Origin of the sequence: Frigoribacterium sp. ACAM 257 (assembly GCF_007954365.1) — a bacterium.
Taxonomy (GTDB): Bacteria; Actinomycetota; Actinomycetes; order Actinomycetales; family Microbacteriaceae; genus Frigoribacterium.
Genome location: NZ_VOLO01000001.1, coordinates 857,968 through 915,638 on the forward strand (window position 1 = coordinate 857,968; position 57,671 = coordinate 915,638).

Annotated in this window: 46 protein-coding genes and 1 other RNA gene (2 of these 47 only partly in view); 28 read left to right on the top strand and 19 right to left on the bottom strand. The window is 71.6% G+C overall.

Annotation, left to right across the window (positions count from 1 at the left end; all coding sequences use genetic code 11):
- Positions 1-686 carry the beginning of a cardiolipin synthase gene (gene cls / locus ES689_RS03975; RefSeq protein ID WP_146900468.1) on the bottom strand. 787 nt of this gene lie to the left of the window's left edge, so the window shows 686 of its 1,473 coding nt (coding positions 1-686); the start codon lies at positions 684-686; the stop codon falls past the left edge of the window.
- 166 nt (positions 687-852) lie between these two features.
- Here cls and ES689_RS03980 point away from each other — a divergent pair, with 166 nt between their 5' ends.
- The 6 genes from ES689_RS03980 (at position 853) to rnpB (ending at position 6,850) form a co-directional block, all read left to right on the top strand.
- Positions 853-1,512, top strand: a complete 660-nt coding sequence (locus ES689_RS03980; protein WP_191330168.1) for a TetR/AcrR family transcriptional regulator — start codon at positions 853-855, stop codon at positions 1,510-1,512.
- A gap of 7 nt (positions 1,513-1,519) precedes the next feature.
- Entirely contained in the window at positions 1,520-3,286 is a 1,767-nt protein-coding gene (locus ES689_RS03985; protein WP_146900474.1) for an MDR family MFS transporter, read from the top strand.
- Positions 3,287-3,410: 124 nt separating this feature from the next.
- Positions 3,411-4,769, top strand: coding sequence for a hypothetical protein (locus ES689_RS03990; protein WP_146900477.1), 1,359 nt, complete (start codon positions 3,411-3,413; stop codon positions 4,767-4,769).
- 9 nt (positions 4,770-4,778) lie between these two features.
- The gene (locus tag ES689_RS03995) at positions 4,779-5,594 is read left to right on the top strand and encodes a Nif3-like dinuclear metal center hexameric protein (protein ID WP_146900480.1); all 816 of its coding nucleotides are present in this window, start codon (positions 4,779-4,781) and stop codon (positions 5,592-5,594) included.
- A gap of 81 nt (positions 5,595-5,675) precedes the next feature.
- Positions 5,676-6,416, top strand: coding sequence for a zinc ribbon domain-containing protein (locus tag ES689_RS04000; protein ID WP_146900483.1), 741 nt, complete (start codon positions 5,676-5,678; stop codon positions 6,414-6,416).
- Between the two features lie 50 nt (positions 6,417-6,466).
- Positions 6,467-6,850, top strand: an RNA gene (gene rnpB / locus ES689_RS04005) — RNase P RNA component class A.
- Between the two features lie 99 nt (positions 6,851-6,949).
- Here rnpB and ppgK read toward each other — a convergent pair.
- Both ppgK and map read right to left on the bottom strand, forming a co-directional pair.
- Entirely contained in the window at positions 6,950-7,711 is a 762-nt protein-coding gene (gene ppgK / locus ES689_RS04010; RefSeq protein WP_146900486.1) for a polyphosphate--glucose phosphotransferase, read from the bottom strand.
- Positions 7,712-7,739: 28 nt separating this feature from the next.
- Positions 7,740-8,603 (bottom strand): type I methionyl aminopeptidase, encoded by an 864-nt coding sequence (gene map, locus ES689_RS04015; RefSeq protein WP_146900489.1) that lies wholly within the window; start codon positions 8,601-8,603, stop codon positions 7,740-7,742.
- Between the two features lie 95 nt (positions 8,604-8,698).
- On the opposite strand from map, the gene ES689_RS04020 reads away from it, so the two are divergent.
- The 6 genes from ES689_RS04020 to ES689_RS04045 all read left to right on the top strand — a co-directional run bounded on the left by ES689_RS04020 (position 8,699) and on the right by ES689_RS04045 (position 18,603).
- Positions 8,699-8,872 (top strand): SPOR domain-containing protein, encoded by a 174-nt coding sequence (locus ES689_RS04020; protein WP_146900491.1) that lies wholly within the window; start codon positions 8,699-8,701, stop codon positions 8,870-8,872.
- Positions 8,873-8,958: 86 nt separating this feature from the next.
- Positions 8,959-10,296, top strand: coding sequence for a glutamine synthetase family protein (locus ES689_RS04025; RefSeq protein WP_123546050.1), 1,338 nt, complete (start codon positions 8,959-8,961; stop codon positions 10,294-10,296).
- Positions 10,297-10,310: 14 nt separating this feature from the next.
- Positions 10,311-13,256 (top strand): bifunctional [glutamine synthetase] adenylyltransferase/[glutamine synthetase]-adenylyl-L-tyrosine phosphorylase, encoded by a 2,946-nt coding sequence (locus ES689_RS04030; protein ID WP_146900494.1) that lies wholly within the window; start codon positions 10,311-10,313, stop codon positions 13,254-13,256.
- A gap of 533 nt (positions 13,257-13,789) precedes the next feature.
- Positions 13,790-15,442 (top strand): glycosyltransferase, encoded by a 1,653-nt coding sequence (locus ES689_RS04035; protein WP_146900497.1) that lies wholly within the window; start codon positions 13,790-13,792, stop codon positions 15,440-15,442.
- Positions 15,435-17,051 carry a glycosyl hydrolase gene (locus tag ES689_RS04040; protein WP_223269364.1) on the top strand — a complete coding sequence of 539 codons (1,617 nt, stop codon included), beginning with the start codon at positions 15,435-15,437 and terminating at the stop codon, positions 17,049-17,051. Before ES689_RS04035 ends, ES689_RS04040 begins: the two co-directional genes overlap by 8 nt.
- Before the next feature lie 106 nt (positions 17,052-17,157).
- Positions 17,158-18,603 (top strand): UDP-glucose/GDP-mannose dehydrogenase family protein, encoded by a 1,446-nt coding sequence (locus ES689_RS04045; RefSeq protein ID WP_146900500.1) that lies wholly within the window; start codon positions 17,158-17,160, stop codon positions 18,601-18,603.
- A gap of 88 nt (positions 18,604-18,691) precedes the next feature.
- Here ES689_RS04045 and glnA read toward each other — a convergent pair whose 3' ends face one another.
- Positions 18,692-20,116: a type I glutamate--ammonia ligase gene (gene glnA / locus ES689_RS04050; protein ID WP_123546042.1), complete on the bottom strand. Its 1,425-nt coding sequence runs from the start codon at positions 20,114-20,116 to the stop codon at positions 18,692-18,694.
- Positions 20,117-20,254: 138 nt separating this feature from the next.
- Here glnA and ES689_RS04055 point away from each other — a divergent pair, with 138 nt between their 5' ends.
- Positions 20,255-20,695, top strand: coding sequence for an RDD family protein (locus ES689_RS04055; protein ID WP_223269365.1), 441 nt, complete (start codon positions 20,255-20,257; stop codon positions 20,693-20,695).
- Positions 20,696-20,782: 87 nt separating this feature from the next.
- Here the strand turns inward: ES689_RS04055 and ES689_RS04060 are convergent, their stop codons facing one another.
- Positions 20,783-21,505: a DUF4191 family protein gene (locus tag ES689_RS04060; protein WP_146900503.1), complete on the bottom strand. Its 723-nt coding sequence runs from the start codon at positions 21,503-21,505 to the stop codon at positions 20,783-20,785.
- 123 nt (positions 21,506-21,628) lie between these two features.
- Between ES689_RS04060 and ES689_RS04065 the strand changes: the two genes are divergently transcribed.
- Positions 21,629-22,960, top strand: a complete 1,332-nt coding sequence (locus ES689_RS04065) for a hypothetical protein (protein WP_146900506.1) — start codon at positions 21,629-21,631, stop codon at positions 22,958-22,960.
- A 23-nt stretch (positions 22,961-22,983) separates the two neighbouring features.
- Here the strand turns inward: ES689_RS04065 and sucB are convergent, their stop codons facing one another.
- The 3 genes from sucB to ES689_RS04080 all read right to left on the bottom strand — a co-directional run bounded on the left by sucB (position 22,984) and on the right by ES689_RS04080 (position 27,601).
- On the bottom strand, positions 22,984-24,510 hold the full coding sequence (gene sucB / locus ES689_RS04070) for a 2-oxoglutarate dehydrogenase, E2 component, dihydrolipoamide succinyltransferase (RefSeq protein WP_146900509.1): 1,527 nt from the start codon (positions 24,508-24,510) through the stop codon (positions 22,984-22,986).
- A gap of 88 nt (positions 24,511-24,598) precedes the next feature.
- Positions 24,599-25,972, bottom strand: a complete 1,374-nt coding sequence (gene lpdA / locus ES689_RS04075; RefSeq protein ID WP_146900512.1) for a dihydrolipoyl dehydrogenase — start codon at positions 25,970-25,972, stop codon at positions 24,599-24,601.
- Positions 25,973-26,125: 153 nt separating this feature from the next.
- Positions 26,126-27,601: a leucyl aminopeptidase gene (locus ES689_RS04080; RefSeq protein ID WP_146900515.1), complete on the bottom strand. Its 1,476-nt coding sequence runs from the start codon at positions 27,599-27,601 to the stop codon at positions 26,126-26,128.
- An 86-nt stretch (positions 27,602-27,687) separates the two neighbouring features.
- On the opposite strand from ES689_RS04080, the gene ES689_RS04085 reads away from it, so the two are divergent.
- From ES689_RS04085 to ES689_RS04105, 5 genes are all read left to right on the top strand, one after another.
- Positions 27,688-28,602, top strand: a complete 915-nt coding sequence (locus tag ES689_RS04085; RefSeq protein ID WP_146900518.1) for a proteasome assembly chaperone family protein — start codon at positions 27,688-27,690, stop codon at positions 28,600-28,602.
- Positions 28,603-28,697: 95 nt separating this feature from the next.
- Positions 28,698-30,038: a nitrate/nitrite transporter gene (locus ES689_RS04090; RefSeq protein ID WP_146900521.1), complete on the top strand. Its 1,341-nt coding sequence runs from the start codon at positions 28,698-28,700 to the stop codon at positions 30,036-30,038.
- Positions 30,039-30,270: 232 nt separating this feature from the next.
- Positions 30,271-31,578 carry an RNA polymerase sigma factor gene (locus tag ES689_RS04095; RefSeq protein ID WP_146900524.1) on the top strand — a complete coding sequence of 436 codons (1,308 nt, stop codon included), beginning with the start codon at positions 30,271-30,273 and terminating at the stop codon, positions 31,576-31,578.
- Positions 31,579-31,582: 4 nt separating this feature from the next.
- The gene (locus tag ES689_RS04100; RefSeq protein ID WP_146900527.1) at positions 31,583-32,842 is read left to right on the top strand and encodes a DUF1727 domain-containing protein; all 1,260 of its coding nucleotides are present in this window, start codon (positions 31,583-31,585) and stop codon (positions 32,840-32,842) included.
- Positions 32,839-33,594 carry a type 1 glutamine amidotransferase gene (locus tag ES689_RS04105; RefSeq protein ID WP_146900530.1) on the top strand — a complete coding sequence of 252 codons (756 nt, stop codon included), beginning with the start codon at positions 32,839-32,841 and terminating at the stop codon, positions 33,592-33,594. The genes ES689_RS04100 and ES689_RS04105 overlap by 4 nt, the downstream gene beginning before the upstream one ends.
- Before the next feature lie 95 nt (positions 33,595-33,689).
- Here ES689_RS04105 and ES689_RS04110 read toward each other — a convergent pair whose 3' ends face one another.
- Positions 33,690-33,917 (bottom strand): hypothetical protein, encoded by a 228-nt coding sequence (locus ES689_RS04110; protein ID WP_146900533.1) that lies wholly within the window; start codon positions 33,915-33,917, stop codon positions 33,690-33,692.
- Between the two features lie 218 nt (positions 33,918-34,135).
- Between ES689_RS04110 and ES689_RS04115 the strand changes: the two genes are divergently transcribed.
- The gene (locus tag ES689_RS04115) at positions 34,136-36,232 is read left to right on the top strand and encodes a type IIA DNA topoisomerase subunit B (protein WP_146900536.1); all 2,097 of its coding nucleotides are present in this window, start codon (positions 34,136-34,138) and stop codon (positions 36,230-36,232) included.
- A 44-nt stretch (positions 36,233-36,276) separates the two neighbouring features.
- Here the strand turns inward: ES689_RS04115 and ES689_RS04120 are convergent, their stop codons facing one another.
- Positions 36,277-38,787 (bottom strand): DNA topoisomerase (ATP-hydrolyzing) subunit A, encoded by a 2,511-nt coding sequence (locus ES689_RS04120; protein WP_146900540.1) that lies wholly within the window; start codon positions 38,785-38,787, stop codon positions 36,277-36,279.
- A gap of 117 nt (positions 38,788-38,904) precedes the next feature.
- On the opposite strand from ES689_RS04120, the gene ES689_RS04125 reads away from it, so the two are divergent.
- Positions 38,905-40,041, top strand: a complete 1,137-nt coding sequence (locus ES689_RS04125) for an alkaline phosphatase family protein (protein WP_146900543.1) — start codon at positions 38,905-38,907, stop codon at positions 40,039-40,041.
- Positions 40,042-40,071: 30 nt separating this feature from the next.
- Here the strand turns inward: ES689_RS04125 and sepH are convergent, their stop codons facing one another.
- Entirely contained in the window at positions 40,072-41,262 is a 1,191-nt protein-coding gene (sepH, locus tag ES689_RS04130; RefSeq protein ID WP_146900546.1) for a septation protein SepH, read from the bottom strand.
- Between the two features lie 212 nt (positions 41,263-41,474).
- Here sepH and ES689_RS04135 point away from each other — a divergent pair, with 212 nt between their 5' ends.
- A complete protein-coding gene (locus ES689_RS04135) occupies positions 41,475-41,768 on the top strand; it encodes a DUF4193 domain-containing protein (RefSeq protein WP_123547235.1) in 294 nt (97 codons plus the stop codon).
- Here the strand turns inward: ES689_RS04135 and ES689_RS04140 are convergent.
- Positions 41,743-42,198, bottom strand: a complete 456-nt coding sequence (locus ES689_RS04140) for a DUF3093 domain-containing protein (protein WP_146900549.1) — start codon at positions 42,196-42,198, stop codon at positions 41,743-41,745. The genes ES689_RS04135 and ES689_RS04140 overlap by 26 nt on opposite strands.
- Before the next feature lie 38 nt (positions 42,199-42,236).
- Between ES689_RS04140 and dut the strand changes: the two genes are divergently transcribed.
- From dut to dxs, 5 genes are all read left to right on the top strand, one after another.
- On the top strand, positions 42,237-42,725 hold the full coding sequence (dut, locus tag ES689_RS04145; RefSeq protein WP_146900552.1) for a dUTP diphosphatase: 489 nt from the start codon (positions 42,237-42,239) through the stop codon (positions 42,723-42,725).
- Complete coding sequence (locus ES689_RS04150; RefSeq protein WP_146900555.1) at positions 42,722-43,435, top strand: DUF3710 domain-containing protein; 714 nt, start codon at positions 42,722-42,724, stop codon at positions 43,433-43,435. The genes dut and ES689_RS04150 overlap by 4 nt, the downstream gene beginning before the upstream one ends.
- 106 nt (positions 43,436-43,541) lie before the next feature.
- Positions 43,542-44,249 carry a DUF3159 domain-containing protein gene (locus ES689_RS04155; protein ID WP_223269366.1) on the top strand — a complete coding sequence of 236 codons (708 nt, stop codon included), beginning with the start codon at positions 43,542-43,544 and terminating at the stop codon, positions 44,247-44,249.
- Positions 44,250-44,400: 151 nt separating this feature from the next.
- Positions 44,401-47,217 (top strand): aconitate hydratase AcnA, encoded by a 2,817-nt coding sequence (gene acnA, locus ES689_RS04160; protein ID WP_146900561.1) that lies wholly within the window; start codon positions 44,401-44,403, stop codon positions 47,215-47,217.
- Positions 47,218-47,335: 118 nt separating this feature from the next.
- Positions 47,336-49,276 carry a 1-deoxy-D-xylulose-5-phosphate synthase gene (gene dxs / locus ES689_RS04165; RefSeq protein ID WP_146900564.1) on the top strand — a complete coding sequence of 647 codons (1,941 nt, stop codon included), beginning with the start codon at positions 47,336-47,338 and terminating at the stop codon, positions 49,274-49,276.
- Between the two features lie 105 nt (positions 49,277-49,381).
- Here dxs and ES689_RS04170 read toward each other — a convergent pair whose 3' ends face one another.
- The 4 genes from ES689_RS04170 to ES689_RS04185 form a co-directional block, all read right to left on the bottom strand.
- Positions 49,382-51,526 carry a 3-hydroxyacyl-CoA dehydrogenase NAD-binding domain-containing protein gene (locus tag ES689_RS04170; RefSeq protein ID WP_191330170.1) on the bottom strand — a complete coding sequence of 715 codons (2,145 nt, stop codon included), beginning with the start codon at positions 51,524-51,526 and terminating at the stop codon, positions 49,382-49,384.
- Positions 51,523-52,728, bottom strand: coding sequence for a thiolase family protein (locus ES689_RS04175; protein ID WP_146900567.1), 1,206 nt, complete (start codon positions 52,726-52,728; stop codon positions 51,523-51,525). Before ES689_RS04175 ends, ES689_RS04170 begins: the two co-directional genes overlap by 4 nt.
- A gap of 72 nt (positions 52,729-52,800) precedes the next feature.
- Positions 52,801-54,114, bottom strand: a complete 1,314-nt coding sequence (locus ES689_RS04180) for an HRDC domain-containing protein (RefSeq protein ID WP_146900569.1) — start codon at positions 54,112-54,114, stop codon at positions 52,801-52,803.
- 18 nt (positions 54,115-54,132) lie between these two features.
- The gene (locus tag ES689_RS04185; RefSeq protein ID WP_146900572.1) at positions 54,133-54,726 is read right to left on the bottom strand and encodes a DUF3000 domain-containing protein; all 594 of its coding nucleotides are present in this window, start codon (positions 54,724-54,726) and stop codon (positions 54,133-54,135) included.
- Positions 54,727-54,838: 112 nt separating this feature from the next.
- Between ES689_RS04185 and ES689_RS04190 the strand changes: the two genes are divergently transcribed.
- Positions 54,839-56,074 carry a S9 family peptidase gene (locus ES689_RS04190; protein WP_223269367.1) on the top strand — a complete coding sequence of 412 codons (1,236 nt, stop codon included), beginning with the start codon at positions 54,839-54,841 and terminating at the stop codon, positions 56,072-56,074.
- Here ES689_RS04190 and ES689_RS04195 read toward each other — a convergent pair.
- The 3 genes in view from ES689_RS04195 to ES689_RS04205 are tightly spaced (at most 5 nt apart) and all read right to left on the bottom strand, a layout consistent with a single transcriptional unit that may run on beyond the window.
- Positions 55,995-56,786: a dihydrofolate reductase family protein gene (locus ES689_RS04195; protein ID WP_146900575.1), complete on the bottom strand. Its 792-nt coding sequence runs from the start codon at positions 56,784-56,786 to the stop codon at positions 55,995-55,997. The two genes, ES689_RS04190 and ES689_RS04195, sit on opposite strands and share 80 nt — an antisense overlap.
- The gene (locus ES689_RS04200) at positions 56,783-57,232 is read right to left on the bottom strand and encodes a SufE family protein (RefSeq protein ID WP_146900578.1); all 450 of its coding nucleotides are present in this window, start codon (positions 57,230-57,232) and stop codon (positions 56,783-56,785) included. Before ES689_RS04200 ends, ES689_RS04195 begins: the two co-directional genes overlap by 4 nt.
- 5 nt (positions 57,233-57,237) lie before the next feature.
- Positions 57,238-57,671, bottom strand: partial view of a sulfurtransferase gene (locus tag ES689_RS04205; RefSeq protein ID WP_146900580.1) — the 3' portion only. It continues 466 nt past the right edge of the window; 434 of the gene's 900 nt are visible here — the last part of the coding sequence; the start codon falls outside the window, past its right edge — the gene reads right to left on this strand; its stop codon occupies positions 57,238-57,240.

The window sequence follows — 57,671 nt, forward strand, 5'->3', positions numbered from 1 at the left end:
ACGATCTTGCGGTGGTTCCGCAGGTCGGGTCGGCGCCAGGCGCCCTGGAACGGCCGGAAGGGCAGCATCTCCTCGAACCGGATGCCCGAGTCGCGGAGCCACTGGCGGGTGACGCGGCCCTGAGGGTTCCGCATCGTGGCCCAGTGGTCGTAGAGCACCCGGACGGCGACGCCTCGCGCGTGCGCGCGCTCGAGCGCCTCGAAGAAGAGGAAGGTCGACTCGTCACGCGTGAGGATGTAGAACTCGACGTGCACGTACCGCTCGGCCTCGTCGACGGCGGCGGCCATGGCGGCGATCGACTCGGCGTAGTCGGGCAGCAGTCTCGCCGTGTTGCCGGGCAGCAGCGGCATGGCGCCGAGCGTGCGGTTCAGGGTCACGACCGTGCCGAACCACGGCGGGCGGGGGTCCGTCACCGCGTGCACGTCGTCGATGCCCTTGGTCGCGTCGAGGATGCGGTCGTTGATCTCGCGCTGCTTGTCGCGGCGGTCCTGGGGGAGCTTCGAGCTGCCGAGCAGGCCGAAGAGCACGCTGCCGGGGATCGGCGACACGAAGATCGCCAGCAGCCAGGCCATCGCCGAGCTGGGTCGCCGGTTGCGGGGCACGGCCACGACGGCCACGACCCTGATGAGGATGTCCACGACCAGGATCACCGTCGGGAAGTGCTTGAAGATCCTGCGCCACGTCATGCCCTGATCTTGTCAGCCCCGCGGCGGTGCCGTCACCGTTCTTCGCCCCGGGGACATGTGTGTTGCACTATACGCCCTAGAGTGCAATAGTGCTCTCCGGGCACCCGCCCTCCGGCGACGTCGCCGCACCGCGCACTGCGCACCGACGATCGAGAGGAGGCGCCCCGTGAGCACCGAGACCGTCCCGCCCGTCAGCAAGGCCGCGATCCGCCGTCTGCGGACCCGCTCCGAGCTCGTGGGCGCGGCCCGCCGGCTCACCGCAGAGCACGGGCTCGCCGGCTTCACGATCGAGCAGCTCTGCGACGAGGTCGGGATCTCGCGGCGCACGTTCTTCAACCACTTCGCGTCCAAGGACGACGTGGTCGTCGGCGTCGGGCTGGACGACGACGAGGACGAGGCGCTGGAGGGCTACGCGTCCTCGAGGCGCGACCCGCGCCTCCTCGTCTTCTCGACGACTCTCGACGACCTCGCCGCCCTCGTGGTGCAGCGGGTCGAGCACGTGGGGCTGACCCGCGAGCGGGCCGCCGAGTTCAAGGCGGCGCTCGACCGCGAGCCACGGCTGCTGCAGGCGATGCTGGCCCAGGGCGACGAGCAGCAGCGCCGCGTCGCGGCCGCCGTGGCGTCGCACGAGGGCGTCCCGGTCGACGATCCGCGCATCGGCGTGGTCGTGGCCGTCGCCGGTGCGCTGGTGCAGCGCGCCATGACCCGTTTCTTCTTCGACGAGGGCCCGCCGGGCCTCCGTTTCGACCACGTTCTCCGTGACCAGCTCGCCCTCGCCCGCGAGCTCTTCTCCTCCGCACCGCCCCTCGACCAGGAAGCACGCTGACACGACCATGACCACCACCACCGCGAAGACGGCCGACGCGCCGTTCCTCCTCACCCAGAGGCGGATCTGGATCATCTTCGGCGCCCTCATCTCGGGCATGCTCCTCTCGAGCCTCGACCAGACCATCGTGTCCACGGCCATGCCGACGATCGTCGGCGAGCTGGGCGGCGTCGAGCACCAGGCCTGGATCACCACGGCCTACCTGCTCGCGACCACCATCGTCATGCCGATCTACGGCAAGTTCGGCGACGTGCTCGGTCGACGGAACCTCTTCCTCGCGGCGATCGCGATCTTCACGCTCGCGAGCATCGGCTGTGCGTTCGCCACGGACTTCTGGGCCTTCGTCGTGTTCCGTGCGGTCCAGGGCCTCGGCGGCGGCGGCCTGATGATCCTGTCGCAGGCGATCATCGCCGACATCGTGCCTGCCTCCGAGCGAGGCAAGTACCTCGGCCCGCTCGGCGCCGTGTTCGGCCTCTCCGCGATCGGCGGCCCGCTGCTCGGCGGCTTCTTCGTCGACCACCTCACCTGGCAGTGGGCCTTCTACATCAACGTGCCCGTCGGCATCGCCGCGTTCGTCATCGCCTGGATGGCCCTGACCCTGCCGAGCAAGAGGGCCACGAAGCGCGTCGACTGGCTGGGCGTCGTGCTGCTCTCGGCCGCCACGACCTGCCTCATCTTCTTCACGGAGTTCGGCGGCCAGGCCGACCACGGCTGGGGCGCGCCCGAGACGTGGCTCTGGGGCGCGGGCGTGCTCGTCGCGGTCAGCGCGTTCGTGCTCGTCGAGTCCAGGGCCGAGGACCCGATCATCCCCTTGTCGTTCTTCCGCAACCGCGTCTTCGTCCTGGCGACGGCCGTCGGCTTCGTGCTCGGCATCGGCATGTTCTCGGCCATCGCCTTCGTCCCGACGTTCCTGCAGATGTCGTCCGGCGCCTCCGCGGCGGTGTCCGGCCTCCTGCTGCTCCCGATGATGGCGGGCCTGATCGGGACGTCGATCCTGTCGGGCAACCTGATCACCAAGACGGGGCGGTACCGCGTCTTCCCCATCGTCGGCACGCTGCTCACGGGCGTGGCGATGGCCCTCTTCACGACCCTCACGGCCGACACGCCCCTGTGGCTGATCTGCGTGTTCCTGCTGGTCTTCGGCGCCGGGCTCGGCCTCATCATGCAGGTCGTGGTGCTGGTCGTGCAGAACTCCGTCGACGCCGCGAACGTCGGCACCGCCACGAGCACGAACAACTACTTCCGCGAGGTAGGCGCGGCCCTGGGCGTGGCCATCTTCGGCGCGCTCTTCACGAGCCGCCTCACGGAGAACCTCACGAGCGTCTTCACCGGTGCGGGCGCCTCGGGCGGCGATGCCGCCCAGGCGACCGCGACGCTCGACCCGGCCGCGCTGAACGAGCTCCCCGAGGCGATCCGTCGCCAGGTCGTCGAGGGGTACGCCGACGCCCTCGCGCCGGTGTTCGCCTACCTCATCCCCTTCATCGCGATCGCCTTCGTGCTGGCGCTGTTCCTGCCCCAGATCGCGCTCAGCGACGTCGCCGGCATGGTCGCGCGCGGCGAGGCGGTCTCGGGCGACGAGGCGGAGCAGCTCGAGAATGAGGCGCGCGGCCGGTCGACGGGCGCGGTCGCCGAGGCGGCCACCGCGTCCGCGGTCGCGGCGGGAGCACCCTCGACGGCGGTCGGCGACGACCCGCGGGGGAGCGCCGCCGGCTCGACCGGCGACGACGGCGCGGGCGGCGGACGAGCACGCCGCGACGGCGACCGGCGCCCCTGACGTCTCGCGGCCGCGGGGTGCCCTTCCGGGAGAGGTGCGCCCCACGGCCGCGGCGGCACGAGATGTCCCGGTCGCACCGGCGAGTCCGCCGGGCGTCGGACGTGGCTCGACGTACGATCCGACCATGAGCGAGAGCACCGGCACGACGGAGTGGGACGTCGACGTGCTCCCCGTCGAGGCGCCGCCCTCGCCGCGAGGAGCGCGCACCTCCGTCCCGGCCGCCCCCGCCGACGACCCCACCACCTCGTCGCAGGCCCCTGCGGCGCACGAGCAGGAGCACCGCCCCGTGACACCCGTCCTCGCACCCGAGGCCCCCGCACCCGAGGCCCCCGCACCCGCTGCACCGTCCGACGTCCTGGTCTCCCGCCGCGATCCGCGACCGGTCTCGGTGCCCTCGCACCGTGCGGACACGACGGACGACGTCGTGCCGACCGACCCGACCGAGCCGCGGCCCGCCAGCGTCGCCCGGCACTCCGTCGAGACCTCGGCGATCACGCTCCCCGTCTTCGCGCCGGACGTCGACCCGTCCCTGCCTCAGCCGCCTGACCGCCTGACCCTCGACGACGACGTGCTCGTGAGGATGGTCGAACGCCGTCTGGACGACACGGCGACGGTCGACCTCATGGCCGTCGTGCAGGCCCAGCTCCAGGCTCGCCGCGTCGAGGCCGCCCGCTTCGCCTCGTGGGCGCGCGAGATGGACCGTGTCGGCACCGACGAGGCGGCCGACGCCCTCGAGCGCACCAGGCTCCGCTTCACGGGCGTCATCGACGTCGTCCTGCCGATCGATCTCGCAGACGCCGTCGAGGCGGAGCCCGAGGCGTCGCAGGGTCGAGCCTCCGGCGAGGCGTCGTCGAGCTCGGTCGTTCCTCTTCCCCTCGCCTCGACCGACGTCGCTCCGGACGCTGCACCTGCACCTGCATCCGCCGTGTCCGGGTCCACGGCCGCGCTGGCCCCCACGGACCCGCCGGCAGCGGGGTCAGCCGCTCCTGCCGCCGCGGTCGCCGAGACGGCCCGGCCGTCCCGCGAGGCCGACCGGTCCGCCCGCCCGGCACCGCGCCTCCTCGTCGCCGCCGGTCTCGGCGTCGCGGCCCTCGTCGTCCTCGCCGCCGTCGTGCTGACCCTCGCCGCACCCGCGCTGCTCGCGTCCGCCGTGCTGGCGACGGTGGCGGTGCCGGTCGCGGGCGGCCTCGGAGGTGCAGCGGCACTCGCCGCCGTCGTCCACGGGCCGGCCGACGCCGCACGCGTCGCCGTCCGCGGCCCCGTCGCCGTCGTCTCGGGGATCGTCGTGTCCGCCGGCCTCGGCTACGGCGTCCTGGTGACCGCCCCGGCGTCGCTCGCCTGGCAGGGCTGGCTCGTGAGGCTCGTCGGCTTCACGGGCATGACTCCCGGCATCGCCGTCGTCGCCGCGCTCCTGGTCGCCGCCGCCTCCGCGTTCGTGGTGGCCGTGCTCGTGACGGGTCTGCGGCCGAGCTCCCGCCGCTAGGCTGAGGCGATGTCCACCCTCGCCTCCGTCAACGCCGTCGTCGAACGACTCTGGCCGCTCTCCGGCGCCGAGTCGTGGGACTCGCCCGGGATCGTCGTGGGCGATCCCGACCAGCCGGTCACGCACGTCCGCCTCGCCGTGGACGCGGTCCTCGAGGTCGTCGACGAGGCCGTCGACATCGGTGCGGACCTGCTGCTCGTGCACCACCCCCTCCTGTTCCGCGGGGCGACCACGATGGCCGAGAGCACGACCAAGGGCGCGGTCGTCTCCCGCCTCGTCCGCGCCGGCTGCGCGCTGATCGCCGCTCACACCAACGCCGACGTCGTCGAGACCGGCACCTCTCGCGTCGTCGCCCACCAGCTCGGCCTCGTCGACCAACGGCCCGTCACCGCGGGCAGCACGAGCTCGACGGGTCTCGGCGTCACCGGCCGACTGCCGCGGCCGATGAGCCTCGTGTCGTTCGCTCGCCAGCTGGGCGAGCTGCTGCCGCCGACCGCCGCGGGCATCCGCGTGGCCGGCGACGCCGAGCGCGTCGTCGAGACCGTGGCCCTCTGCGCCGGCGCCGGCGACTCGCTGCTCGACCACCCCGACGTCCGTGCCGCCGACGTCTACCTGACGAGCGATCTGCGCCACCACCCCGCGAGCGACGCCCGCGACCTGATGCTGCTCGGCCGGGGCCCGGCGCTCGTCGACGTCTCGCACTGGGCGAGCGAGTGGCTCTGGCTCGACACGGCCGCGGCCCAGCTGCGCGAGGCCCTCGACGACGTCGAGGTCACGCTCAGCGACCTCCGCACCGACCCCTGGGACTTCACGGTCGTGCAGTAGCCGACCCCCGCCTCCTCGTCTCCGGGCCGACCGGCGACGCCCTCGACACGACCGCTGCACCACGACCACGAAGCAGGCACCATGGCCTTCCAGGCAAGCCCCTCCGACCAGGCTCTCCTCCTCGACCTCCAGGCTCTCGACACGTCGCTGCAGCAGCTCGCCCACCGCGCGGCGAACCTGCCCGAGATCGCCGTCCTGGCCACGATCGACGGGGACGCCTCCCGTCTCCGCAGCCGCCTCTCGTCCGAGCAGGGCGCCTGGGAGGACGCGCAGACCGAGCTGACCCGCATCGAGTCCGACGTGGCGGTCGTGGTGGCCCGTGCCGAGCGCGACCGCACGCGGCTGGCGTCGTCGTCGTCGGTGAAGGACGTCGCGGCGCTCGAGGGCGAGCTCGTCGCCCTCGCCCGGCGGCAGAGCGACCTGGAGGACGCACAGCTCGAGGTGATGGACCGGGTCGAGTCGCTCGGCGCGGTCGCCGCCCTGACGAAGTCCGAGCTCGACCAGATCGAGACCCGCCGGTCCGAGGCGGCCGAGGGGCGCGACGCCGGGCTCGGCAGGCTCGAGGTCGAGCGCCGCGAGGTGGACGCCGACCGTGCCGCCATCGCCGAGAAGGTGCCGGCCGAGCTGCTGGCCCTGTACGAGCGCCAGCGTGCCCGCTACGGCGTGGGCGCGTCGCTGCTCCGCGGCGGGGTCTCCAGCGCGAGCGGGGTGACGCTCACCGGCAGCGACCTCGCGGCCGTTCGGTCCGCCTCCGCGTACGACGTCGTGCTCTGCCCCGACAGCGACGCGATCCTCGTCCGCACGGCAGAGTCGGGCATCTGACCGCACCGTCGCGGTCGACGCGCTCCGCCCGCTAGCATGGTCGACGCGGACGGGTCGGCAAGACGGTCGCGTCACCACGGGGTCCGCCCCGCGGTGCCGAGGAACGTCCGGGCTCCACAGAGCAGGGCGGTGGGCAACACCCACCCGGGGCGACCCGCGAGACAGTGCAACAGAGAGAAGACCGCCACGGTCGTCGCCGAGAGGCGGCGCCGGGGTAAGGGTGAAACGGCGGTGTAAGAGACCACCAGCGGTTCGGGTGACCGACCGGCTATGTAAACCTCGCCCGGAGCAAGGTCAGACAGAGGACGCCGAGGCTGCTCGCCGAGTCCTCGGGTAGACCGCTAGAGGGCTGCGGCAACGCAGTCCCGAGAGAGATGGCCGTCCATGGTGCTCACGCACCGGGACAGAACCCGGCGTATCAGCCGGCCCGTCCGCCTCAGCCGTGCACGCGGCTGACCACATGACGTGAGGGGCCCTGGCCCAGGAGGCGCGCCTCCCGGGCCAGGGCCCCTCTCGTCGTGCCCCCGCTCGCCTCAGGCGGCCGGACGAGAGCCCTCGGCGAGAGCCGCGGCGCCCATGATGCCGGCGTTGTTGCGCAGCACGGCGGGCACGATCTCGGCGCGCAGGTCGAGGAGGGGCAGGAACTCCTCGTGGTGCTTCGAGACCCCGCCGCCGACGATGATGCGCCGCGGGTAGAGCAGGGCCTCGAGGTGCGAGTAGTACTTCTGCAGGCGCTTTGCCCAGTGCTTCCAGCTGAGGTCGTCGCGCTCCTTGGCAGCGTACGAGGCCTTCGTCTCGTAGTCCTTCCCGCCGATCTCGAGGTGCCCGAGCTCGGCGTTCACGATGAGGACGCCGTCGTTGATGAGGGCGGTGCCGATGCCCGTGCCCAGCGTCGTCATGACGACGAGGCCCGGGACGTCCTTGGCGGCGCCGAACCGCGTCTCGGCGTAGCCGGCGGCGTCGGCGTCGTTGACGAAGTGGATCGACCTGCCCAGCGTCTTCTCGAACAGCGCCTCGGCCTCGAAGCCGATCCACTTCTTCGAGACGTTCGCCGCCGACAGGGTCTTGCCGTCCATGATGGCGGCCGGGAAGCAGACGCCCACCGGGATCGTGTCGTCGTCGAGACCGAGCTCGTCGACGATCTGCTTCACCACCGCGACGATGGCGTCGGGCTCGCCGCCCTCGGGAGTCGCCTTCTTGATGCGGTCGGTGAGGAGCTCGCCCGACTCGACGTCGACGATCGCCCCCTTGATGCCGGTGCCGCCGATGTCGATGCCGACTGCTCTCTGTGCCACGGGTCGTCCTTCTTCCTGGTGCTCGTCGTCAACTGAGGGTGAGGACGTCGGCACCGCGTTCGGTGACGACGAGGGTGTGCTCGAACTGGGCCGTGAGCGACTTGTCACGGGTCGTGACCGTCCAGCCGTCGGCCCAGATGTCCGCCTCGACGCCGCCGAGGGTGAGCATGGGCTCGATGGTGAAGACCATCCCGGGCACCATGACGTCGTCGAACTGCGGAGCGTCGTAGTGGGGGATGACGAGACCGGAGTGGAAGGCACGACCGACGCCGTGGCCGGTGTAGTCGCGCACGACCCCGTAGCCGAAGCGCGCCGCGTACGACTCGATCGCACGGCCGATCACGTTGACCTCGCGACCGGGTGCGACGGCCTTGATGCCGCGGCGCAGTGCCTCGCGCGTGCGGTCGACCAGGTCGAGCGTCTGCTGCGCCGCCTCGCCGACCACCGCTGTTCGGTTCAGGTCGCCGTGCACGCCGTCCTTGAAGGCCGTGATGTCGATGTTCACGAGGTCGCCCTCGACGAGCACGGTGTCGTCGGGGATGCCGTGGCAGATGACCTCGTTGACCGACGTGCAGACCGACTTGGGGAACCCCCGGTAGCCGAGGGTCGACGGGTACGCGTCGTGGGCCACCAGGAACTCGTGGGCGACCCGGTCGAGCTCGTCGGTCGTCACGCCGGGACGGATGGCCGCCTCGACGGCGTCGATCGCCTGCGAGGCGATGCGGCCGCTCGCGCGGATCAGCTCGATCGTGGGCGCGTCGTGGACGTCGCCGCCCGTGTAGGGAGCGGGCCCCGCCTTGCCGACGTACTCGGGTCGGGCGATGGACGAGGGGACCGGGCGCAGCGGCGAGACGCGGCCAGGGGTCAGTGATCCGTCGAGGTCCCGGGGCATGCCGTCCAGCTTAGGGGGAGGGCGGCTCGCCCGGGCGCGGCCGCGCTCCCGCCGTCGACCGGATGGACCGGCCGTGACGGCGTAGCCTCGCCCCCATGACGAACGAGTTCTGGTTCAACACCCGCACGCACGAGGTGGAGGAGGGCAAGGTCTCGCCCGCGGTCGACCGCGCCGGGCCCTACGCGACCCGCGAGGAGGCGGCAGCCGCGATCAGGACGATCCAGGAGCGGAACGCCCGCCTGGACGCGGAGGACGCGGCCGACGCCTGACGCGTCCCGACGACGCGTCAGGCACCGCCGTGACGCTGTCGGACGGACGCGTCCACTAGCCTCGACGCAGAGCAGAAAGGCTGTCGATGGACAAGCAGAGGGACTTCGTCCTCCGGACGATCGAAGAACGCGGCATCAAGTTCATCAGGCTCTGGTTCACGGACGTGATCGGCACCCTGAAGTCGGTCGCCATCGCTCCGGCCGAGGTCGAGGGCGCCTTCGCCGAGGGCATCGGCTTCGACGGCTCCGCCATCGAGGGCCTGACCCGGTCGTACGAGGCGGACGTGCTCGCGCAGCCCGACCCGACCACGTTCCAGATCCTGCCGTGGCGCGGCGAGATCGACCCGACCGCGCGCATGTTCTGCGACATCACGACGCCCGACGGCCAGCCCGCGGTCGCCGATCCGCGCAACGTGCTCAAGCGCACCCTCGCCCGCGCCGGCGAGCGGGGCTTCACTTTCTACACGCACCCCGAGGTGGAGTTCTACCTGCTCAAGGACGCGCAGGGCGGCCCCGACGGGCCCCAGCCGGTCGACTCGGCCGGCTACTTCGACAACGTCCCCGGCGGGACGGCGCACGACTTCCGCCGCCGTTCCGTGCGCATGCTCGAAGACCTCGGCATCTCGGTCGAGTTCAGCCACCACGAGGCCGGCCCCGGCCAGAACGAGATCGACCTGCGCTACGCCGACGCGCTGACCACCGCGGACAACATCATGACGTTCCGCACGGTCATCAAGGAGGTGGCGATCGAGCAGGGCGTGTACGCCACGTTCATGCCCAAGCCCTTCAGCCAGCACCCCGGTTCGGGCATGCACACGCACATGTCGCTCTTCGAGGGCGACGGCAACGCGTTCTACGAGGCGGGCGCCGAGTACCAGCTGTCGCGGATCGGGCGGCAGTTCATCGCCGGCCTGCTCCGCCACGCGCCCGAGATCACGGCCGTGACCAACCAGTTCGTCAACAGCTACAAGCGCCTGTGGGGCGGCGACGAGGCCCCGAGCTTCGTCACCTGGGGCCACAACAACCGCTCGGCTCTCGTCCGCGTGCCGCTCTACAAGCCGAACAAGGGCAACTCGAGCCGGGTGGAGTACCGCGCCATCGACTCGGCGGCGAACCCCTACCTGGCCTTCTCGCTCATGCTGGCCGCCGGTCTCAAGGGCATCGAGGAGGGCTACGAGCTCCCCGCCGAGGCGGAGGACAACGTCTGGGGCATGAGCGACGCCGAGCGCCGGGCCCTCGGCTACAAGCAGCTCCCCGCGAGCCTCGACCACGCGCTCTCGATCATGGAGGACAGCGAGCTCGTCGCCGAGACGCTCGGCGAGCAGGTCTTCAACTACGTGCTGCTCAACAAGCGGCAGGAGTGGAAGTCCTACCGCGCCCAGGTGACGCCGTTCGAGCTGCGCTCCAACCTCGAGATCCTCTAGCGGGCTGACCCGTCATGCCCCGAGCCGCGACGGCGCTGTCGGACCTGGCGCGGCTCGGGTTCGCCGAGCTCGGCACCGCGCGCGAGCGACTGGACCGCCTCGTCGAGGCGACCCCGTCGCTCGCGTCGGCCGTCGCCTCCTTCGCCCGCAGCCCCGATCCCGACCAGGCGCTGCTGCACCTCGAGCGCTTGCTCGAGCGGTCGCCCGCCGGGGTCGCCGCCTTGCTCGAGGCCGGTGCGGGGGAGCGCCTGCTGCGCCTCCTCGGATCGTCGTCGGGCCTCGCCGAGTTCCTCCTGCGTCGTCCGGCCGAGCTCGAGCTCCTGACCCAGCCCGCGCCCGTCCCGTGCACGCTCGACGAGTACGTCCGCGACCTGACGTCACGGGTGTCCGGCCTCGTCGACGAGGAGGCGCGGGTCGCGCTCCGCGTCGGCTACCGACGTCACCTCGTGCGGATCGCGAGCTGGGACCTCGACCGGACCGACCCGGTCGAGGCGCTGCCCGTCGTCGCCGCGGGCCTCGCCGACCTGGCGGGTGCTGCGCTGCACGCGGCCCTCGACGTGGCCAGGCGCGAGGTGCCCTTCCCTGCCGACGACGTGGCCAGGACCCGTCTCGCCGTGATCGGCATGGGCAAGGCCGGGGCCCGCGAGCTCAACTACCTGAGCGACGTCGACGTCGTCTGGGTGGCCGAGGGCGCCGACGAGCTCGAGAACGGGCGGGCCGTCGAGATCGGCACCCGGCTGGCGATGCACACCGTGCGCGCGATCACCGATCTCGCCCTCGAGCCCGAGCTGTGGGAAGTCGACTCGAACCTGAGGCCGGAGGGCAAGGACGGCGCCCTCGTCCGCACGCTCGAGTCGCACGTCGCCTACTACGAGCGCTGGGCGAGGGGGTGGGAGTTCCAGGCGCTGCTGAAGGCACGTCCCCTCGCGGGGGACGCAGACCTCGGCGCCCGGTACGCCGAGCGCATCGCGCCGTTCGTCTGGTCGGCGGCGCAGCGAGAGGCCTTCGTCGAGTCGGTGCAGGCCATGCGCGAGCGCGTCACCGACCTGCTGCCCGCCGACGAGGTCGACCGTCAGCTGAAGCTCGGCCCCGGCGGCCTCCGCGACGTCGAGTTCACGATCCAGCTGCTGCAGCTGGTCCACGGCCAGGCCGACGACGGCGTGCGGCAGCGGTCGACGCTGGAGGCGCTGGCCGCGCTGGCGAGGCGCGGCTACGTGGGCCGTGCGGAGGCGGCCGAGTTCGATCGCGACTACCGCGTGCTCCGCGTGCTCGAGCACCGCGTCCAGCTCACCGACCTGCGTCGGACGCACCTCATGCCCACCGACGAGAACGCTCTCCGGGTCCTGGCCCGTGCCTCCGGGCTCGGCTCGTCGGGCACCGGTCTCGTCGAGACCTGGCACGAGGTCAAGCGGCGTGTCCGCACCCTGCACGAGCGGCTCTTCTACCGGCCTCTGCTCTCGGCGGTCGCGGCCCGCCCGGAGGAGGACCTGGCACTCAGCACCGACCAGGCGGCCGCCCGGCTGGCCGCCATCGGCTTCTCGGACCCCCGCGGCGCCCTGGGGCACATCGCGGCCCTGACCGGGGGAGTCTCCCGGCGGGCGAGCATCCAGCGTCACCTCCTGCCCGCGATGCTCCAGTGGTTCGCCGACGGCACCGACCCCGACCTCGGGCTGCTCGCCTTCCGTCGGCTGAGCGACGGGCTGGGCGAGTCGTACTGGTTCCTCCGGATGCTGCGGGACTCGTCCGGCGCCGCCCACCGGCTGACGACCGTGCTGTCGTCGTCGACCTTCGTCGCCGACCTGCTCGACCGGACGCCCGAGGCAGCGGCCTGGTTCGAGTCCGACTCCGAGCTGCAGCCGCGGACCCTCGCGAGCCTCCTCGACGAGACGCGGGCCACCGTGGGCCGGCACGAGTCGGGGGAGGCGGCGGCCGGCGTGCTCCGGCAGGCCCGGCGCCGAGAGATCCTGCGCCTGGCGATCTCGGGGATCCTGGGGCTCGTCACCATCGACCAGCTCGCCGAGGGACTGACCGACGTGACGACGGCCACCATCACCGGCGCCCTCGCGCTCGCGCGCCGTGACGTGCCGGACGTCGAGATGGTCGTCGTGGCCATGGGTCGCTACGGAGGACGCGAGCTCGGCTTCGGGTCCGACGCCGACGTCCTCTTCGTGCACCGAGGCGCGGAGGGCGACGACACGGCACAGCGACGCGCCGCCGGCGTCGTGGCCGAGATGGGCCGACTCACCTCCGACGCGCTCGTGCCGCTCGACCTCGACACCGGCCTGCGCCCCGAGGGGGGGAACGGTCCCGTGACGAGGTCGCTCGCCTCCTACCGGGCCTACTACGCCCGCTGGTCGCTGACGTGGGAGGCCCAGTCCCTCCTGCGTGCCCGTGTCGTGGCCGGCGACGACGGCCTGGGGGCGGAGTTCACCGCGCTGGCCGACGAGGTCCGCTACCCGACCGCCCTCTCCGACCAGGAGGTGCGCGAGGTCAAGCGGATCAAGGCGCGCGTCGAGGCGGAGCGGCTCCCCAAGGGCGCCGAGCCGTCCCGCCACCTCAAGCTCGGACGGGGATCGCTCAGCGACGTCGAGTGGTTCGTCCAGCTGCTCCAGCTGCAGCACGCGCACGACGTGCCGGGCCTCCGCACGACCTCGACCCTGGCCGCCCTCGACTCCGCCGCGACGGCCGGGCTGGTCGACGCGGACGACGCGGACAAGCTGCACGACGCGTGGCTGATGGCCTCGCGAGCCCGCTCTGCCGTCGTCCTCTGGACGTCCCGCACCTCGGACGTGCTGCCGACGGACCGACGGCAGCTCGAGGGCGTCGCCCGCCTGATGGAGTACCCGCCGGGGTCCGCGACGCGGCTCGAGGAGGACTACCTCGCCGTGACCCGTCGAGCTCGCGCCGTCTTCGATCGCGGCTTCTACGGCCTCGACGAGGCGCCGGAGCCTACAGCCTGATCTGGTCGGGCACGACCGGCAGCCGGTCCTGCCCGCCCGACACGCCCGGGATGCACCCACCCGAGGGGTGATGCCCGATTAGGTCACGGGTGATTTTCCCGTACCCCGAAAAGGGGGTGCGTACCCCAACCGACATGTCAGTCGTGTTTCGGTCGTGTCTCGACCTGGCACTCGAGCCGGACGCGCGCCGTGGGCGTCCCTTCTGTCCGCGCGTTCGTGCGTGACTCATCCGCACGAGGCGGCAGTGAGCCGTGACCAGCACTTAGTGCATTCGGCACCCGTGGCCCTGGACGATCTGACAGAGCGGCCTGTCGAGGACCCACCGGCACTTCCCGGTGCCCGGGCGCTCTGTCGGCATTTCGTGCGACACCGATGTGAGGACAAGGTCGTACCCCGCACTGGCGGCTTGCGTCCCCGAACGGGTGGCCGGTTGTGAGTCCCCTCCGAACCGCCCCAAGATTGCACCGACCCGACAGACCCCTTTCCTCGACGACGCGGAATCATCCCTTTCCCATCCCCGTGAGGCGGCCCTCGTGTTGACTTTCATCCTCCAGATCCGATCCATGGCAGGCGGCCACGCCGAGCTGTACCTGTTCGCGGTCTACTCCGCGTTCATCTGGATCCTGTGGATCGTCAAGGTGCTGCTCTCGCGGCGGTACCGCCCGTTCACCGGCGAGTTCTCCGGCTCCACCAGCGTCGTCGTCCCGGTGGTCGACGAGCCCCTCGACCTGTTCCGCGACGTCATCGGCCGAATGGTCGAACAGCGACCCGGCGAGATCATCGTGGTCATCAACGGCAAGCCGAACCCCGAGCTCGCCGCCGTCTGCGACGAGTACGCGCCTCTCGTCCGCTGGGTGCACACCCCCATCCCCGGCAAGCGCAACGCCGTCATGATCGGCACCGAGCTCAGCCGCGGCGACATCACCGTCCTCGTCGACTCCGACACCGTGTGGACGCCGGGCACGCTCTCCGAGCTGGTCCGTCCCTTCGCCCACGAGAACGTCGGCGGCGTCACCACCCGCCAGCGCATCCTCGAGCCCGAGCGCAGCTGGATCACCCGCTGGGCCGACTGGCTCGAGAACTCGCGGGCCCTCTACTCGATGCCGGCCCAGAGCGTCCTCGGGCAGATCGGCTGCCTGCCCGGCCGCACGATCGCGTTCCGTCGCGAGATCCTCGTCCGCGTCATGGACAAGTTCATGACCGAGAAGTTCATGGGCGTGTTCCTCGAGGTCAGCGACGACCGCACCCTGACGAACCTCACGCTGAAGGAGGGCTACCGCACCGTCTACCAGCACACGAGCCTCGTCTACACGGATGCGCCGCTCGAGGTGAAGAAGCTCTTCAAGCAGCAGCTCCGCTGGGCCCGCGGCAGCCAGTACAACACCTTCCGGATGATGCCGTGGATGCTCGGGCACGCTCCGATGCTGGCCTTCTTCTTCGCGATGGACATCATCCTGCCGTTCCTGCTGATGGGCGTCATCGGGGGCTGGATCTACCGGGGCATCACCGGACAGGGCGTCAACCTGTACCGCGGCATCCTCGCCGAGTACGGCGTCTCGACCGGACTGGTCAGCATCGTGGTCCTGATGGTGCTGTCGTCCGTCCTCAGCATGGCGATCCGGCAGATGCGGCACCTGGCCGAGAAGCCCTCCGACTTCGTCCGGCTGCCGGTGTTCATCATCGTGTCGACCTTCTTCCTCATGCCGATCCGCGTGATCGGGTTCTTCCGGATGGGGCACGCCAGCGGCTGGGGCACCCGAGCAGGGGCCTACGCCGGCGGTGCCGCCGACGACGCGGCGCAGCAGATGGCGCACCAGACCGCCGGCGACGACTCGCTGCGGGTGCTCGAGCGCGAGTTCGACGACGAGGCCGACCCCGGCGTGGACGCCCTGTTCGACTTCGGCGGCACCTCGACGCCGGCCGGGCCTACATCCGACGCCACCACGGTCCGTCGCGACGACACCGGCGTGGTGCTCGTCCGCAGCCACCGCGCCGAGACCGCCGTCGACACCTCGCCGTCGCCCCAGGGCGACGCAGTCAGCACGTCGTCGGCGACCGCCTTCGCCGCGGCCACGGCCCCCGTGGCCGCGGTCGCGCCTCCTCGTCGTCGTCTCAACCCCAAAGCCGGCTTCCCGTACCTGATCGGTGCCGTCATCATCGCCCTGGAGGTGTGGTTCATTGTCTGAGTCCCCGCAGACCTTCGTCGCCCCGCTGCACGTGCAGTCGGGAGCCTGGTGGGCCTCGTCCCACGGGAACGCCCGCCGGACGGCGCTCGGCGCGACCGCCTCCGTCGTCCTGCTGGCCATGATCTCCTGGCTGATCTGGATCTCCCCGACGGACAACCCCGTCCGCACTGCCGTGCAGGAGGCGGTCGGCACCACGCCTGCGCAGGTGACCAGCCTGAAGGAGGACCGCTCCGCCCTGCTCGACCAGCTCGTCGCCGCGAAGCAGCAGCTCGCAGCCAGCAAGACCGAGCTGGCAGAGGTGCAGCAGCAGGCCTGGACGTCAGAGGGGCAGCTCACCGACGCACAGGCTCGCCTCGCCTCGGCCCAGGACTCGCTCCGGGACGCCCAGACGGCGGCCGGCGGCGGCTCGACGACGGGCGGCTCGACGACGGGCGGCTCGGGCACCGGGACGAGCACGGACGGCGGCGGCCCCGGCGGCGGCCAGGCCGTGGTGGTCCCCGGGCCGGGGCGCGACGACGGGAACGACTCCGGCGACGGCGAGGGCGCCGGGAACGGCGACGGCAACGGCAACGGCTCCGGCGACGGCAACGGCTCCGGCGGGGGCGGCACGGTCGGGCCCGTCCCGATCACGGCTCCCTCCCTCGCTGACATCATCTCGCCCGAGTCGCGGTACTTCGGCCTGTACACGGCCCAGTCGCCCTTCAGCTGGTCCGAGTTCGACGACGTGACCACCAAGATCGACGCCCAGCCGAACATGGCCGGCTACTTCCAGGGGTTCGACCAGGAGTTCAACGCCACCGCCGTCAACCGGTCCTGGGCCAAGGGCGACCTCCCCTTCCTCACCTGGGAGTCGCGACCGATCGCCGCCGCCAACGACGCCGTGGTCGACCCCGACTACGAGCTGAGCAAGATCATCGACGGCGAGTTCGACGAGTACCTGACGCGCTGGGCCGACGCCCTGGTGGCCAACGGCCTGCCGCTGGCGATCCGCCTCGACCACGAGATGAACGGCAACTGGTACCCGTGGGCCGAGGGGGTCAACGGGAACGAGACGGGCGAGTACGTGACGATGTGGAAGCACGTCCACGACCTCTTCGAGGCACGCGGCGCGAACGAGCTCGTGGCCTGGGTCTGGGCTCCCACCCGGGTCGAGGGCGTGCCCACGAAGAACCGCACCGTCGAGTACACGGACAGCCTCTACCCGGGCGACGACTACGTCGACTGGGTCGGCATGACGGGCTACCTCCGCAACAGCGTCGAGACGCCGCAGAGCGGCGACTTCGACGGCACGTTCGGGAAGACGCTGGCGCAGCTGCGGCAGATCACGACGAAGCCGATCATCCTCGCCGAGATGGGCGCGGCCGAGCTCGGCACGACCAGGGACGCTCAGAAGCCCCGGTGGATCGACTCCCTCTTCGCCGAGCTCGCGAGACCGGAGAACGACGACATCATCGGCTTCGCCTGGTTCAACCTGACCGCCACCACCGTGTCGAGCGGCTCGTACCTGACGAACGACTGGCGGATCACCTCCCGGCAGGACTCCCTCGAGGCCTTCCGGCGCGGGATCGTCCGGACCGACACGGACTTCGCCCTGAGGCCGCTCCCGTGACCGCGGCGCCCTCGTCGGGCAGATCGCCTTCGCGGGCTCCGTCCTCCGCCACCAGAACCGCCCCAGCACCCCTGACTGCAGCACCCCAGATCGCGAGGAGCGCATCATGAACGAGAACACCCGCCCCGCCGACGGCGCCGGCACCGACCCCCAGTCCGTCGACGCCGCCGTGACGTCGGCCTCGACCAGGCCCCGCATCAGCGTGATCGGAACCGGCTACCTCGGCGCCACCCACGCCGCCGCCATGGCCGAGATGGGCTTCGACGTCATCGGCGTCGACACGGACCCCGCGAAGGTCGAGGCTCTCAGCCAGGGCCGAGTGCCCTTCTTCGAGCCGGGCCTGCCCGAGCTGATCCTGCGACACGTCCAGTCCGGACGCCTGCTCTTCACGACCGACATCGCAGAGGCCGTCGCCCTCTCCGACGTGCACTTCATCTGCGTCGGCACTCCGCAGCGCCGGGGGAGCCACGCAGCCAACCTGAGCTACGTCGAGGAGGCGACCCGCAAGGTCGCCGAGTCGCTCAGCCACGACGGCCTGATCGTCGGCAAGTCGACCGTCCCGGTCGGCACCGCGGCTCGCCTCCGCGAGATCGTGGCCGGCGCGCTGCCGACGGGGGTCTCGGCCGACGTGGTGTGGAACCCGGAGTTCCTGCGCGAGGGCCACGCCGTCGAGGACACCCTCCGTCCCGACCGCATCGTCTTCGGCGGCACCGACGTCCGGAGCGAGGCGATCCTCCGCGAGGTCTACGCCGAGCCCATCGCGACGGGCACGCCGGTCATCTCGTGCGACCTGCCCACGGCCGAGCTCGTCAAGGTCAGCGCGAACGCGTTCCTGGCCACGAAGATCTCGTTCATCAACGCGATCAGCGAGCTCTGCGAGGCCGCGGGGGCGAACGTCTCGACGCTCGCGGACGCCCTGGGCTACGACGACCGGATCGGCCGCAAGTTCCTCAACGCAGGGCTCGGCTTCGGGGGCGGCTGCCTGCCCAAGGACATCCGTGCGCTGATGTACCGTGCGAACGAACTGGGCGCCCACCGCGCCGTCGGCCTCATGCAGCAGGTCGACGAGATCAACATGGCCCAGCGCCAGCGGGTCATCGACCAGGCCATCGACGCGTGCGGCGGCTCCGTGCTGAACCGCCGCATCGCCGTCCTCGGCGCGGCCTTCAAGCCGCACACCGACGATGTCCGTGACTCGCCGGCCCTCAACGTGGCCGCCGCCCTGCACCTGCGCGGCGCACAGGTGCTGGTGGTCGACCCGGAGGCGACCCAGACCGCCCAGCGCAGCTTCCCCACCCTGTCGTTCGCCGACGACATCGAGGAGGCGGTCACCGACGCCGACGCCGTTCTGCTCCTGACGGAGTGGCCCGAGTTCGTCAGCGCCGAGCCCTCCGCACTCGCGCAGCTGGCCGCCAACCCCGTCGTCGTCGACGCCCGCAACGCGCTCGACGCCGAGGTGTGGTCGAGCGGCGGCTGGGAGGTGCGTCCGCTCGGCGGTCGCCGCACCCCGGCTCAGCGTCGCGTGCTCGCGGGGAGCAGCCTCCCCGCCTGACGTCGCGGCCACGACGGGAGAAGGCCCGCACCCCGAGGGGGTGCGGGCCTTCTCGCGCGCCGTCCGGCGACAGCCGAGCTGGTGTCGACTAGACGCCGAAGTAGAGCTCGAACTCGAAGGGGTGCGGGCGCTGCGCCATCGGCAGGATCTCCTTCTCGCGCTTGTACGCGATCCAGGTCTCGATCAGGTCCTCGGTGAAGACGTTGCCCTTGGTGAGGAACGCGTGGTCCGCCTCGAGCGCGTCGAGGGCGCCGTCGAGGGACGCCGGCACCTGGGGGATGCCCTTCGCCTCCTCCGGGGGCAGCTCGTAGAGGTCCTTGTCGACGGGCTCATGCGGCTCGATGCGGTTCTGGATGCCGTCGAGACCGGCCATCAGCTGGGCGGCGAAGGCGAGGTACGGGTTCGACGCCGCGTCGGGGACGCGGAACTCGATGCGCTTGGCCTTGGGGTTCGTGCCCGTGATCGGGATGCGGATCGCGGCCGAGCGGTTGCCGGCCGAGTACACCAGGTTGACGGGGGCTTCGAAGCCGGGGATCAGTCGGTGGTACGAGTTGATCGACGGGTTCGTGAAGGCGAGCACGGCGGGAGCGTGCTTCAGCAGGCCGCCGATGTACCAGCGCGCCAGGTCGGAGAGACCGCCGTAGCCGTTCTCGTCGTAGAAGAGGGGCTTGCCGTCGCTCCAGAGCGACTGGTGCGTGTGCATGCCCGAGCCGTTGTCGCCGAACAGCGGCTTGGGCATGAAGGTCGCGACCTTGCCCCACTGCTCGGCAGTGTTCTTGACGATGTACTTGAACTTGAGGATGTCGTCGGCCGCGTGGACCATCGTGTCGAACTTGTAGTTGATCTCCTGCTGGCCGCCGGTGCCGACCTCGTGGTGCGCGCGCTCGAGCTCGAGGCCCGAGTCGATCAGCTTGAGGCTGATGTCGTCGCGCAGGTCGGCCGTCTTGTCGACGGGGCTGACCGGGAAGTACCCGCCCTTGTAGGCAGTCTTGTTGGCGAGGTTGCCGCCCTCCTCGACGCGGCCCGTGTTCCAGGCGCCCTCCTCGCTGTCGACGCTGTAGAAGCTGGCGTTCTGCTTCACCTCGTAGCGGACGTCGTCGAAGATGTAGAACTCGGCCTCGGGGGCGAAGAACGCCGTGTCGGCGATGCCCGTGGAGGCGAGGTACTTCTCGGCCTTCTTGGCCACCTGGCGCGGGTCGCGGCTGTAGAGCTCGCCGTTCCGCGGGTTGAAGATGTCGAAGACGAGGACGAGGGTGCGCTCGGCGCGGAAGGGGTCGACGTAGCCGGTGGTCACGTCGGGGATGAGCTGCATGTCCGACTCGTGGATCGAGGCGAAGCCGCGGATGGAGGACCCGTCGAAGAGCTGGCCGACGGAGAAGAACTCCTCGTCGACCGTGGACGCGGGGATGTTGAAGTGCTGCTGGACGCCGGGGAGGTCCGTGAACCTGATGTCGAGGAACTTGACGTCGGTGTCCGTGATGAACTTCAGCACCTCGGAAGAATCGGTGAACATCTAGGTGTCTCTCCAATGGGCTCAGATCGGTCAGACTGCCGGACGCAGCCTTCGACGACGTTATGGCGAGGCCGTTTCGTCGCGGTGTCCTCATTGTTTCAGAGATGTTACGGGTGTCGCGTCGGTAGGCTCTGCGTCATGCACGACGACCGATACCGACCTCCGTCCGGTCCCGTGGACGGCGGCGAGGCGCCCCGCCAGGACTGGCCGGGGCAGCGTCTCGGCCTGCCCCGCACGGGTCCTCGGTCGATCGCCCGGGTCGGCCGCCGCCTCGCTGGCGTGTCGATCGACTGGGCCATCGCCTACGTCGTCGCGTTCGCCTTCTTCGACGGCCAGGGGCTCGCCATCTCGGTCGTCTTCAGCGTCGTGCAGATCGTGTTCCTCGTCACCCTCGGCGGCACCGTCGGCCATCTCGTCCTCGGCATGCGCCTCGTCCCGATGGCGGGCGGGCGCACCGGCCTCTGGCGCCCGGTCGTCCGCACGCTGCTGCTCGCCCTCGTGATCCCCGCGGTCGTCTGGGACCAGGACCAGCGAGGCCTGCACGACCGCGTGGCCGGGACCGTGCTCGTCCGCGTCTGACGGACGCCACAACAGACGGAGGCGCCCGTCCCCTCGAGGGGACGGGCGCCTCCGTCTGTGGCTGGTCCGGTCAGCGGCCGGCGTGGATCAGCGCGGGCGTCCGGCTCGCACCTTGAACGGGTCGACCCCCTTGGGGATCGGCAGGCCGTTCTTGCCGAGCGACTGGAGGCGGTTGCTCACGGCGAGCACTTCGTTGCGGTTCAGCGACGACTTGATCTTGTTCATGCGGCCGGCGATCTTGTGCAGCGGCACGGACTCGGCGTCGGGGCCGACGTGCAGCACCGTGATGGGGACGTTGGGGAGGATGCGCGCGACCTTCCGTCGTTCCTCGTCGACGAGCTTCTTGGTCTGGGCGACCGAGCCCTCGCCGATGAGGACGACGCCGCCCTTGCCGACGGCCCGGTAGACGGCGGCCTGCGAACGGCCCTGCACGGCGACGGGCATCTCCGCGGCGCGCCACGAGCGGCGGAGGCCGCTCTTCATGACTGCGCCGACGGCGCCCGGCTGCCCCTCGATCTGTGAGTAGGCGGCCCTCTCCGCCTTGCGTCCGAGGACGATCAGCAGCAGCAAGATGCCGAGCATCACGCCGACCACGATGTAGAGGACGAGTGCCAGGACGTTGCCGGCGGAGAGGAAGAGGCCCGCGAGCACCCCGGCCGCCACGGGCAGCAGCAGCGCCAGCAGCATCAGCGGCAGCGCGGTCTTGTCGACGCGGCGGGTCATCTTGAACACCTGCCACATCTGCGTGAAGCGGCCCGGTTCCTTGGGCGGCTTCGGGGACGTGTTCTCCGGTGACGTGCGACGTGCCATGCAGACCAGGATACGGGGTCGGGGGCCGCCGTGGGTCCTCCCCGGGCGCTCGACGTCGTCGTCTCTCCCCGGCCAGCACGAGGAGGTGCGGGGCAGCGACCCCGCGACGGCCACGCTGGGCCCATGGTCACCTCGTCGCTCGGCCCGTACCGCCTCGACCAGGGGTCCGTCTGGCCTCCTCCTCCGGGCGGCACGGTCGAGGGAACGTCCCCGGGAGGGCGACGGGTGGTGCTTCGTCGCTCGTCGCCGGCCCTCGTCGCGGCGGCCGACTCGACGCAGCACCCGCACCTCCTCCGGCCGCTCGACGTGCTGGCCGACGGCGACGGCGTCCTCGTCGTCGTCACGGACGGGCCGGCGGGCGAGCGACTCGACGTCTGGGCCCGACGGCGGGGGACGATGTCGGGCGGAGAAGCCGTGACGATCCTCCTGCCCGTGATCGCGGCCGTCGCCCATCTCGCTCGGCGGGGAACCGTGCTCGACGACGTCGGCCTGGAGCAGGTCGAGGTGGACGGCAGGGGTGCTCCGGTCCTGGTCGGGGGCCGCGTGGCCCGGCTCGGTGCTCAGCCGCCCGGATCGGTGCCGGGCGGCGCCCTGGCTCTCGTGCGGGCCGTCGCCCGCGAGCTGCCCCCTCACGAACGGGACCGGCTGACGGACGAGATGGGGACGGAGGCGAGCGTCGAGGAGCTCGTGGAGCGGGTCCACGACCTGGCTCGGCCGGTGCCGTTGCCGACGGTCGTCCCGAGCGCCGACACGGCAGCGTCCAGGGTCGAGTGGCGACCTCCGCCTGCGGAGCCGACGAGGTCGGGCTGGACGAGCGTCCTGCCCGAGTCCGCCCTGCTGGACGGGCTCGCGGACTGGTGGGAGGCCGTGTCCGCCGTGCCCGTCCTGGGCCGCCTGCGGTCGGTGAGACCACGCTCCTGGGTGCTGGGCGGGCTCGTGGTCCTCTCGCTCGTGGTCGGCGCCGCGGTCGTCCCGGGGAACTCGGGATCCGACGTCCCGTCGGCCGACACGGTGCAGCCCGCCCCGACGCCGTCCACCGGGTCGACCTCCGACGCGGCCCCTCCTGACGGAGACCCGGGGGCTGTCGCCTCCGTCCACGACGGGGCTGCCGACGACCCCGTGAGCCAGGAGGAAACGGCCGTGCGGGGCGACGACGCGATCGCCGCCGCCACGGTCCTGCTCCGAGCCCGTGTCACCTGCGCGCGAGAGCCCTCGACGTCGTGCCTCGCTGACGTGGACCAGGCCGGCTCGCCCGTCTCGGCAGGCGACTCTCTGGTGCTGACGGACATCGAAGCCGTCGACGACCTCGTCCTGCCCACGGACGTGGTGTCCGAGGTGCAGCGGCTGGGGGAGACCGTGCTCCTCGCCTGCCGCACGTCGGACGACGAACCGGCCTCGGTCCTCGTGGTGAGGACCGAGGCCGGTTGGCGACTCAGAGAGGTGCTGCGCGGTTGACCCGCGCCGTTAGGCGTGGTGGCTCAGATCCCCAGCACGCCGGCGAAGTCACCCGCCTCGAGGCGGCTCTTGACCGCCACGAGGAACCGAGCCGCGTCTGCGCCGTCGACGATGCGGTGGTCGTAGGACAGAGCCAGGTAGACCATCGAACGGACAGCGATCGCATCGGCGCCGTCGACCTGGACGACGACGGGACGCTTGACGACGACGCCGGTGCCCAGGATGGCGACCTGGGGGAGGAACACCACGGGGGTGTCGAAGAGCGCCCCGCGCGAGCCCGTGTTCGTCACCGTGAAGGTGCCGCCCGCCAGCTCGTCGGGCTTCAGCTTGTTGTCCCTGGTCCGCTGTGCGAGGTCCGCGATCTGGGCAGCGATGCCGGCCAGGTCGAGGTCCGATGCACCCTTGATGACGGGCGTGAGCAGGCCGCGCTCGGTGTCGACGGCCATGCTGACGTTCTCGTGGTCGGGGTAGACGATCGAGTCGCCGTCGACGGTCGCGTTCAGCTTCGGGTGCGCCTTGAGCGCCTCCGCCGCCGCCAGGGTGAAGAACGGCAGGAACGAGAGCTTGTTCCCGGTCTTCTCGAGGAACGCGGCCTTGTTCGCGTCACGGAACGTGGCCACGGCCGTGACGTCGACCTCGACGACGCTCGTGAGCTGGGCCATCGCCTGCATCGACTGGACGGCCCGCTCAGCGACGACCTTGCGCAGGCGGGTCATCGGCACGGTGGTCCCGCGGAGGGGCGAGACCTCGACGGGCGCGGGTGCCGACGAGCCGGCTGTCGACGACGAGGTCGCTGCGGCCTCGGCTGCGGCGATCACGTCCTCCTTGCGGATGCGGCCGCCGACCCCGCTGCCGCTGAGGGTCGAGATGTCGACGCCCTTCTCGTTCGCGAGCTTCCGAACGAGGGGAGTGACGTAGCCCGTCGGAGCCTGCGACGCGTCGGACGAGGCCGACGGCGCCGCTGCCGGAGCGGCAGCGGGTGCGGGGGCAGCAGGCGCCGGAGCGGCAGCCGGCGCAGCTGCTGCGGGCGGCGCCGCCGCTGCGGGTGCCGCTGCGGCGGGGGCAGCCGCAGCGGCCGGGGCGGTGGCAGGAACGGCCGGTGCCTGGTCGGCAGGCTGCTCGGCAGCCGGGGCAGGGTCGACGTCGTCGGCAGGCGCGGGCGCGTCGGCGTCCGACTCCTCGCCCGGGGCCGGTGCCGCGGACGACGCGACGACGGCGTCGTCCGCCTCGTCCTGGCCGCCCTCGGCCGAGGCCTCGGGCTGCGAGCTCTGCTCTGCCGGGGCGTCGTCGGGGGAGTCGCCGCCCTGGCCGCTGCCGTCCCCGATGCGGACCAGAGCGGTCCCGACCTCGACGGTCTCGTCCTCGGGCACGAGGATCTCCTCGATGACGCCGGCGACGGGGGAGGGGATCTCCGTGTCGACCTTGTCGGTCGAGACCTCGAGCAGGGGCTCGTCGACCTCGACCCGGTCGCCGACGTTCTTCAGCCAGCGGGTGACCGTGCCCTCGGTGACACTCTCTCCGAGTGCCGGGAGGTTGACGGATTCGCTCATGCGGGGGACTCCTTCGAAGACATCGTGTGTCTGTGTGATCGGGTGGTGCGGAAGTGTGCGGGTGCTGCGGGTGTGACAGGGGACGCGACTACATCGCGTGGAGCGGCTTGCCGGCCAGTGCCAGCATCGCCTCTCCGAGGGCCTCGTTCTGGGTCGGGTGGGCGTGCACGAGGGGCGCGACGTCCTCCGGGTAGGCCTCCCAGTTGACGGCCAGCTGGGCCTCGCCGATGAGCTCGCCGACACGGGCGCCGATCATGTGGACCCCGACGACCGGACCGTCGACGACGCGGACGACCTTGACGGAGCCGCTGGTGCCGATGATGTGGCTCTTGCCGTTGCCGGCGAGGTTGTAGTCGTAGCTCGTCACCTTGTCGGCACCGTGCTTCTCGGCCGCCTTGGCCTCCGTCAGGCCCACGGACGCGACCTCGGGGTCGGAGTAGGTGACCTTGGGAATGTTGGTGTCCTCGATGACCTGCGGCGCCAGGCCCGCGATCTCCTCGGCGACGAAGATGCCGTGCTGGAAGCTGCGGTGCGCGAGCTGCAGGCCGGGGACGATGTCGCCGATCGCGAAGACCCCGGGGACGCTGGTGCGGAGTCGCTCGTCGGTGATGACGAAGCCGCGGTCGATAGTGACCCCCGCCTCCTCGAAGCCGAGGCCCTGGGTCGAGGGGCCGCGCCCGACGGCCACGAGGAGCAGGTCGGCCTCGATGGTCTTGCCGTCCTCCAGGGTCACGACGACGCCGTCGTCGCTCTGGGACACGCTCTCGAAGCGGACTCCGAGCGAGAAGCCGATGCCGCGCTTGCGGAACGCGCGCTCGAACTGCTTCGAGATGGACTCCTCCTCGTTGGGGACGAGGTGGGGGAGAGCCTCGACGATCGTGACGTCGGAGCCGAAGGACTTCCAGACGCTGGCGAACTCGACGCCGATCACGCCGCCGCCGAGGATGGCGACACGGGCCGGCACGTGGTCGAGGGCAAGGGCGGCCTCGCTCGTGATGACCTTGCCGCCGATCTCGAGGCCGGGGAGGCTGCGGGAGTAGGAGCCGGTCGCCAGGACGACGTTCTTGGCCGTCAGCGTGGTCTCGCCGACCTGGACGGTCGTGGGCGACGTCAGACGGCCCTCGCCCTCGATGACCGTGATGCCCCGCGCCTTGACCAGGCCCTGCAGGCCCTTGTACTTGCTGGCGACGACGCCCTCGCGGTAGGCCGTCACGGCGGGGATGTCGATGCCGTGGAAGTCGGTCGACACCCCGTACTTCGCTGACTCCCGCGAGACGTCGGCGACCTCGGCGGAGTGCAGCAGCGCCTTGGTCGGGATGCAGCCCCGGTGGAGGCAGGTGCCGCCGAGCTTGTCCTTCTCGACCAGCGCGACGCTCAGCCCCAGCTCGGTGGCCCGCAGGGCCGCGGCGTATCCGCCGCTGCCGCCACCGAGCACCACCAGGTCAAAATTCTGTTCCGACACCCAGCAACTCCCTCGTGCGTTCGGAGGTACCCGAGGCGGGAAGGACGCCGTCGTGGTGACGTCGGCGTCGCGTCCGCGTCCACCTCGGTGAGGAGGAGGCGGCGTCGCCCGGGGGACCGATCTCGGCGGGTCGCTCCCGCCTCCTCGACCCTACTACGCAGCCGAAAAGTCGCGGGCCAGCTCTAGCAGCGTTCTCACGGAAACGCCGGTCGACCCCTTGCCCGTGTAGCCCCAGCCGCCGCCCTTGTTGTTGGAGGGGCCCGCGATGTCGAGGTGAGCCCAGGGCAGCGGCGTTCCCGTGCCCTCCTTCTCGCCCACGAACTCGTTCAGGAACACGCCCGCGAGCAGCATGCCGGCCGCGGTGTTGCCCGGCGTGGCGTTGACCAGGTCGGCCACGTCGGACTTGAGCCTGCTGCGGAGCTCGCCCGGCAGCGGCATGCGCCAGGCGGCCTCGCCGGCACGGTCGGCGAGCTCGACCACGCGACCCGCGAGGTCGTCGTTGCCCATGACCCCGACCGTGCGCGTGCCGAGCGCGACCACCTGGGCGCCGGTCAGGGTGGCGACGTCGACGATCGCGTCGGGCTGCTCCTCGCTCGCGGCGACCAGTCCGTCGGCCATGACGAGGCGGCCCTCGGCGTCGGTGTTCGTGACCTCGACGGTGGTGCCGCCCCGGATGGTGAGGACGTCGTCGGGACGGATGGCCGTGCCGCTCGGCATGTTCTCGGCGACGCAGAGCCACGCGGTGAGGCGGACGGGGAGCTGCAGCCGCGCGGCGGCGACGACGACCGCGAGCACGGTGGCGGCGCCCGTCATGTCGTCCTTCATGCCGAGCATGCTGCCCGCGGGCTTGAGCGAGAGCCCGCCGGTGTCGTACGTGATGCCCTTGCCGACGAGCGCCAGGTGCTTCGACGCGCCCTCCGGCGAGTAGACGACCTTGACGAGACGAGGTCCGCGGCTCGACCCCTGGCCGACGCCGAGGATGCCGCCGAACCCGCCCTCCCGCAGCTCGTCCTCGGCGAGGACGGTCACGTCGAGGGGCAGGTCGGCGGCCAGCTCGACGGCGTGGTCGGCGAGGGCCTGCGGGAACATCTGCTGCGGGGGAGTGTTGGCGAGGTCCCGGACGGTGTGCACGGCCTGCGCGACCACGGTCGCCTGCCGCACCGTCGGCTCCTCGACCTCGAGGTCGGCGGCGAGCACCAGCGTCCGGGCGTGACGCCTCGACTCGGACGCCGACGACCCGCGGAACGCGTCGAACTCGTAGGAGGCGATGGCCGCGCCCTCGAGGGCCGCCAGCGCCTCCGCCTCGGTCGAGACGGGCAGGTCGAGCACGACGCGGTCGACGCCGGTCAGCTGTCGGATCGCCGCGCCGGCCGCGTAGCGGAGGGCCTCCGCGTCGACGACGTCGCCCAGCCCCACGAGGGCGGTGACGACGGCGGCGCCGGTCCCCGGGAGCCGGACGAGCTCGTCGCGGGCGCCGGTCACGCCGAGCGCCCGGAGGTCGGAGGGCAGGCCGGGCACGTCGCGGGTGACCGAGGGGCCGTCGGCTCCCGTGACGACGCCTACGACGAGGACGTCGGCCTCGACCTCGGCTGCGGGGGAACGGGTGGTGGACAGGAAGAGCTCGGTCATCCCTCGATCGTAGCCACCGCGGGTGTTCGCTCAGGGCACGTCGCCGGAGCAGGCCGGTGCCGGGCGCGTTGCCTAGCATTGACGGCATGCACGACCCCGCCGGACTCTACGACCTCGCTCCCGACGCCTCCGACGTTCCCGAGGGGCTGCCCCTCGTCGCAGGACTGACGGGCTCCTCCGACGCGGGGGGCGCCGTAGGGCAGCTCGCCGAGTTCCTCGTCGCCGAGCTCGACCACTCGATGGTCGCGTCGTTCGACGCGGACGAGCTCCTCGACTACCGCGCCCGTCGCCCCGTCTTCACCTTCGACCAGGACCACATCTCCGAGGTCGCGACCGCTACCCTGTCGCTCCGGCTCGTGACGGACGACATCGGCCAGCCCTTCCTCCTCCTGTCGGGGTTCGAGCCCGACTTCCAGTGGCAGCGGTTCACTGCAGCCGTGGTCGACCTCGTCCGCCGCTACCGGGTGTCCACCACCACCTGGGTCCACTCGATCCCGATGCCGGTGCCGCACACACGGCCCATCGGGGTGACCGTCAGCGGCAACCGCGCCGATCTCGTCGAGTCCCTCTCGGTCTGGCGGCCCGTCACCCAGGCCCCGGCGAACGCGCTGCACCTCGTCGAGCAGCGGCTGGGCGACTCCGGGCACCCGACCGCCGGCTTCGTGCTCCTCGTGCCGCACTACCTCGCGGACACCGAGTTCCCCGACGCCGCCGTGGCGGCCCTCTCGAGCATCAGCGCCGCGACGGGGCTCATCTTCCCCACCGACCGGCTCCGCTCGGAGGGGCGCGACTTCCTCGCCAAGGTCGACGAGCAGGTGCACGGCAACCACGAGCTCTCCCGATTGGTCTCCACGCTCGAGGAGAGGCACGACACGTACATGGAGGGCAACCCCCTCCCGTCGCCGCTGACCGACCAGGACGGGCAGGTCCCGTCCGCGGACGTCCTCGCTGCCGAGCTGGAGCGGTTCCTCGCGGGGCGCCGCCCCGACGACGAGGCCTGAGGGGCCGCCGCGCGGTTCGCGGCCCTCTCGCTCTCGTGCCCGCGGCCTCGCCCGTGCCCCGCACGGAGGGCCGGGGCGGCCACTAGGGTCGTCGGGTGAACTCGTCGCGTGCCTGGCTCGTCTGGGGCGCTGCCGTCCTCGCCTACGTCGTCGCCGTCCTGCAGCGCTCTTCGCTCGGCGTCTCCGGCGTCGAGGCGCAGCAGATCTTCGGCATCTCCGCGTCGACGCTGTCGACCCTGGCCGTCGTGCAGCTGGTCGTCTACGCGGGTCTGCAGATCCCGGTCGGCGTGCTGCTCGACCGGGTCGGACCCCGTGCGCTCATCGTGGCCGGCGGTGTCCTGCTCGTCGTCGGGCAGTCCGTCGTCGCGTTCGCGCCCCCGCACATCGGCGTGGCGATCGCCGGGCGCGTGCTCGTGGGAGCCGGCGACGCGATGACCTTCATCAGCGTCATCCGCCTGCTGCCCGCGTGGTTCCGCGGGCCGATCCTGCCGCAGATCTCGCAGTGGACCGGCAACGTGGGGCAGCTCGGGCAGGTGCTCTCCGCCGTTCCGCTCTCGCTCGTCCTGCACGGCAGCGGATGGCGCCCGGCGTTCCTCGGCGCGGCGGGACTCTCCGTCGTGGCCGTCGTGCTCGTGGTCCTCGTCGTGCGCGACTCGCCCCTCGGCCGTCCCGCCGGGTCCGCCGGCACGACCTGGCGCGACGCCGGTCGTCAACTCGCGGAGAGCGTCCGGCGACCGGGCACTCGCCTCGGGTTCTGGTCCCACTTCGTGACCCAGTCGTCGGGGACCGTCTTCAGCCTGCTCTGGGGCGTGCCGTTCCTGGTCGGGGCCCTCGGGTTCTCCGCCGCACAGGCGTCCGGCATGCTCACGCTCCTCGTGGCCTCCGGCGTCGTCGCCGGCCCGGTCCTCGGACTCCTCACCGCGCGCTTCCCCCTGCGCCGCTCGAACCTCGTCCTCGGCATCGTCACGGCCCTCGGGATCACCTGGACCGTCGTGCTGGCATGGCCTGGACAGCCGCCGCACTGGCTGGCCTACGTCCTGGTGGTGGTGCTCGGCGTAGGCGGCCCCGGCAGCCTGATCGGCTTCGACTTCGCCCGTTCGTTCAACCCCGTCCGCAGTCTCGGCGTCGCGAACGGCATCGTCAACGTCGGAGGGTTCCTGGCGAGCTTCGTGATGATGTTCCTCATCGGCGTGGTGCTCGACCAGCTCGACGCGACGCGGGTGGCCGGCGGGGGGACGAGCGACCTCTTCTCGTTCGACTCGTTCCGGATCGCCTTCCTCGTGCAGTACGTCGTCATCGGGGGAGGTGTCGTCGGGCTCGTCCTGGAGCGCAGGCGGACTCGGCGCCTGCTGCACCTCGAGGAGGGGATCCAGGTGGCGCCGCTGTGGGTCGCGCTCAACCGGAAGTGGCAGGCCCGGAGACGACGGAGTTCCTGACGACGGGAGGGGACCGTGGTCGGCGTGGCCGACCAGACGTGCAATAATCGGAGTCGGACCCGTTCATGTCCCGTGCAGGTGCCCGACCCTCATCGGTGCGCTCGTCTGCGCGGACTTGACATGGGTCCTAGTACTGCCCGAAAGGCGCGGTGCTGCCCGCAAGGCCCGTGCGCTGCCCGACGAGACCAGTGCGCCCGGAAGACCCAGTGCAGATGAAGTGGAAGGTGTTCGCATGGCTACTCGCAGCAAGGCGACCACGGTCGTCGACGAGACCGTGACCGACGGCGCGGTGCTCGAGAACGAGCCCGCGACGACCGAGGAGGCGCCCTCGGCGCCCGAGAAGGCACCCGCCAAGCGGGCGCCCGCCAAGAAGGCGACCGCGGCGAAGGCGCCCGCCGCCAAGAAGGCGACACCGGCGAAGGCGGCACCCACCAAGGCGGCAGCCGCCAAGGCGGCGAAGGCGGCAGAGGCGGACGACGAGGCCGAGCCCGCCGACGTCGACGCGGCAGACACCGATGCGGACGACGCCGGCGACAAGGCAGCAGCTCCTGAGGTGCTCCCCAAGGGCGCACTCGTCATCTCGCAGGACGACGACGACGAGATGCCCGTCTACTCGACGACGATCACCGGTGCGACCGCCGACCCCGTCAAGGACTACCTGAAGCAGATCGGCAAGGTGGCCCTTCTGAACGCCGCCGAGGAGGTCGAGCTCGCCATGCGCATCGAGGCCGGTCTCTTCGCCGAGGACAAGCTCTCGAACAGCACGGGCCTCAGCAAGGAGCTCGAGCGCGAGCTCCGCTGGGTCTCCCGCGACGGCCAGCGAGCCAAGAGCCACCTCCTGGGTGCCAACCTGCGCCTGGTCGTCAGCCTCGCCAAGCGCTACACGGGCCGCGGCATGCAGTTCCTCGACCTGATCCAGGAGGGCAACCTGGGCCTCATCCGTGCGGTCGAGAAGTTCGACTACACGAAGGGCTTCAAGTTCTCGACCTACGCCACGTGGTGGATCCGCCAGGCCATCACCCGCGCCATGGCCGACCAGGCCCGCACCATCCGCATCCCCGTGCACATGGTCGAGGTCATCAACAAGCTCGCCCGCGTGCAGCGCCAGATGCTGCAGGACCTGGGTCGCGAGCCCACGCCCGAAGAGCTGAGCCGTGAGCTCGACATGACGCCCGAGAAGGTCGTCGAGGTCCAGAAGTACGGTCGCGAGCCCATCTCGCTGCACACCCCCCTCGGCGAGGACGGCGACAGCGAGTTCGGCGACCTCATCGAGGACACGGAGGCGGTCGTCCCCGCCGACGCCGTGGGCTTCACCATGCTGCAGAAGCAGCTCGAGTCGCTCCTCGACAGCCTGTCCGAGCGTGAGGCCGGCGTCATCCGCATGCGCTTCGGCCTCGGCGACGGCATGCCGAAGACGCTCGACCAGATCGGCGACACCTTCGGCGTCACGCGTGAGCGCATCCGCCAGATCGAGTCCAAGACGATGGCCAAGCTGCGCCACCCGTCCCGGTCGCAGTCGCTCCGCGACTACCTCGAGTAGGCCCGTGCGATACCTGTTGCCCGTGCTCGCGGGCCGTCTCGTCCGTGCGGTCGCGCGTCTCCGCGGCGGCGGCTCGGCCTATCCCGGCCGCACCGTCCTCGCGCTGGCGCCCGACTTCCTCACCCACGTCTCGTCCCAGTTCGAGCAGGGCGTCGTCTTCGTCCTCGGCTCGAACGGCAAGTCGACGACCACGATGATGCTGACCGAGACCCTGCGTGCCCACGGGCTGCGGGTCTTCACGAACCCCACCGGCGCCAACCTGCCGCAGGGAATCGCCTCGGCGTTCCTCCGCGAGGTGACGCCCTTCGGGAACGTCAAGCACCACATCGGCGTGATCGAGGTCGACGAGGCCTTCGCCGTCGAGCTCACCCGGTCGCTGCACCCGTCGACGGTGTTGATGCTCAACGTGCAGGTCGACCAGCTGTACCGCTTCTTCGAGACGGAGCGGGTGGGCACGATGATGACGGACACCGCCGCCCTGGCCACCCGTGCCGTCGTGACGAACCGCGACGACCAGCACCTCGCGCCCTACGAGGCGCAGCCGGGCCAGACGGTCACCCGGTTCGGGGCTGCCGCCGACGTCGTCGCCGCTGCCCCCAACGGGCTGCAGAACGCTGACGACTTCTCCCGTGAGGCCGACGCCACGCGCCCCGTCGAGGCCGAGGTCGTGCGGATGGACGGCGACAGGGCGAGCATCCGTGTCGGCGAGTCCACGGTCGAGGTGCGGCTGCCCGCCCGTGGCCTGCACTACGCCGTCGACGCGGCCGCGGCACTGCAGACCGCGTCCGTCGTCCTCGGGCGGACCGTCGAGCAGGAGGCGGTGGCCCGCGCCTTCGACACGATGAAGCCCGCCTACGGCCGGGGCGAGCGCATGTCGCTCGGCGCCGACGAGGCCGAGTTCATCATGTTCAAGAACGCGGCGAGCCTGCAGCTGAACCTCGACGCGCTCCCGCAGGACACGGAACAGGTCATGCTCGCGATCGACGAGGGCACGCCCGACATCTCGTGGATCTACGACATCGACTTCTCACGCCTCGACCATGTCGACGTGCTCGCCGGCGCCAAGGCGTGGCAGCTCGCACTGCGTCTCGAGCACGAGGGCATCCCCGTGCACGTGATCGAGGAGGACATCGCGAAGGCGATCAAGCTGATGAGGGCTCTGCCCTCGCCGAGCGACCGCACGAAGCACTTCGTCACGAACTACGAGCAGATGATGCTGGCCCGCCGCATCCTCGGCCACCCCGACCTGGAGAAGACCGCGTGAGCGCCGACACACTCCGCCTCGTCCACCTCTACCCCGAGCAGCTCGGCGTCAGCGGCGACCGGGGCAACGTGGCGACGCTCGTGGCGCGGGCCCGGCGGGCGGGGCTCGAGACGGAGGTCGTCGAGTACCGCGTGGGCGACGACGTGCCCACCGTGGCGGACGTCGTGCTCCTCGGGCACGGACCGCTCTCGGGAGTCCGCTCGGTCAGCGTCGACGCGCAGCGGCTCCTGCCCGCACTCGAGGGATTCGCCGCCTCAGGCGTCCCCGTGATCGGGGTCGGCGGCGGCATGGAGCTGTTGACCAAGGGCGTCGTCACCGAGCAGGGCGAGACCGTGCCCGGCATCGGGTTCTTCGACGCCACGGTGCGACGGGGCGCCCCGCGTCGGACGAACTACTTCCAGGTGACGACGACCTACGGCGGGGACGAGCTGACCCTCTTCGGCTTCGAGGACCACGCCGCCCACCTCGAGCTCGGCGCCGGCGTCGAGGCCTTCGGTCGCGTGGTGCACGGTGGAGGCAACGGGACCGACGGCGCCGAGGGCGTCGTGCGCGGCGCCTCCTTCGGGACGCAGCTCAAGGGGCCGCTGCTGCCCCTCAACCCGGCGCTGAGCGACCGGGTGCTCCGCGCGGCGCTGACGCGTCGCAGCATCTCGTACCACGCGGGGGAGGCGCACGCGAAGCTCGACGAGTACGCGGAGCAGTCGCAGCGGGTCATCCGTGAGAACCTCGAACGGGCCTTCAAGGCCATGTGACGTCGTCCGGCGCGCCCCGACCGACGAGAAGGGCCCGCGTCCTCACGGATGCGGGCCCTTCGTCGCGTCGCCGGGGTGCTGTTCCCCGGACGACGTCAGTTCTGGTGGAGCTTGGAGCTCTCGTCCAGCCACTCGACGGCGGTGGGCTGGAGCTTGTCCTTGACCTTGGCACCGTGGTGCGCGCAGAACAGCAGCTCGCCGCTGGCCATGGTCGCGCGGACGTAGGCCTGCGCCCCGCAGCTGTCGCATCGGTCGGCGGCGGAGAGCTGGTAGCGGGAGCCGAGCTCGTCGACGGCGGTGTGGTCGGTGGCCATCTGAGTCATGTGATGCTCCTCCTGACGGTGGTGCTGTGGATGTGAAGACCTCATCAAAACACGCGCTCCCGGGTATCGGGTGCGATCCGAGCCGATTTCGCTCATCGCGTAGTGACGGAGGGGGGCGAGCGCCTCCCGGGACTGTCCGTGGGCGCTCGTAGGATGGAACCAGACCCCTCCCTCCGGAATTCCCGCCGGTCGGCTCTGCCTCGCGTCAGGAGAACACCATCGCCACGTCGGACTACTCGGCTCGCCACCTCTCGGTCCTCGAGGGGCTGGAGGCCGTCCGCAAGCGTCCCGGCATGTACATCGGGTCGACCGACTCGCGAGGCCTCATGCACTGCCTGTGGGAGATCATCGACAACTCGGTCGACGAGGCCCTCGGCGGGCACGGCGACGCCATCGACGTCGTCCTGCACGCCGACGACAGCGTCGAGGTCCGCGACACGGCCCGCGGGATCCCCGTCGACATCGAGCCCAAGACGGGGCTGACGGGCGTCGAGGTCGTCTTCACCAAGCTGCACGCGGGCGGCAAGTTCGGCGGCGGCTCCTACGCCTCGTCGGGCGGCCTGCACGGCGTCGGGGCGTCCGTGGTCAACGCGCTGTCCGAGCGGCTCGACGTCGAGGTCGACCGTGGCGGCAAGACGTGGGCGATGTCGTTCCGCCGGGGCGAGCCCGGCACGTTCGCCGACGACGGCGCGCCCACCCCGGACGCGCCGTTCACGCCGTTCGTCTCGGGCAGCGTGCTCCGCGAGGTGGGCAAGGTCAAGCGCGGCGTGACCGGCACGCGCATCCGGTACTGGGCCGACCGCCAGATCTTCACCCGTGGCGCGTCCTTCCAGCCCGACGAGCTGTCCGGGCGCGCGCGCCAGACGGCGTTCCTCATCCCCGGGCTCACGCTCCGCATCCGCGACGAGCGGCCCGGGTCGCTCACAGACGGGGGCTTCCCGCACGAGAGCACGTACCGCTTCGACGGCGGCATCAGCGAGTTCGTCGAGTTCCTCGCCCCCGACGCGCCGGTCACCGACACCTGGCGCATGACCGGCACGGGCACGTACACCGAGACGGTCCCGGTACTGACCGAGGGCGGCGCCATGGTCGCCACCGAGCTCGAGCGAGAGTGCGAGGTCGACATCGCCCTCCGCTGGGGCGGCGGCTACGAGACCGTCCTGCGCAGCTACGTGAACATCATCGCGACGCCGAAGGGCGGCTCTCACCAGACGGGCTTCGAGGCGGGGCTGCTCAAGTTCATGCGGCAGCAGGTCGAGCTCGCGGCACGACGGCTCAAGGTCGGCACCGACAAGATCGAGAAGGACGACGTGATGGCGGGCTTGACGGCCGTGCTCACGGTCCGCCTCCCCGAGCCGCAGTTCGAGGGCCAGACGAAGGAGATCCTCGGGACGCCGGCCGTCCGGGCCATCGTCGCGAACGTCGTGCAGACGCGCTTCGCCGAGCTCTTCGCGTCCGCACGCCGCGAGGACAAGGCCCAGACGGCCCTCGTGCTCGACAAGGTCGTCTCCGAGATGAAGTCGCGCATCGCGGCGCGGGCCCACAAGGAGACCCAGCGGCGCAAGAACGCGCTCGAGAACTCGTCCCTGCCGGCCAAGCTCGTCGACTGCCGCTCGAACGACGTCGGCAACAGCGAGCTCTTCATCGTCGAGGGCGACTCGGCGCTGGGCACGGCCAAGCTCGCCCGCAACAGCGAGTACCAGGCGCTGCTGCCGATCCGGGGCAAGATCCTCAACGTGCAGAAGGCGTCGGTCAGCGACATGCTCTCGAACGTCGAGTGCGCCTCGATCATCCAGGTGCTCGGAGCGGGGTCGGGCCGGTCGTTCGACATCGACGCCGCGCGCTACGGCAAGGTCATCATCATGAGCGACGCCGACGTCGACGGCGCGCACATCCGCACGCTGCTCCTCACGCTCTTCTTCCGGTACATGCGGCCGATGATCGAGGAGGGCCGCGTCTTCGCGGCCGTGCCGCCGCTGCACCGGGTCGTCGTGATCAACCCCGGCAGCAAGCCGAACGAGACGATCTACACGTACTCCGAGAAAGAGCTGCAGACCCTCCTCGCGAAGCTGCGCCGCTCGAACAAGAAGTTCCAGGACCCGATCCAGCGCTACAAGGGGCTCGGAGAGATGGACGCCGAGCAGCTCGCGACGACCACGATGGACCGCTCGGGTCGGATGCTGCGGCGGGTGCAGGTGAACGACGCCGAGGCTGCCGCCCGCGTCTTCGAGCTGCTGATGGGCAACGAGGTGGCTCCCCGCAAGGAGTTCATCATCGACGGCGCCGGCCTGAGCCGGGAGCGCATCGACGTCTGATCCACCACGGCGGCCGCAGGGTCAGACTGAGCCGCCGTCAAGGGTCACTCGGGTTCGCTGCCCGCGGGCGCCCCGGTCGCCGCGTCGGTGACGTGGGCCAGCGACGCTCCCACCGTGGCGACGAGCGCCTGCAGCGGCGTGCCGGAGGCGTCCCGGCGCACGAGCGTCTCGGGGAGCGACCTGACGCCTCCGTCGACCGCCACCGCCCGCGCCGGGGCAGGGCCCACCCAGGCGAGCGACAGCTCGGACTCGCCCTTGAGCAGCGCATGTGACCGCACGCCCCCGGTGGCCCGGCCCTTGGCGGGGAACTCGGAGAAGGCGCTGATCTTGGCGCGCCCGGGGTCGGTGCCCTCGAGCGCACCGGCGGCGGACGAGATCGTGGTGACCACCGCCTCCTGCCCCTCGGGCACGGCGCCGAAGAACACGACACGAGCGTCGGGAGCCACGGAGACGCCGGCGACGCCGCCGCCGGCGGGACCCTGGGGGCGGACCGACGAGGCCGCGAAGCGCAGCAGCTGCGTGCTGGAGGTCACGAAGACCAGCTCGTCGTCGTCCGAGCCCTGTGCCGCCCCGACGACGGTGTCGCCCTTCTTGAGGGTGATCACCGGGAACTCGGGCTTCGGCGGGTACTGGCCGGTGGCCACGCGCTTGACGACGCCCCGCGCGGTGCCCAGGGCGATCGGACGGTCAGCGGTCAGCGAGACGAGCGCCAGGACGCGCTCCGACTTGTCGGCGAGGCCCAGGTAGTCGCGCACGGGGACGCCGGCACCGAGCTGCACCGAGGTGGGCGGCACCGCCGGCAGGTCGACCGGCGTGAAGCGGAGCAGCCGGCCCGTCGTCGTCACCGCGCCGATCTCGGCTCGCGTGGTCGTGTCGATCGACGAGAGCACGGCGTCGTGCGACGTCCTGCGCGACGGGGGAGCGGGGGTGTCGGCCGACGGGTCCTGGTGGTCGACCCGCAGGAGGCGCCCCGTCGTCGACAGGAACACCCGAGTGGGCGTGTCGGCGATCTCGAGCACCGGGGCGTTCTTGCCCCGGCCCTGCTTCGCGATGCTCGGGGCCGCCTCGGTGAGGAGGGTGCGCCGGGGCGTGCCGAACTGCTCGGCGATGTCGGCGAGCTCGCTCGAGACGAGCGCGCGCAGTCGCGCCGGGTCGCCGAGCAGCGCCTGCAGCTCGGCGATCGCGGCCCGCAGCTCGTCGCGCTCGGTCTCGAGCTCGACCCGGCTGAACTTGGTGAGGCGCCGCAGCTGGAGGTCGAGGATGTACTCGGCCTGGATCTCGCTGAGGTCGAAGACCTCGCGGAGCCGAGCCCGCGCCGCGGCGGTGTCGTCGCTCGAGCGGATCACCTGGATGACCTCGTCGATGTCGAGGATGGCGATCAGGAGGCCCTCGACCAGGTGGAGGCGCGCCTCCTTCTTGCCCAGGCGGTGCCGGGTGCGACGGGTGACCACCTCGACACGGTGGCCGACGTAGACCTCGAGCATCTCCTTGAGGCCGAGGGTCCGGGGCTGGCCCTCGACGAGCGCGACCGCGTTGATGCTGAAGCCGTCCTCGAGGGGGGTGTAGCGGTAGAGCTGCTCGAGCACGGCCTCCGGGCTGAAGCCCGTCTTGACGCCGATGACGAGGCGCAGGCCGTGCGTGCGGTCCGTGAGGTCGGTGACGTCGGTGATGCCCGTGAGCTTCTTCGCCTGGACGCCGTCCTTGATCTTCTCGATCACCTTCTCGGGGCCGACGAGGTACGGCAGCTCGGTGACCACGAGACCTGACTTGCGCGCCGTGATGCTCTCGACCTGCACGCGCGCCCTGGTCTTGAACGAGCCGCGCCCGGTCGCGTAGGCGTCGCGGACCCCGGCGAGACCGGAGATGGTGCCGCCGGTGGGCAGGTCGGGGCCGGGCACGAAGGCCATGAGGTCGTCGAGGCTCGCGTCGGGGTGGTCGATCAGGTGCCGGGCAGCGCCCACGACCTCGACGAGGTTGTGCGGGGCCATGTTCGTCGCCATGCCCACGGCGATGCCGCTGGCCCCGTTGACCAAGAGGTTCGGGAACGCGGCGGGGAGCACCTCCGGCTGCATGAGCTGGTTGTCGTAGTTCGGCACGAAGTCCACGACGTCCTCGTCGAGGCTGCGCGTCATCGCGAGCGACGCCTCGGCGAGCCGAGCCTCGGTGTACCGCGGAGCGGCCGGCCCGTCGTCGAGCGAGCCGAAGTTGCCGTGGCCGTCGATCAGCGGCACCCGCATCGTGAACGACTGTGCCTGGCGCACCATCGCGTCGTAGATGGCCGTGTCGCCGTGCGGGTGCAGCTTGCCCATCACCTCGCCGACGACCCTGGCGCTCTTGACGTGTCCGCGGTCGGGTCGGAGGCCCATCTCGGACATCTGGTAGAGGATGCGCCTCTGCACGGGCTTGAGCCCGTCCCGGGCGTCGGGCAGGGCCCGTGAGTAGATGACCGAGTAGGCGTACTCGAGGAACGACCCCTGCATCTCGAGCGAGACGTCGATGTCCTCGATGCGCTCTCCGGAGTCCGTGGGGCCGGTGGTGTTCTCGGTCGTCGTCATGCACTTCTCTGGGGCAGGAGGTGCGCGAGGCACCTGGGCGGGCTGTCGGCGAGGGGAGGAGGCGGCAGCGGCGGGAAGGAGGTCCGCGCGCGGACCCGCTGTGCCAGACTGGTGCCGATGACGACCATCGTACCGGCGCGTCCCCCCGGCGCGGTGAGCCTGGCCGACGTCCTCCCGTCCGTCCTGGCGGCCCTCACCGGCCGTGTCGGCTCCCTCCCCCTGCCTCCCGCCCGCTCGGCCGTCGTGCTGGTCGTCGACGGTCTTGGGTCAGCGAACGTCGGAGCCCGCCGCGGCCACGCCCGGCACCTCGGGAGCGTCTCGGGCAGCCTGTTCTCCGGCTTCCCGACGACCACCGCCTCCGCCCTGACGACCTTCACGACCGGTCGCCTGCCGGGTGAGCACGGCCTCGTCGGCTACTCGGTGCTCGACGCCGAGCGCGACCGCGTCGTCAAGCAGCTGTCCGGCTGGGACGCGGGCATGCGCCCGGACACCTGGCAGCTCAGCCGGACGGTGTTCCAGGAGGCCGCCGACCTGGGCGTCGCGAGCGCGGCCGTCGGCCCGGCGCGCTACGCCCGGTCGGGCCTCACGGAGGCGATCCTCCGGGGTGCCACCTACGAGGCTGCCGAGTCCGTGGCGGACAGGTTCCGTCGGGCACGCGACCTCGTCGCCGGCCCCGGGGCCGCGCTCGTCTACCTCTACGTGCCCGAGCTCGACATGATCGCTCACCGTCTCGGCTGGCAGAGCGACGAGTGGACGGCAGCCCTCGAGGAGGTGGACGGCGAGATCGGCAGGCTCGCCGCCGCCCTGGGGCCCGACGAGGGCCTCGTCGTGACGGCCGACCACGGCGTCCTCGACGTGGGGGAGCGAGGCCGCGTCGTCTTCGGCGACCGGGCCTCGCTCGTGGACGGCGTCCGGCACGTCGCGGGGGAGCCTCGCTGCCTCCAGCTGCACTTCGAGCCGGACGCGTCGCAGGCCGTGCGGGCCGCCACGCTGGCGGCGTGGCGCGAGACGGAATCGGACCGCGCCTGGGTCGTCACCCGGGAGGAGGCGGTGCAGGCCGGCTGGTTCGGGCCCGTCGACCCTGTGGTCGCCCCGCGCATCGGCGACGTGCTGGTCGCCGCCCGCAAGGGCGTCGTCTGGTACGACGGTCGCTCGACCGGAGGCCAGGCAGGGTCGATGATCGGCCAGCACGGCTCGTGGTCGAGCGACGAGACCCAGGTGCCCCTTCGCAGGTTCGGCGCCTTCGCCCGCTGACCCGGGGCTCGTGTGCTGCGGTGTCCTCGCTCAGGCCGGGTCGTCGTCCGATCGTGCGCCGAAGACGATCTCGTCCCAGCTCGGCATGGAGGCGCGGCCACGAGACTTCTTGGCGCCGCCCTGTCCGGGCACGACGCCGTCCGGTCCGGGCATCGCCGGGCGGCGGCCGCCGCGGAGCTGGCCGGTCGCGCGAGGGCGCTGGTCGCCGCTCGCCGAGGCCGGAGGACCGGACGGCAGGGACTGCGACCCCGTCTCGCCCTCGGGAAGGTCGAAGTCGTCGAGGGGCACGTCGATGACTCGGACGGAGCCGGCGGATCGGTCGTCGCGCGACGGGTCGTCCGGGAAACGGGCTGCCTCGCGTTCGCCTCGGCGGCGGCGCAGCGCCTCGAGCAGGTCGGCGGTCTGGGCGTGCGGGTCGCCGGCCGAGGCCTCTGGGTCGCGATTCGTCGCCGCGAGGGAGGCGGGGGAGCGGACGTCCTGCCGGGCGACCGCCGCGGGACGGTCATCACGGTGCGGGGCGTCGGCCGCCTCGTCGAGATGGTCCTCCTCGCTGCTCGTCCGCTCGACCAGGAACGCGCCGCTGTCGAAGCGCCCCGCCAGCGGCTCGTCGTCGTCTCGGCCCAGGCTCACGGCGCGCAGCCGAGGGACGAGGGGACCGACGTCGGCCGAGTGCTGCGAGAGGGCGCGAGCGTCGCCGGCGTGCGGGACGAGGGAGAGCGCCTTCGGGTCGAAGCGCCAGGCGGCGTCGCGCGAGACCTCCTGCGTCACGTACGAGACGGAGACGAGCCAGCCGTGCTCGGCGTCCCTGTAGCTGGTCCAGTGCCGGTCGGTCGCGTCGGCCGAGTCGAGACGGGACTCGATGACGCCGCCGAACGAGGACTGGTCCCCGTCGGGCTGGACGTCCGAGGCGACGGTGACCGCGACCCCGAGCGCCGTGCGGAGCGCGTGCGACCGCTCGGCGAGCACGGGGCCCTCGAAGCGTCGGACGTAGGCCAGGTCGGCACCCGTGCGCTCGGCCGCCTGCTCGGGCGAGAGGCCCGAGCGGATGAGCGACTGGATCTCGCGGGGCGGTGCCTTGCGCTCGACGGGGGCGCTGTCGGGGGCGGCGGCGCGCAGCTGCGACCTCAGCGACGGGGTGACGGGGAGCCGGTACTCGGCCCCGCCGTCGGCGGCGACGACGAGCGCTCCGCTCTCGACCCCGATGACCCTCAGATCCTGCATCTCGCACGCCTTTCCGCCGTCGTGTCCTGGCCAGAAGGGTCCCACGTCAGAGGCGTGTTCCCGGGAATGGAACGGGCGTGCCGCGAGTTCCTCCAGGGCGGCCGAGAGGCCCCTTCGGCGGGTTTGCTATTCGACAACGAGTGATGCAAACTGTGCCCGCCGAATTCGGTACACGAACTTCGGTACACGAACTATTGAAGAACTGGATGGGCATGGCCACCGACTACGACGCACCTCGCAAGAACGACGACGACGGCTCGGAGTCGATCGAGGGGCTCAAGGAGCGCACCCCCGACAAGACCACCGGAGTGATCGACGACGACGCGGACAACCCGGGCTCGTTCGAGCTGGCCGGCCAGGATCTCTCCGACCTCGACCTCGACGTCGTCGTCCTGCCCCCGCAGGTCGACGAGTTCACCTGCGTCGAGTGCTTCCTGGTGAAGCACCGCTCGCAGCTCGACCACGAGACCAAGCTCGGGGCTATCTGCCGGGAGTGCGCTGCCTGAGCGTCTCCAGGCGGCGGACGACCTCGTCGGGACGTCGCGTCGACACCAACCAGTAGGGTGCGGGATCCGTCCCGTCGGTGAGGGAGATCCGCACCACCGGCTTCACCCAGCCACGGAAGAGGGTCCAGGCTCGCGCGTCGAGCCCGGGCCCTCTCTGCTGTGTGGCCTCTGCTCCCGAGAAGCCGCGCACGTCCCCGATCTCGTAGGGGAACAGACGTGCGCGCCCCGCCGAGAACGCTTCGTCGTCGATGGTCAGCACCGGCGAGGTGACGACGAGGGCGATCACGATCGCGGCGTAGAAGAGGACGGCCACGACCACCCCGACCACCTGGTCGATGGGCAGGAAGACGAGCAGGGTCGCGGGCACCACCAGGGCGGTCGCGACGAAGACGGTGGCCGGCGGCGTGAGCCGTTCGCGGTACGGGTTCATGAGTCCATTCGACCAGACTTCTGCACTAGCCTCGACACGTGACCCCGACCCTCGACGTCCCCTTCACGGCCGACCGAGCCGGCGCCTCCTCGTCCCCTGACGACCGGGCACCCCGCTACGCGCACCCCGGCGACGCCGGCGCCGACCTGCTCTCGTCCGAGGCCCTGGTGCTCCGCGCGGGCCACCGGGCCCTGGTGGGCACGGGCGTCTCGATCGCCCTGCCCGAGGGCCACGCGGCGTTCGTCGTCCCGCGCAGCGGGCTCGCGGCCAAGCACGGCATCACCGTCGTCAACAGCCCCGGCACGGTCGACGCCGGCTACCGCGGCGAGATCAAGGTCACGCTCCTGAACACCGACCTCGAGTCGGACCACCAGATCGAGGTGGGCGACAAGATCGCCCAGCTCGTCGTCGTGCCCGTCGTCCGGGCCTCGTTCGTCCCCGTCGACGCGCTGCCCGAGAGCAGCCGGGGCACGGGCGGCTTCGGCTCCACGGGCTACGCACACACCACCGGAGGCACCGCATCATGAGGAAGTCGAAGCGCGAAGCGCAGCAGCTGGCCGAGATCGAGGTCGAGACCGCCGACCTGACCGACGTCGAGGTCGACATCGAGGCCCTGGACGACGCCGAGGTCGAGGTGTTCGACGACTCGAAGTCGGCGCCGGCCGACCGGGCCGACGAGGGCCCCCTCGACGAGACCGAGGCGAATCCCGTCCGCCCCTACGTCGACCTCGGCGGCGTGAAGATCGTCCCGCGCGACGGCCTGCACCTGCGGCTCGAGGTCGAGGAGGGCAGCAAGCGCGTCGTCGCCGTCGGCCTGGACTTCGCGAAGTCGACACTGCAGGTGCAGCCCTTCGCGGCACCCCGCACCACGGGGCTGTGGAACGAGATCCGCGAGCAGATCAGCGAGCAGATCCAGAAGCAGGGCGGCACGACCACCGAGGTGGACGGCCCCTTCGGCCCTGAGGTGCGAGCCGAGATCCCCCTGATGGGCGGCGACCCCGGCAGCACCCGCCTCGCCCGCTTCATCGGCGTCGACGGCCCACGGTGGTTCCTCCGCGGCGTGATCGCCGGCGACGCCACGGTCGACGACGAGGCGGCCGCCAAGATCGAGGAGCTCTTCCGCAGCATCGTCGTCGTCCGGGGCACCACCCCGATGCCGCCGCGCGAGCTCATCCCGCTCAGCATGCCCAAGCCGAGCGCGGTCGACGCGGCCGCGGGCCCCGCCGACCAGGCCTGACCCGATGGCCCAGGACGGGGCGACGGACCATCCCGGCGACGAGCCTCCGGCCCCTGGCGACCACCGTGCCGGCCCCGGCGACGAGTCGGTCCTGGACGATCCTCGCGTGTCGCTGGCCGCACAGCTGCGGGCGGCGGCGCAGAAGGCGGGGATCGGCCAGGTGGCTCCCGGTGAGGTCCCCACCGCGTCCGCGCTGCTCTCGGCCATCGGCGGCGTCCGCGGCCTCGCGGAGTCGATCGTCCCGGGACTCGGGTTCGTCGTCGTCTACACGATCACCGGAGAACTGCTCCCGTCCGTGCTGATCCCGGTCGCCCTCGCCGTCCTCTTCGTGCTCTCCCGGGCCGTCCAGCGCGGGCCGGTGGCGCAGGCCCTGGCCGGTGTGCTCGGCGTCGCCTTGTCCGCAGGCATAGCGCTGCTCAGCGGCCGGGCCGAGGGCAATTTCGTCCCCGGAGTCGTCATCAACGCGATCTCGCTCGTGGCGATGGTCGTCAGCATCGCAGTCCGCTGGCCGCTGGTGGGCGTCATCGTCGGCCTCCTGACGAACGAAGGAGGCGCGTGGCGGCAGGACCGCGCCAAGCGTCGTGTCCTCGTGCTCGTCACCTGGCTGTGGGCGGGGCTCTTCGCGGCTCGACTGGCGGTGCAGCTCCCGCTCCTGCTGAGCGGGCAGATCGCCGCTCTCGCCACGCTCAAGCTCCTCATGGGCGTGCCGCTCTACGCGGGCCTCCTCTGGGTCACGTGGCTGCTCGTCAGGACGGTGTACCGCGGCCGGGCCTCCGGCGACGACGCGGTCGACGCTCGGGGCCCCGTCAGCTAGCGCACCGCCTCCGGTGCTAGGTTTGTCTCGACATCAAGACAGTTCGACGACATGCGCCCCTGCACCGGTCGACGACTTAGGCTGACCTCGCTGGTGCGGTCCCTCGTCGTCGGGTCATGATGAGGGCGAAGTCCAGCAAGGGAGACGGCACGTGTCTGCAATCAACAGCTTCAGCTCGAAAGACGTCCTGACGGTCGGCGGCACCGACTACGAGGTCTACCGCATCGACGCGGTGGACGGCTCGCAGAAGTTGCCCTTCAGCCTCAAGGTCCTGCTCGAGAACCTGCTCCGCACCGAGGACGGCGCCAACGTCACGGGCGATCAGATCCGCGCCCTCGGCTCGTGGCAGCCGACGGCCGAGCCCGACACCGAGATCCAGTTCTCGCCGGCGCGCGTCGTCATGCAGGACTTCACGGGGGTGCCCTGCATCGTCGACCTCGCCACCATGCGCGAGGCGGTCTCGGCCCTGGGCGGCGACCCCACCAAGATCAACCCGCTCGCACCGGCCGAGCTCGTGATCGACCACTCGGTCATCGCCGACCTCTTCGGATCGGCCGACGCCCTCGAACGCAACGTCGACATCGAGTACGAGCGCAACGGCGAGCGGTACCAGTTCCTCCGCTGGGGCCAGACGGCCTTCGACGACTTCAAGGTCGTGCCGCCCGGCACCGGCATCGTGCACCAGGTAAACATCGAGTACCTGGCGCGTGTCACCTACAGCCGCGAGGTCGACGGCGTGCTCCAGGCGTATCCGGACACTCTTGTGGGCACCGACTCGCACACGACGATGGTCAACGGCCTCGGCGTGCTCGGCTGGGGTGTCGGCGGCATCGAGGCCGAGGCGGCCATGCTCGGCCAGCCCGTGTCGATGCTGATCCCGAAGGTGGTGGGATTCAAGCTCAGCGGGTCGATCCCGACCGGCGTCACGGCGACGGACGTCGTGCTGACGATCACGCAGCAGCTCCGTAGCCACGGAGTCGTCGGCAAGTTCGTCGAGTTCTACGGTGACGGCGTCGCCGAGGTCCCCCTCGCGAACCGCGCCACGATCGGCAACATGAGCCCCGAGTTCGGCTCCACCGCGGCGATCTTCCCCATCGACGACGTCACGCTCGACTACCTGCGGCTCACCGGCCGCAGCGACGCGCAGATCGAGCTCGTCGAGGAGTACGCCAAGCTCCAGGGCCTCTGGCACGACCCCTCGGTCGAGCCCGTCTTCAGCGAGTACCTCGAGCTCGACCTGGCGACCGTAGTCCCCTCGATCGCCGGCCCGAAGCGCCCTCAGGACCGCATCGAGCTGACGAACGCGAAGACCCAGTTCGGGGTCGACCTCGACAACTACGCCACGACCGACCACTCGATGGTCGACGCCGCCGTCGAGGGCACGTTCCCGGCCTCCGACCCCGTCGGCTTCACGGCCGAGGACGAAGACTCCTCGCACGCCCATTCGCACTCGCACACCTCGCATGCCCCGTCGACGGTGTCCAAGCCGACGCAGGTCGCCCTCGACGACGGATCGACCTTCACGCTCGACCACGGCGCGGTCGCCATCGCGGCCATCACGTCCTGCACGAACACGTCGAACCCGTCGGTGATGCTCGCGGCCGGCCTGCTCGCCCGCAATGCCAGCCAGAAGGGGCTGAAGGCCAAGCCGTGGGTCAAGACGACCCTCGCACCCGGCTCGAAGGTCGTGACCGACTACTACGAGAAGGCCGGCCTCACCAGCTACCTCGAAGACCTGGGCTTCTACACCGTCGGCTACGGCTGCACGACATGCATCGGCAACTCGGGGCCCTTGCTCGACGAGATCTCGACCGCCGTCCAGGACAACGACCTCGCCGTCACGGCCGTCCTCTCGGGCAACCGCAACTTCGAGGGCCGCATCAACCCCGACGTCAAGATGAACTACCTGGCGAGCCCGCCCTTGGTCATCGCGTACGCCCTGGCCGGGTCGATGAACTTCGACTTCGAGAACGACGCACTCGGCACGTCGTCCGACGGCAGCGACGTGTACCTGCGCGACATCTGGCCCGATGCGGCCGAGGTGCAGTCGACCATCGACTCGTCGATCGACACCGACATGTTCACGCACGAGTACGCCGGCGTGTTCGACGGCGACGAGCGCTGGCGGTCGCTGCCGACGCCCACGGGCGCGACCTTCGAGTGGGACCCGGAGTCGACCTACGTGCGGAAGCCCCCGTACTTCGAGGGCATGACGCTCGAGACGACCCCGGTGACGGACATCGTGGGCGCCCGCGTGCTCGCCAAGCTCGGCGACTCGGTCACGACCGACCACATCAGCCCTGCCGGCTCGATCAAGATGGACAGCCCTGCCGGCCACTACCTGGCCGAGCACGGCGTCGACCGCAAGGACTTCAACTCCTACGGCTCGCGTCGCGGCAACCACGAGATCATGATCCGCGGCACCTTCGCCAACATCCGGCTGCGCAACCAGCTGCTGGACGGCGTCGAGGGCGGCTACACGCGCGACTTCACGCAGGCCGACGCGCCCCAGTCGTTCATCTACGACGCGAGCGCCCGGTACCAGGAGCAGGGCACGCCCCTCGTCATCCTCGGCGGCAAGGAGTACGGCTCCGGCTCGTCGCGTGACTGGGCGGCCAAGGGCACGAGCCTCCTCGGCGTCAAAGCGGTCATCACCGAGAGCTTCGAGCGCATTCACCGCTCGAACCTGATCGGCATGGGCGTCGTCCCGCTGCAGTTCCCGGCGGGCGAGACCTGGGAGTCCCTGGGACTCGACGGCACCGAGTCCATCAGCATCCACGGGCTCGAGCAGCTGAACGAGGGCACGACGCCGAAGACCGTGCACGTGACCGCCGAGCCGACCGAGCACTCGGCCGACGGCGCCCGCACGATCGAGTTCGACGCCGTCGTCCGGATCGACACGCCGGGTGAGGCTGACTACTACCGCAACGGCGGCATCCTGCAGTACGTCCTGCGCAGCCTGGTCTAGCCGCACCCCGAGGCCCTCGACGTCGTGTCCGCACGTCGCCGGGGGCCTCCCGGCGTTCCCCGCGGTCCGCGCCTAAACTGAGGATCGCCGCCTCCGGGCTGCCGGAAAGGAAATCCCGATGAGCATCCTCGAGACGATCAAGGGTCCCCGCGACCTCGATCACCTCACCGACCAGCAGGTGATCGCGCTGGCCGCCGAGATCCGCCGCTTCCTCGTCACGGAGGTGTCCAAGACCGGCGGGCACCTGGGGCCCAACCTCGGCGTCGTCGAGCTCACGCTGGCGATGCACAGGGTCTTCGAGTCGCCGCGCGACGCGTTCGTCTTCGACACCGGCCACCAGTCGTACGTGCACAAGCTCGTCACCGGGCGGCAGGACTTCAGCGGGCTGCGCCTGCGCGGCGGCCTCGCCGGCTACCCGCAGCGCTCCGAGTCGGAGCACGACATCGTCGAGAGCTCGCACGCCTCCAGCAGCCTCTCGTGGGCCGACGGCATCTCGCGGGCGTTCCAGCTCACGGGGCAGTCGGACCGTCACGTCGTCGCGGTCGTGGGCGACGGCGCGCTGACCGGCGGCATGACGTGGGAGGCGCTGAACAACATCAGCGACGACAACGGTCGTCGTCTCATCATCGTCGTCAACGACAACGGCCGGTCATACGCGCCGACGATCGGCGGCATGGCGCGGTTCCTCAACACCGTCCGCACCCGCAGCACGTACCGCGACATGCACCGCGGATCCGAGGCCGTCTTCGACCACCTCGGGCACCCCGGCCGTGCCCTCTACCGCGGCGTGCGGGGCGGCCTGCACGGTTTCCTCAGCCGGTTCACGAACAACGAGGCCCTCTACTCGAACCTGGACATCAAGTACCTCGGCCCGGTCGACGGCCACGACCAGAAGGCGATGGAGGAGGCGCTCACCCAGGCGAAGGACTACGGGGCCCCCGTCATCGTCCACGCCATCACGGAGAAGGGGCGCGGCTACGACCCGGCCCGCGCCGACGTGGCCGACCAGTTCCACGCGGTCGGCCAGATCGACCCTGAGACGGGCGAGCCGCTCGAGACGACCAACGCCCCCTCGTGGACGAGCGTCTTCGCGGACGAGATCGTCTCGATCGCCGAGCGCGACGAGACCGTCGTGGGCATCACCGCGGCCATGCTCCGGCCGGTCGGGCTGCACAAGCTCGCCGAGCGCTTCCCGAGCCGCGTCCTCGACGTCGGCATCGCGGAGCAGCACGCCGTGACGAGCGCGGCGGGCCTGGCCTTCGGCGGCCTGCACCCGGTGGTCGCGCTCTACGCCACCTTCGTTAACCGTGCCTTCGACCAGGTCCTGATGGACGTCGGCCTGCACCGGGCGGGCGTGACGTTCGTCCTCGACCGGGCCGGCGTCACCGGCCCCGACGGCCCCAGCCACCACGGCATGTGGGACCTGGCGCTCCTCCAGATCGTCCCGCACATCCGCCTCGCCGCTCCTCGCGACGCGTCTCGGCTGCGGGAGGAGCTCCGCGAGGCCGTCGCCGTGACCGACGCTCCGACGGTGGTCCGCTTCTCGAAGGGCAGCGTCGGCACGGAGCACGAGGCCGAGTCGCGCCTCTCCGACGGCGTGGACGTGCTGGCGAGCGACGAGCGGCGCGACGTGCTGCTGGTCTGCGTGGGGCCGATGGCCACCGTCGGCCTCGACGTCGCCGAGCGCCTCGCGGCGCAGGGCATCGGGGCGACCGTCGTCGACCCGCGCTGGGTCGTGCCCGTGCCGCGGTCGATCATCGAGCTCGCCGCCGAGCACCGCCTCGTCGTCACCATCGAGGACGGCGTGCGCGTCGGCGGCATCGGCACCCGGGTCCGTCAGGACCTGCGCGAGGCCGGCGTCGACACCGCGCTCACCGAGCTCGGGCTCCCCGACGAGTTCCTGCAGCACGGCTCGCGTGCCGAGATCCTGGAGGAGGCGGGCCTCACGCCCCAGCACATCGCCCGGGACGTAGTGGCCCAGGTCCTCGGCAGCAAGATCCCCGTGGCCCGTCCGCTCGACGACGCATCGTCACGTCGGGTGGACGCGCAGCAGGACTGAGCGTCCGCGCACAGCACGATGAGGCAGGGCCTCGACGACCAGGTCGTCGAGGCCCTGCCTCGTGACGGGACGAGCGCCTCCTCGGCTGCCGCCGGGACGTCCGGCTCAGGCCGAGACGCGTGCCACGTGCTCCGGGCCGACGACGAGCGGGTCGTGGAACGTGCGTCCCCGCACCCGCTCGGAGGCGCCGACCCGGTCGAGGTAGGGCGTCACCCCGCCCATCTGGAACGGCCAGCCGGCGCCGAGGACCATGCACAGGTCGATGTCCTCCGCGGCGGCGACGACCCCGTCGTCGAGCATGCGGCCGACCTCGTCGGCGAGGCCGTCCTCGATGCGGCGCCGCAGCTCGTCGTCCGTGAGGGGAGTCCCCTCGCCGGCGACGAGCGCGACGGCCTTCTTGTCGAAGCCCTTGCGGCGGCCCTTGGCGTCGCGCTCGAAGACCCGGCCGTGCTCGGCGAGCAGGTGCAGGCCGTCGCTGGCGAAGAAGCGCTCGGGGAACGCCGCGTGGTGCGTGTCGAGCACGTGCGCCCCGACGGTGAGGCCGACGAGCTCGAGCAGCTCGAACGGGGTCATCGGGAGGCCGAACGGCGCGGTGGCCCGCTCGACCGTCTCGAAGGGCGTGCCCGTCTCGACCGCGTGCATGGCCTCGCCGAGCAGCTTGGCCAGGATGCGGTTCACCACGAAGCCAGGCGTGTCGGCGGTGATGACCGCGTTCTTGCGGAGCGCCGCCGCCGTGACCATCGCGGTGCTGAGGGTGGGGTCGTCGGTGGCCGGTGCCTTCACGACCTCGATCAGCGGCATGACCGCGACCGGGTTGAAGAAGTGGAAGCCCACGAGGCGTTCGGGGTGAGCGAGGCGGGCCCCGATCTGCTCGACGCTGAGCGAGGAGGTGTTCGTGGCCAGCACAGTGGTCTCCGAGACGACGGCCTCCACGTTCGCGAAGACCTGTTGCTTGACGCCCAGTTCTTCGAAGACGGCCTCGATCACCCAGTCGGCGTCGGCGAAGTCGGCGAGGTCGGTCGTGCCGGTCACGAGTGCGGTGAGCCGGTTCGACTCGTCGCCCGAGATGCGCCCCTTCTCGGCGAGCTGGAGGATCTCGCCGCGGATGCGCTCGACCCCGGCGTCGACACGGGCCTGGTCGATGTCGGTGATGACCACCGGGACCTGCAGCCGCCGGACGAAGAGCAGCGCGAACTGGCTGGCCATCAGGCCGGCCCCCACGACGCCGACCTTGCCGATCTTGCGGGCGACGTCGGGGGAGGGAGCCCCGGCCGGCTTCTTCGCCCGCTTCTGGACGAGGTCGAACGCGTACATGCTGGCGTGGAACTGGTCGCCCGAGACGAGCTCGGCCAGGGCCGCGTCCTCGGCGGCGAACCCCGTCGCGCGGTCCGTGTTGCGTGCCGCCTCGAGCAGGTCGAGGGCGACCCAGGGGGAGCGCGCGACCGTGCCGATCTTGGACTCGAGCGATTTGCGGGCGATCGAGATCGCGGCGCCCCACTTCACGGCGCGCTCGATCTTGCCGGGCACGTTCGGCCGGGCGACCTTCGTGCGACCCGCCACGACGCCGTCGGCCCAGCGGATCGAGTCCTCGAGGAACGCGGCCGGGCCGCACTCGACGTCCACGATGCCGAGCTCGAGGGCCTGCGCGGCCTTGAGGGTGCGGTTGTTCTTGAGCGGATTCTCGAGGACGACCTTGAGCGCGTTCTCGATCCCGATCAGGTTCGGCAGCAGCCAGGCGCCGCCCCACGCGGGGACGATACCGAGGAACACCTCGGGCAGGGCGATGGCCGCCGCGGACGAGTCGACCGTGCGGTAGTCGGCGTGCAGGGCTATCTCGAGCCCGCCTCCCAGGGCCAGGCCGTTCACGAAGACGAACGTCGGCACCCCGGCGTCGTGCAGCTTGCCGAGGGTCGAGTGGCCGAGGCGAGCCAGCTCGCGGGCCACGTCGCGGCTCGGGATCTGGCTGACCTTGCTGAGGTCCGCACCGGCCGCCAGGAAGTACGGCTTGCCGGTGACCGCGATGGCCTGGACCTCCCCACGGGAGGCGCGGGCCCGGAGGTCGTCCAGGGTCTCGGACAGCTCGACGAGCGTCGCGGGCCCCAGCGTGCTCGGTCGTTTGTGGTCGCGGCCGTTGTCGAGGGTGACGAGGGCGAGGACGCCGCCCGAGGGCAGCGGCACGTCGCGGACGAACGAGTGCGTCACCACCTCGTCGGCGCTGAGGGCGGTGAGCTGGTCGACTGCGCTGCTCACGATCGAGCCGCCTTCCGTGAGTAGTGGGGGTTCTCCCAGATGACGCTGCCGCCCTGGCCGAGGCCGACGCACATGGCCGTGAGCCCGTAACGGACCTCGGGGTGCTGCTCGAACTGGCGGGCCAGCTGGATCATCAGGCGGACGCCCGACGACGCGAGCGGGTGGCCCACGGCTATGGCGCCGCCCCAGGGGTTGACCCGGGGGTCGTCGTCGTCGACGCCGAAGTGGTCGAGCAGCGACAGCACCTGCACGGCGAAGGCCTCGTTCAGCTCGAACAGGCCGATGTCGTCGATCGTGAGCCCCGCCTTGCGGAGCGCCTTCTCGGTCGAGGGGACCGGACCGATGCCCATGATCTCGGGCTCGACGCCGGCGTAGGCGAAGCTGACGAGGCGCATCTTCACACCGAGGCCGAGCTCGTCGGCCGCGCCGCGGGAGGCGAGCAGGCTGACCGTCGCACCGTCGTTCAGCCCCGACGAGTTGCCGGCCGTGACCCGCCCATGGGGGCGGAACGGCGTACGGAGCCCGGCCAGCCCCTCCATCGTGGTCTCGGGGCGGGGAGCCTCGTCGCGCGTCGCCAGGCCCCAGCCCTCGGGCGTCTGCACCGCGACCGGCACGAGGTCCGGCTGGATGTGGCCCGCGTCGTAGGCGGCGGCGAGCTTCTGCTGGGACCGCAGGGCGAAGCGGTCGGAGCGCTCCTTGGTCAGCTGCGGGAACCGGTCGTGGATCCGCTCGGCGGTCGAGCCCATGTTGAGCGCATCGCCGCTGACCAGCTTCTCGGTGAGGAACCGGGGGTTGGGGTCGGCGGCGAAGCCCATCGGGTGCCGGCCCATGTGCTCGACGCCGCCCGCGAGGACGACGTCGTAGGCGCCGAACGCGATGCCGCCCGCGAGTGTCGTGACGCTCGTCATCGCGCCGGCGCACATGCGGTCGATCGCGAAGCCGGGCACCGACCGCGGGAGGCCCGCCAGGAGGGCTGTGGTGCGGCCGAGGGTCAGGCCCTGGTCGCCCTGCTGCGTCGTGGCCGCGATCGCGACGTCGTCGACGCGCTCGGGAGGCAGCGACGGATTGCGCTCGAGCAGGCCCTTCATGGCCTTCACGACCAGGTCGTCGGCCCTGGTTCCCCAGTACATGCCTTTTTCTCCGGCCCTGCCGAACGGGGTGCGTACCCCGTCGACGAAGACCACGTCTGTCGTGTCGGCCACAGTGCCTCCAGTGCTCGGAACTGCTCCGATCCTAGGGAGGGGCCTGCTGCCGGCGGAATCCTTCGCGGATTGCTACGAAGCGTCGGCGGGGTCGCTCTCGGGCTCTTGGTGGGCGTCGACAAACGCCTCGGCCAGTCGCTCGGCGACGGCGTCGACCTGCCACCGTCGAGCGCCGAGCTCGACGAGGGCTGCGGCGAGGGTCTCGGTGTCGAAGGGGATCGGCGGCTCCCAGCAGAGACGTCGCAGCAGCTCGGGCGTGAGCAGGTTCTCGACGGGCAGGTCGAGCCCCTCGGCGATTTCGGCCACCGCGGGGCGGGCGTGCCGGAGGCGCGCGTCGGCCATCGGGTTCTTGTCGGCCCAGCTGCGGGGCGGCGGCAGGGTGTCGCCGGCAGGACCACGGGACGAGGGCAGGTCGCGGGTGGCCATGCCGCGCTCGATCGCGGCCCACCAGCGGTCCAGCTCGCTCCGGCTGGCGCGGCCGACGAACTCCTTGAGCCCGGCGAGGGCGCGCTTGTCGGCGGGCTGCGCCTTGGTCGCGGCGACGAGCGACTGGTCGGGGACCAGGCGTCCCGCGGCCGTGTCGACCTGGCGTGCGTAGTCGTCCCGCGCCTGCCAGAGCTCGCGGGCCACCGCGAGCGACCGGGCCCCTCGGACGGTGTGCAGGCCGGTGAGGCGCCGCCAGGGCTCGGCCTTCGCCGGCTTCGCCTCGCGCGCCACGGTCGCGGCGAACTCCTCGCGGGCGATCTCGAGCTTGCCGTCGCGCTCGAGCAGCTCGGCCATCGCGTCGCGGAGGTCGACGAGGAGCTCGACGTCGAGGGCGGCATAGACGAGCCAGCTCTGCGGCAGCGGCCGGGTCGACCAGTCGGCCGCCGAGTGCTCCTTGGCGAGATGGACGCCGAGCAGCTGCTCGACCACGGCGCCCAGACCGACCTTGGGCAGGCCCGCGAGGCGGGCGCCGAGCTCGGTGTCGAAGACGAGGTCGGGGTCGAGTCCGACCTCGCGCAGGCACGCGAGATCTTGGCTGGCGGCGTGCAGCACCCACTCCTCATGGCCGATGACGGCCTGCAGCTCGTCGAACGAGCCGATCGCCGGCGGGTCGAACAGGAAGACCCCGCTGCCGCGACGGAACACCTGGATGAGGTAGGCGCGCTGGGAGTACCGGTAGCCGGAGGCGCGCTCGGCGTCGATCGAGACGGGTCCGTGCCCCGCGGCGATCGCCTCCACGGCCTCGAGGTACGCCTCACGGTCGCCGATGACGTGCACCTCGCCGTGCACCGAGTCGGCGGTCGCCGCACGGGGCGTGACGATCGTCGGAGCGACGGTGACGGCGGGGGAGGGGACCGACGACGCGTCGGCGGGGGATGACTCGGGTGTGGGGGTGCTCATGTCTCCGTCGTTCCGGGGTCAGTCGCGGCCCACGCGACGCGAGGCGAGGAGCGTGACGCCCTCGACGGTCGGGGGGAGGCCCGCGAGGGTGCAGATGAGCTCGCTCCACGCGGCGACGTGGGGGGCGAGGTCGGTGCTGGTGGGGGTCCACGAGGCGCGCAGCTCGAGCTGCGCCCCGTCGCCCTGGGCGGCGAGCTCGCCGTAGCCGGACGAGAGCACCTTCGTGGCGGTGCCCGACGCGGAGTGCCGGGAGGCTCCTCCTGCGTCGAGGGAGTCGACGAGCCACGACCACGCGACGTCCGCGACGAAGGGGTCGAGGGCGAGGTCGGTCTCGAGCGGGGCCTGCGCGAAGCAGACGACGCGGAAGACGCCGCCCCACGCCTCGGGCGCGCTCTCGTCGTACAGCAGGACGAAGCGCCCGGTGCCGAGCTCGGCGTCGGCGCGGCCGGACGCGCCCACGACGTCTCCGGCGAGCGCGAGGGCGTGCGGGGCCAGACCGCCGGGGGCGGGGATCTCGGTCACCGCGAGGTCGTCGCGCGAGAGCGCCTCGCGGACGGCGGCCGACGCGGCGGCGAACGCGGTCGGGACCGCGGGCGAGGAGGTGTCGGACACCTCAGCAGACTAGGCTCCGAGCCGGTTCACAGGCGGGCGGCACGCCGCAGGTGCCTCCGTGCAGCTGCGCGGTGCAGGTGCTCCGATCCGCCCCGTCCGTCCGGAGGTCTCGATGTCACGTCTCCCACGCCCTCGCCGCACCCGGGCGGCCGTCGCGGGCCTCGTCGTGTCGGTCTCCGTCGGGGGCACGGTCGTCGCCGCGTCCCTCGCGCTGGTCGCGGGCGTCGTCGCCATGGCCAGGAAGGTCGTCACGCCGGCCCGCCGACGGTCCGACGACGTCCGCGTGCTCGGGCACGACCCCGTCGCCGGGACCGTCACCCTCTCGGCCGACGCCGACACGCGCCTCCCCGGCCGCTACAGCTTCTGGTTCGACCACGGCAGGGGACACGCCCGCCTCGGCGAGGTCGTCGAGGAGGAGGGGCGGCGGGTCGTGCGCCGCGTCGAGGTCGTCGACGAGGGCGACCTGACCACGGCGAGGACGGGCCGCATCGGCGGCTGGCTGTGGCGGTCGCCGCGCGACGCTGGCCTCGCGGTGGAGGACGTCGAGGTCGACACGCCGGTCGGCCGCGCGCCGGCCTGGCTCGTGCCGGGGCCCGACGGCACCGAGGGGCCGTGGATGATCGGCGTGCACGGACGCGGCGTCACCCGGGCGGAGACCGTGCGCGCGGCTCCCGTGTTCCACCGCGCCGGGCTGACGTCGCTGCTCGTCTCGTACCGCAACGACACCGAGGCGCCCCGGTCCGCCGACGGCCGGTACGCGCTCGGCGACGCGGAGTGGACGGACGTCCAGGCGGCCATGCGCTGGGCGGTGGACCAGGGTGCGACGTCGATCGTGCTGATGGGCTGGTCGATGGGCGGCGCCACCGTGTTGCAGGCCGTCACCCGCGCCGAGCTGCGCGACCGCGTCGTCGGGATCGTGCTGGAGTCGCCCGTCGTCGACTGGCGCACCACTCTCCGGTACCAGGGCACGGCCATGCGCGTGCCGCGGGTGGTTCAGGAGCTGGCGATGCGCCTCCTGCAGTCTCCTCGGGCGTCACGGCTGAGCGGCAGGGCGGAGCCCCTCGACCTCGACCGGCTCGACCTGGTCGAGCGGGCCGGCGAGCTGCGCGTCCCCGTGCTGGTGCTGCACAGCGACGACGACGGCTTCGTGCCGTCGACGGCCTCGCACGCCCTCGCCGCCGCCCGGCCGGACATCGTGCAGCTCGAGGTGTTCGAGGTCGCCCGGCACACGAAGATCTGGAACTACGACCCCGAGCGCTTCGAGGCGGTCATCGCCGAGTGGCTGGGCCGTCTGCCACGAGCCAGCGTGCGTACAGGGCGCTCTGGTCGTCCATCATCAGCTGGCTGAGGGAGAGCCGCGACGGGTCGAACCGCTCCCGGCCGAAGACGGGCAGACCGCTGCCGATCACGACGGGCGAGGTCGAGAGGCAGAGCTCGTCGACGAGGCCGTCGTGCAGCAGCTGTCCGGCCAGCGAGGGGCCGCCCTCGCAGACGAGGGAGCGCAGGCCGTGGCTCCTGAGGCGGTCGACGAGAGTCGCCATGGCGACCTGCCCGTCGTCGTCGTCGACGACGAGCACGGCGGCCCGGGCCGCGACGTCGGGGCCGAGGGTCTCCGTGACCCGGTCGACCGCGGCGGCGGGGCATACGACGACGACACGGTCGGCGCGCTCGGGGTCCATCCGGTGCCCGCTCAGGTCGCCGCTCGCCGTGAGCACGACGAGCTGGGCGGAGCGGGGCACCCGGTACCCCTCGGCTCGGACGCTCGCGGCGCCCACGAGGACCCCGTCGGCGAGGTCGCGGATCGCGGCCAGCACGGCGCGGTCGTCGGCGTTGCTGAGCGTGTCGGAGGTGCCGTCCTCGCCGGCGGCGTCGCCGCTGACGGCCGTGATCAGGTTGAGGCGCAGCCAGTCGGCCGCAGGAGGCGCGTAGAGCTCTCGCAGACGCGCCCGCCCCTCGTCGGTGTCCGCCTCCACGACGGTGCCGAGCTCGGCGGCGACGTGGCCCTCGGCGCCTGCACCCGACGCCGGGGCAGGTACCGGGTGCAGCACCCGCAGGGTCACGCCGCGGACTTCTCTCGGACCTGGCGCTTCGCCCGCGCGAGCAGCGCCGTCATCCCCCGCACCCGGAGCGGGCTGACGGCGACGCCGAGGCCGATGGTCTGCGGGTAGTCGTCGGGGACGTCCTCGAGGACCTCGCGCACCGACAGGCCGCTCAGTCCCTGGGCCAGGATCGAGGCGAAGCCACGGGTGGTGGGCGCCTCGCGCGGAGCCGTCGCGTGCATCGTCACCACGTCGTCGGCGACCTCGACGAAGATGAACACGGGCGACTGGCACTCCTCCACGCGCTCGAGGAGGTCGGGGTGGCCCTCGTACTCGGCGGGCAGCGACGGGAGCTCGTTCGAGAACTCGAGCAGCAGCTGGAGCCGGTCCTTCACGTCGAGGGCGAGGAAGTCCTCCCGGGTCTCGGCGAGGACGCGGGGGAGCGCTCGGGGCTCGGAGGCCGACACCGCGCTCAGCGCCCCGGGACCGTGCCGGGCTCGACGCCCTGGACGATCGGCACGCGCACCGCGCTGCCCCACTCGGTCCACGAGCCGTCGTAGTTGCGGACGTTCTCGAACCCCATCAGGTGGTGCAGCACGAACCAGGTGTGGCTCGACCGCTCTCCGATGCGGCAGTACGCGACGACGTCGTCGCCCGCGGAGAGACCGGCGCCGTCGCGGTAGATCGCGTCGAGCTCGCCGAGGCTGCGGAAGCGGCCGTCCTCGGCCGCGGCCTTGCCCCACGGCACGTTCTGCGCGGACGGGATGTGCCCGGCGCGCAGCGCGCCCTCCTCGGGGTAGGCCGGGGCGGTCGTGCGCTCGCCCGAGTACTCCTCGGGGGAGCGGACGTCGATGAGCGGCGATCCGAGGTGCGCGAGCACGTCGTCCTTGTAGGCGCGGATGCGGC

Excerpts from the sequence above, each read along its gene's own strand:
- glnA (WP_123546042.1), bottom strand. The coding sequence starts at position 20,116 with ATGTTCACCGATTCTTCCGAGGTGCTGAAGTTCATCACGGACACCGAC.
- ES689_RS03995 (WP_146900480.1), top strand. The coding sequence starts at position 4,779 with ATGTCCACCCTCGCCTCCGTCAACGCCGTCGTCGAACGACTCTGGCCG.
- map (WP_146900489.1), bottom strand. The coding sequence starts at position 8,603 with ATGCCCCGGGACCTCGACGGATCACTGACCCCTGGCCGCGTCTCGCCG.
- ES689_RS04060 (WP_146900503.1), bottom strand. The coding sequence starts at position 21,505 with ATGGCACGTCGCACGTCACCGGAGAACACGTCCCCGAAGCCGCCCAAG.
- ES689_RS04135 (WP_123547235.1), top strand. The coding sequence starts at position 41,475 with ATGGCCACCGACTACGACGCACCTCGCAAGAACGACGACGACGGCTCG.
- ES689_RS03985 (WP_146900474.1), top strand. The coding sequence starts at position 1,520 with ATGACCACCACCACCGCGAAGACGGCCGACGCGCCGTTCCTCCTCACC.
- sepH (WP_146900546.1), bottom strand. The coding sequence starts at position 41,262 with ATGCAGGATCTGAGGGTCATCGGGGTCGAGAGCGGAGCGCTCGTCGTC.
- ES689_RS04085 (WP_146900518.1), top strand. The coding sequence starts at position 27,688 with ATGCACGACCCCGCCGGACTCTACGACCTCGCTCCCGACGCCTCCGAC.
- ES689_RS04110 (WP_146900533.1), bottom strand. The coding sequence starts at position 33,917 with ATGACTCAGATGGCCACCGACCACACCGCCGTCGACGAGCTCGGCTCC.
- dxs (WP_146900564.1), top strand. The coding sequence starts at position 47,336 with ATGAGCATCCTCGAGACGATCAAGGGTCCCCGCGACCTCGATCACCTC.
- ES689_RS04095 (WP_146900524.1), top strand. The coding sequence starts at position 30,271 with ATGGCTACTCGCAGCAAGGCGACCACGGTCGTCGACGAGACCGTGACC.
- sucB (WP_146900509.1), bottom strand. The coding sequence starts at position 24,510 with ATGAGCGAATCCGTCAACCTCCCGGCACTCGGAGAGAGTGTCACCGAG.
- ES689_RS04020 (WP_146900491.1), top strand. The coding sequence starts at position 8,699 with ATGACGAACGAGTTCTGGTTCAACACCCGCACGCACGAGGTGGAGGAG.
- ES689_RS04190 (WP_223269367.1), top strand. The coding sequence starts at position 54,839 with ATGTCACGTCTCCCACGCCCTCGCCGCACCCGGGCGGCCGTCGCGGGC.
- ES689_RS03990 (WP_146900477.1), top strand. The coding sequence starts at position 3,411 with ATGAGCGAGAGCACCGGCACGACGGAGTGGGACGTCGACGTGCTCCCC.
- ES689_RS04065 (WP_146900506.1), top strand. The coding sequence starts at position 21,629 with ATGGTCACCTCGTCGCTCGGCCCGTACCGCCTCGACCAGGGGTCCGTC.
- ES689_RS04120 (WP_146900540.1), bottom strand. The coding sequence starts at position 38,787 with ATGACGACGACCGAGAACACCACCGGCCCCACGGACTCCGGAGAGCGC.
- ES689_RS04180 (WP_146900569.1), bottom strand. The coding sequence starts at position 54,114 with ATGAGCACCCCCACACCCGAGTCATCCCCCGCCGACGCGTCGTCGGTC.
- ES689_RS04030 (WP_146900494.1), top strand. The coding sequence starts at position 10,311 with ATGCCCCGAGCCGCGACGGCGCTGTCGGACCTGGCGCGGCTCGGGTTC.
- ES689_RS04150 (WP_146900555.1), top strand. The coding sequence starts at position 42,722 with ATGAGGAAGTCGAAGCGCGAAGCGCAGCAGCTGGCCGAGATCGAGGTC.
- ES689_RS04125 (WP_146900543.1), top strand. The coding sequence starts at position 38,905 with ATGACGACCATCGTACCGGCGCGTCCCCCCGGCGCGGTGAGCCTGGCC.
- ES689_RS04055 (WP_223269365.1), top strand. The coding sequence starts at position 20,255 with ATGCACGACGACCGATACCGACCTCCGTCCGGTCCCGTGGACGGCGGC.
- ES689_RS04045 (WP_146900500.1), top strand. The coding sequence starts at position 17,158 with ATGAACGAGAACACCCGCCCCGCCGACGGCGCCGGCACCGACCCCCAG.
- ES689_RS04025 (WP_123546050.1), top strand. The coding sequence starts at position 8,959 with ATGGACAAGCAGAGGGACTTCGTCCTCCGGACGATCGAAGAACGCGGC.
- ES689_RS04000 (WP_146900483.1), top strand. The coding sequence starts at position 5,676 with ATGGCCTTCCAGGCAAGCCCCTCCGACCAGGCTCTCCTCCTCGACCTC.
- ES689_RS04140 (WP_146900549.1), bottom strand. The coding sequence starts at position 42,198 with ATGAACCCGTACCGCGAACGGCTCACGCCGCCGGCCACCGTCTTCGTC.
- ES689_RS04080 (WP_146900515.1), bottom strand. The coding sequence starts at position 27,601 with ATGACCGAGCTCTTCCTGTCCACCACCCGTTCCCCCGCAGCCGAGGTC.